The following is a 57,671-nucleotide window of genomic DNA, read 5'->3' as shown; positions in this document are numbered from 1 at the left end:
GGCACCTGCCGTCCGCGCAGATCCCGCTCCGGCAGTCCGCGCCGGCGAGGCAGGCCTCGAGATCCGCGCACGGCACGCACTCCGAGCCGCCGCAGTCGACGCCGGTCTCGGCGCCGTTCATCGCGCCATCGCCGCAATCTGGCGCGACACAGCTGTTCTCGACGCAGATGTTGCTCAGGCAATCGCCAGCGACGAGACACTCGACACAAGCGCCGTTCCCATCGCAATAGCGCGCTCCGGTCGCGTCGGGTCCGCCGCACTCCGTGGTCGCCGGCGCCGGAAGGTTCTTCGGCGCCCCGGCGATGCACACGTCGGCCGAGCACGGGTCTCCGTCGGAGAAGGCGTCTTGGTCGTCGTCGAGCTCGATCACGGCGCCATGCCCATCGCAAACGCGCGCCTTGCAGTCGCCCAGCACCTGCTCGCCCACGGGCTTTCCCCGCGGCGCGTCGTCGAGGGCGCACCGGCCGCCTTCGCAGGTGCGCAGCCGACACGCGCCGTCGACCCCGGGGCAGTCCGCGGCCGTGACGCAAGGCGCTCCGTCCCCTCCGCCCCCGCCGCCTCCGCCGTCCTCGCCGCCTCCGCCGTTCCCGCCGCCGCCGGCCTCCGGCCCCGGCGCCTGCCGGGGACGATCGCAGTCGACCGCGGTCAAAGCAGCAGCGATGACGAGCGGCGACAGAACCTTCGTGAACGGAGCGCTTCTGAAGAGGTCCGCTCGCACTGACACCTCGATTCCTCCGCTTCTGGCGGGAACGGCGACGTCCCTTCAAGGCTCGATCCGAGCCTGACGGACGCGCAGGCGGTCGATCATCGGCGCATTAGACTGATATGGAATCGAGAGGACGCCAGCAGCCAAACGGATCGGGAGAGCCCCTATTGCGACGCGCGGCGCTCGCAGCGCGCCGGGCCCTCGACCGCGCCATGGCGGCGGGCAGCTCGCCGCCGCGTACGCCTCCCGGCCGCCGCATGAGCTCCCACCGGACTCGATCCATGCAGGCGTAGGCGGGGGGCGAGCTTCCCGACGCCGTACGGCGAGCGGTCTACGGCCCCGCGCAGCCGTGATGTTCGTCCCGGGGCTCGGGACGCGAAGAGTTGGCCGTCGCGAGCTGCGCATACAGCGCGGCGTACTCCGCCATGATCGTCCTGCTGGCATAACGGCGCACGGCGCGCCGGCGCGCGGCCTCGCCGAGCTGCGCCCGCAGGGAAAGGTCGTCGCGCAGGGATCGGAGCGCGCCCCGCAGCGCGTCCTCGTCTCTCGGCGCCACCAGGAGCGCCACCCGACGGCCCTCGCCCTGGATCACCTCCGGCACCGCGCCGACCGGCGTGACGACGCAGGGCAGGCCGCTGGCCATGGCCTCCAGCAACGCGTTGGGCAGCCCCTCGCCATGGCTCGGCAGGCAGAAGACGTCCGCGTCGCGGTAGACAGCGGGCATCGCGTCTTCGGGCACCTCGCCGAGCAGGCTCAGGCGGCCTTGCCGATCGAGCTCCGCGAGCGCCTCGTCGAGGCGGCGGGACGGGCCGGCAGCGCCGCTTGCGTCGCGAGGCCCCGCCAGCGCGAGGGTCAGGCCCTCGACCGCCAGCACGGCCCGCGCGAGCTCCAGGACCCCCTTCTGCGGCGTGACGAGCCCCGCGAAGAGCACCCGCAGCGGCTGGCCGGGCGAGCGCGGCGCGGCAGCGGGGTGGAAGCCGCCGGTGTCGACCGGGTTGGCGATCCGGAGGACGCGGCCCCCTGGAACCAGGGCCTGCACGTAACACCGCAGCTCCTCCGAGAGCGTGATGACGGCTGCGGCGCGGCCCAGCACGGCGCGCACGGCCTGCCGAGCCGGCCACGGCAGGGCCCGATGCCAGGCGATGATCTGCGGCGACAGGCGCAGGTGGAGCACGGCCGGCACCGCCGCGCGACGGCACAGCTCCACCGCGAGGCCGTCGCGCGCGGTCGCCCAGAACAGGGTGGTGCACAGATGAACGACATCCGGCCGGCGTCGCGCGAGCAGCCGGTGAAGCGCAGCCAGCGCCTCGCCCGCGCGGACCACGCGCGCGGGGCGAAGCCTGCTCGTCGGATCGGTCGAGGCGCCTCGGGGCGAGGTGTCGATGACGTCCGCCTCGATGCCCGCCGCTGCCGCCGCGTCGAGGTAGTTCCGCATCCACCGCGTGATTCCGCCGGCGGGCGGCGGGAGGGGGCCCCAGAGCGCGACGCGCATGTCCCTAGAAGCGCGCGTCGGCCTCGATCTGGGCCCAGCGCTCGCGGAACCACCCCACGGTGCGCGCGAGCCCCTCGCGCAGGCCCGTCTGCGCCTCGAAGCCGAGGAGGCGACGGGCCTTGTCGGTGGACGCGACCCGACGGCGCTGCGTATCCCACGACCGGCGCCCGACGAACCGGACGCCGGCGCGGTTGCCCGTCAACTCGTTGATGGCCCTCGCGACGTCGAGGATGGCGATCTCCTCGCCCGACGCCAGGTTGAACGCCTCGCCCGAGGCGGACGCCGCGGTGCCCGCGCGGAGAAATCCATCGACGATGTCACCCACGTAGGTGAACGAGCGGGTCTCCTCTCCCGTCCCGGTGATCGGCAGCGCCTCGCCGCGCAGGGCCCAGTAGATGAAGTTGGGGATCACATTGCGGTATCGGCCAGGGACCTCGCCCGGACCATACGAGTTGAAGGGGCGGATCCGCACGGTGCTCAGCCCGTCGTGGCCGGCCGGATGACCGCAGAAATAATTGCAATAGAGCTCGCCGAGCAGCTTGGTGGCCTGGTAAGGCGTGTGGACATCGAGCGCGAGGTGCTCCTCGTGGACGGGCCGCGGCGGGTCGCTGCCGTAGGGCGCGCACCCGGACGAGGCGAAGACGACGCGCTGCGCCCCGCTGCGCCGCGCGTGCTGCAGCACCCGCAACGTGCCGAGGCCGTTGACCTCGAGATCCCGCTCCGGGTTGTCCACCGAGTTCTGGTTCGCGAACAGCGCGGCGAGGTGGAAGACATGCGACGGCTGCTCCCGGAACACCGCCGCGAGCAAGCCGTCATCAACGACGCTCCCCTCCACGAAGCGCACGTTGCGCCGCGCCGGGACGCCCCAGCGGGAAGAGGAGGAGAGGTCGTCCACCACGATCACCTCCGCGCCCACGTCGGCCAGGGCCGCCGCGAGCGAGCCGCCGATCGCGCCCGCCCCACCGGTCACGATGATCCGCCGGTCCTTGTAATTCTGCATGGTCCCCACCGCTGTGCCTGTCGTCTCGCCCATGGAACGATGCCCACCGCAATGCCCCGGTGCATTGCGTCCTTCGGTACCCCTCAGCCCCGCGCCGGCGCGCCAGCTCACGAAAAAGGGCGCGGCCGCTTCTTCACGACGGTGCTTCACCCGCTGCGCGCGCGAAGATCTCCTCATAACGACGCACGAGCGGCTCGCGCGTGAACCAGCGAAGGAAATAGAGCCGGCCGGCCTCCCCCATCGCGCGCCGCGCCTCCGGCGTCATGCCGTGAAGCCGCCGCACGGCGTCCGCGAGCGCCGCCGGGTCCTCGGGCTCGCAGGCGAGCCCCGCCCCGCTGCTCCGCACCAGATCGGCTGGATCCCCGCCCGCCGCGACGAGCACCGGCCTGGCCGCGGCCATGTAGGCCGGGATCTTCGAGGGGATCGTGATCTCGAAGCGCGGATCGCGCCGGAGGTGCGAGAGCGCCACATCGGCCAGCGCGAAGAAATGCGGCATGCGCTCATGGGGTTGCTGGCCGATGAAGACGACGTTCGAGAGGGCCCGCGCCGCAGCTTCGCGCCGGAGCCTGAGCGCGTCGTTCCCGTCCCCGACCATCACGAACCGCACGTCGGTGAGGTCGCGCAGCCGCTCGGCCGCGTCGAGCACGCTGGAGAGGGCCTGTGCAGGGCCCATGTTGCCGGCGAAGAGGACGACGAACCGCCCTGACAGCCCGTGCTCCGCCGCGAGCTGCGGGTCGGGCTCCACCGGCCTGTAGATCCGATCGTCGGCCCAGTTCGGGATCAGGTGCACCTTGTCTGTCGAGAGGCCTTTGCGGGAGAGCTCACGCTCGAGCCCCGGGCTGATGACGGTGATCGCCGCGGCGCGCCGGAAGAGGGCGCGGTTCACGCGATCGATGCCAGCGAACACGAGCCTGTTGTCGAGCATGCCCGAGGCCGCCGCGGTCTCGGGCCACAGGTCCTGGACCTCATAGACCCACGGTATCCGGCGGAGCGCGGCGAGCCAGGAGGCGGCGATGGCGTGGCTCGGTGGGGGGTTATGGACCCAAGCGACGTCCGCCGGCCCGGAGAGGGCAGTCCCGAGCAGCGCGGTCGAGGCGGCGAAGCTCGCGTAGTTGAGCGTCCGCCGCACGCGCGATCGGCTGTGATCAGGGTAGCTCGGGAGGCGTATCACCCTGGTGCCGCTCGCGTGCTCCACGTCCCAGAGGCGCTGTCGGTACCCTGGATAAGTGCGGCCATGCGGGTAGTTCGGGAACGCGGTCACCACCGTCACCTGGTGCCCGCGCTCGGCCAGCGCCTCTGCGAGCAGATGGGGGCGCGCGACCGGCTCGGGGTGATACCATTGCGACAGGAGGAGAATCTTCACTCACCGCACTTCGATGCACCGGCGCTCGCGGGCATTCACGCGATGCACGGTGTGCGGCGCCGAGTGATCGCCGCCGGGTCCGACGGCCGGCGCCCGCCTCGATGGGACGGGCGACGATCACGCCTCGGCACCATTGACGAGGGGCGGGGGGCGTCACGGTGAAAGTCGGTGGCGTCGCGGGTCGCGCCGGACGGCTGCGACTCGCCCGCCGGGAGCGGCTCGAGCAGCGCTGCGAAGATGCACCCCCGGCGGAGCCGCCGCGTCAGTACTCGACGTCCTGCTTGAAGATGAGCTCCGAGGACGGCGACCCGGGATTGGCCGTCTTCTCGAGGCTGATGACGAGCTCGAACCGGGTGAGCGGCACGCTCACGTCCTTGAGCTTGCCGGTGCGGGCATCGGGGTCGAAGGTGAGCGCGCCGATCCGCTGCCAGGGCGAGTCGCTGTCCGGGCGCGCCCAGACGACGTAGGCGGTGCCGCTCGAGTCGAGGCGATCGGGCGGCGGGAGGTCCTTCGCGTTGATGTCGAGGCGGGTCATGGCCGCGTCGAAGTTGACGTCGGCGATGATCACGGCGTCCGCGCCCGGCGCCTTCCCCATGCCCTGCGGCGTGTAGCGCAGCGGGCCGCCGCAGCCCGCCATCAGCGAACACGCAAACGCCACGACAGCGAGCCGCAGCACCCTGGAAACATGTCCTCTCATCTCGGTAGCTCCTCCTTCGTCTCTCTGCTGCGGGCGAGGACGCCTCGCGAGCCGCCAGCACCGGCTGGCGGCCGAAACAGCCGCGGCATCATAGCCGCTTTCGGCCATGCCGACGGCGCTCGACGCAGCAGGAGGCGGCCTGGCCCGCCGGACGTGCTCGACGCGCCGGAAACCCGCCGCGTCGCGCGCCCGGCCGGCGAGGCGCCGTCCGCGAGCGCAGCGCACGCCCCCGGCGTCGGGGAACGGCGCGGATCGGACGGATCGCGTGGCGGAGCGCCGCCCATCGACTAAAGTCTCGAAATCGAGATGGATTTGGCACACACACGGCTCGGAGCTCGGGGCGATCGCTGGTCGACCGGGCGGGGAGTCCTCGATGTTCGAACGCCGGCGTCCGACGTCGTGACGAGGCGCCTCGAGGGGTACGCGTCGCTCGATCTCATCGAGCCGGCGATCAGGCACCTGGAGACCCTCGTCGAGGCGGGCGTGCACCCGGTCTTGTTCGACGATTTCGAGCTCGGCACCGGCTATGACAGCGACGTCCGGGCCAGGCTCACGGCGTGGCACCTGCGGAACCCCGGCAAGCTGAAGGAGGTCCATATCCTCGTGCGGCCGGGGCTCGTCGCCATGGGCGTCACGGTCGCCAACCTCGCCACGGGCGGCCGCTTCAACGTGTACACCGACCGCTCCGCGTTCGAGTGGGCGCTCGCGGGCGTGCTGACGTCGAGGATCACGTCGGGGCCCGCCTCGTCGGTTCGCGCGCCGTCCCTGCGCTGACGAGCGCCCCCGGCCGCGCGGGTAGGCGGCTCGCGCGCCCTCGACCCGAGCTCAGGGGTGCTGCACGGCCCCGTTCGCCGGAGCACCCCTGGCGCCGAGCGTGATCTCGCTCATCCGCTCCGGGTGCTTCCCTTCGATGCCCTCGTAGTGATGGCGGATCGCCGCCATGTCGGCCTCGATGTCGCCCGTCGGGTGGAACACGTGGAGGATCCCGCACCGCTTGCGGGGGAAATCGAGGTATCCGAGGAGGATCGGGACGCCGGCGCCGAGCGCGACGTAGTAGAAGCCCGTCTTCCAGCGCTTCGTGCGCGAGCGCGTGCCCTCGGGCGCGATGATCAGGATGAGCTCGTCGCGCTCCTTCAGCACGTCGACCACGGCCGCGACGAGGTTGTTCCGGTCGCGGCGGTCGACGGGGACGCCGCCGAGCCACTTGAAGAAGAAGCCGAACGGCGGCTCGAAGAGCGTGTGCTTGCCGAGCCAGGAGAACTCGAGGTCGAGCACGTAGCTGACCGCGAGCGTGAACGGGAAATCCCAGTTCGAGGTGTGGGGCGCCGCGATGATCACCGCCTTCGACGGGAGCTCCGTCATGCCCTCCACGCGCCAGCCGAACACGGACAGCCAGGTGCGGCCGACGAACCGGCGAACGGCGCGGCGCGCGGCGGAGAAACGTGGAGCAGGTGCGTTCGACATGGAGGACCTCGACGGTAAGCAGCGGGAGGTTCGTCGCTGCCCGGGTGGAAGTCACGTCACCTTTCCGTCATCCCGCGCTCGATCAACCAACGCCGCGCGATCAACGCCGCGCGATCAACGCCGCGCGATCAACGCCGTTCGATTCCGTGCGGCTTGCCCTCGCCGTAGCCCGCCAGCGTCTGCACCCCGATGACGGCCTTGTCGTGGAGCTCGTCGAGGTTCGCCGCGCCGGCGTAGGTGCACGCCGACTGCACGCCGGTGATCATCTCGATCAGGATGGCGCCGACGCTCTCGCGCCCCTCGTGGATGTAGATGCGGGACGTCGAGATGCCCTCGCGGAAGAAGGCCTTCTTGGCGCGCTCGAACGCGTCGAGGTCGGCGGTGCGCTCGCTGACCGCGCGGGCGCTCGCCATGCCGTAGTTCTCCTTGTAGAGCAGCCCGTCTCGGTCCTCCATGACGTCGCCCGGGCTCTCGTACGTGCCGGCGAGCGTCGTCCCGACCATGACGCGCGAGGCGCCGGCGGCGAGGTAGAGCGCGACGTCGCGCGGGTGACGGACGCCGCCGTCGGCCCAGACGCGCTTGCCGTGGCGGCGCGCCTCGCGGGCGCACGCGAGCACCGAGGAGAACGTCGGGCGGCCGGCGCCGGTCTGCATGCGCGTCGTGCACATCGCGCCGGGGCCGACGTTCACCTTCACGATGCCGGCGCCCGCCTCGATGAGCGCCCGCGTGCCCTCCGCCGTGCAGACGTTGCCGGCCACGAGCGGGACGGCGTCGCCGACGGCGCCCCGCACGGCGCGGATCGCCTCGATCATCCGGCGCTGGTGGCCGTGCGCGGTGTCGAGCACGATCGCAGAGACGCCGATCTCGAGCAGGCGCGCGGCGCTCTGGGCCGCCTGCGCGGAGATCCCGATCGCCGCCGCGACCATGAGCTCGCCGCCGCCGTCGAGCGTCGGCTTGAGCAGCTCGAGCCGCACGGCGTCGTCGCGCGTCAGCACGCCGTGGAGCCGCCCGTCCCCGTCGAGCACGGGGACCGCCTTCACGCGGGCGTCCTCCATCAGCAGGAAGGCCGTCCGGTTCGGCGTGCCGGCCGGGATGGTGATGAGGCGCGACGACATGAGCGCGGACGCGGGCGTGTACTGGTCCCGGTCGCGCAGGTCAGCGTGGGTGACGATGCCGATCGGCCGCCGCTCGTCGTCGACCACGACCACCATGTCGTGCGATCGCTTGCGGATGATGCCGTGCACGTCGCGGAGCGTCGCCCGGGGGGAGACCGAGAGGGGCGTGTCGTAGCGCGGGTCGGCGCGCTTGATGTGGCCGACGATGCGCTCGACCGTGTCGAGATCCATGTCCTGCGGGAGCACGCCGAGGCCGCCGAAGCGGGCCATCGTCTCCGCCATCCGCTTGCCGGTGACCGCGTTCATGTTCGCCGAGACGATCGGGTGCGAGCCGCCAGGGAAGTCCGCCGGGCGCAGGTCGGTCTCGAGGCGGGAGCCGCCAGCGAAGTACCCAGGGGTCAGGAACACGTCTTCGAGGGCGAGCTCCAAGCTCTCGTCATGCTCGGGGTGGAGAAAGCGCATGCACAGCTCCGAGGAAGGGGGATGGCGCCGCGAAGGCGCCGCGGCGCGCGCCAGTCTAGTGCCTGACGGCAGGGCGGGGGTCGGCGCTGGTTGCGCGGGCGGCCCCCTCCCCGCCGGGCCACCGGGTTCAGGGAGGCTGGCGGGCGCGCCGGGCGGCCGCGTCGGTGATGACGCGGTCCAGGATCTCGGCCACGCTGGCCGCGGCCGCCTCGGACGACAGCTCCGCGGGCGGAGTCGCCGGGACAGGCAGCGCGCCGGTCTCCCGGAAGCGCGCGAGGTGGCGCGCGAGCGCGGCGGCGATGCCGTCGATGTCGTCCGGCGCGACGCGCGCGTTGTCGCCCCGGTACGAGAGGAGCTCGTCGACCTCCCGGTTCGCCGTCACGCTGACGACGGGCATCCCCGACGCGATGTAGTCGTAGGTCTTGGCCGAGATGCGCAGCACGACATGGGGGCTGAACACCGCGAGCAGCACGTGCGCTCGCCTGAGCTCGCCGAGCACGCCGCGGTGCGGGACCAGGGGGAGCGCCTCGACGTACGGCGTGAGCCCCATGCGCTCGAAGCAGCCGCGGTCGTGATCGGACATCCGGCCGATCTGCCGGAACACGACGTCGCCGGGCGCGAGCCGCTCGCGGTCGATGAACCGCCGCAGCGCGGCGCCTATCTGGTCGGCGGAGACCTCCTCGCGGATCGTGCCCAGGTGGAGCACGACGAAGCGGCGGGGCGGCTCCGGCTCGGGCGCCTGTGAGTACAGCGCGAGATCGAAGTGGTTGCGTATGAACGAGGACTTCGACGAGAGCTCGGGGAAGCGCGCGCGGTAGGCCTCGAGCGCGGCCCGGGTGTTCAAGATCACGTGGTCGGCGCCCTCGAGCCAGCGGCGCTCCAGGCGCGGCACGATGGCGCGCCGGGCCCGCTCGGCCAGGCCGGACGGCGGCCCGTTCCCCGTCTCGTGAAGCGAGTACGGATCGCGCATGTCGAGGACGAGCGGCACGCCGAGCGCCCGCTTCACGTGGAGGCCGACCGGGCAGGCCGAGTACGGCCCGGCGCTCACCACGACGGCCTGCGCGCCGGTGCGGCGGGCCAGGGCGACGGCCGCGCGCGCCCCGCGCGGCGCGTGCGCGATCCAGCGGTCGGTGAGCGCCTGGAACGGGCGGAGCCCGACGAGCGGCCCCGCGCGCCCCGCGGGGAGCGGCGCCCGCGCGCGGAGGGCGCGCAGCGCGGCGCCCGCGGCGAGGACGACCGGATCGAGGTACTCGTCGAAGACCTCGACCTCGGGCGGCAGCGCGGCGAGCAGCCCGTCGTCGCGCTGATCCTCGGGGAAGGTCCCCGACAGGACGGCGACGCGGAAGCCGTGGCGCGGCAGGTGCCGCGCGAGCTTCACCCAGCGGAAGGCGCCGACGCTCGTCTGGGGCGCGAAGGCGGGGGAGATCAGCAGGAAGGGGCGCACGTTCGGTCCTCTCGCGGGCAAGCTGGCGTCCACGACATCACCCCTCGCCGCGCACCCCGCGCTCGAGCAGGTCCGCGTAGAGCGCGAACAGCGCTTCGAAGTGCTCGTCGCTCGTGGGCAGCCGCTCCCCCGCGGCCCGCGCCGCCGCGACGCGCTCCTCCCGCGGGCGCGCGAGCACCCGCTCGATCGCGGCGGCCACCTCGCCAGGCGAGGCGCGCGGCGCGTACACCTCGGCGGCGCCGGGCTGCACGAAATCCATCGCGGCGCCGGCGGCCGGGACGACGAGCGGCAGGCCCGAGCACAGCGCCTCGCCCAGCACGAAGCCGAACGTCTCGGCGGCGCCCCCGTGGACGAAGACGTCGGCGCTGGCGTGCAGCGCGGCGTAGGTGGCGCGGTCCTTGGCGAAGCCGAGGAAGGTCACCTGCGGAAGGGCGGCCGCGCGGCGCTCGAGCCGCGCCCGCTCGGGCCCATCGCCCAGCACCGCGAGGGCGACGGGGCGCCGCGCGGCGAGCTCCCGCGCGGCGTCGATCACGAGCGCCACCCGCTTCTCGACGGCGAGCCGGCACGCGACGAGGAGCAGCGCGGCCGACGGCTCGTCCGCGAACCGGCCGAGCAGGCTGCGGCGCAGCGCCGCGTCCGCGCGGGCGGGGTCGAAGTCGCCGCGCTTCACGCCGAAGGTGACGCGGTGGACGCGCTCGCAGCCGTGGCTGCGGAGCTGCTCCGCGATGAACGTCCCGGGGGCGATCGTCGCGTCGAACCGCCGCGACAGCGCGCGCGGCCAGGCGAACAGCGCGCCCTCGAGCGCCCGTGCGACCGCGCGCGGGCGCACCCGGTCGAGCAGCGGCGCCGCGTAGGTGCTGATCTGATCCGAGTGGTACACGAACGCGCGGAGCGGGACCTCGCGGGCGCTCGCCGCGACGAGCGCGGCCGTGTACGGCGCGCTCGCCTGCACCACGTCCGGCGCCTCGCGGCGGATGATCGCCCGCGCCGCGCCGAGCCGGAGGAGCGCGTGGTAGGTCGGGTCGTACGGCATCGGCGGGCCGGCCACCCGCACGATGCGGCCCCGCTCGAGCGGGACGACCTCGTCGCGCGGCCCGGGCGCCACGACGACGATCTCGTGGCCGCGCCGGCTCCCCTGGCGCACGAGCTCCTCCAGGTACGACCGCACGCCGCCCCCGCGGGACGAGAAGAACTCCGCGACGTCGAGGATCTTCACGAGTGGTTGCTCCCGCGCAGGAGGAGGCCGCCCTTCCACGAGCGCCGCATCCGCGCCGAGCGGTTCATGACGTGGAGCAGCGCCGGGAGGAACAGGAGCGCGCACGCGACGCACGCCACCTCGCCGCTGACCGCGACCCAGCCGAACGAGTTCAGCGCCTGGTTGTCGGCGAAGATGAGCGATCCGTAGCCGAGCACGGTCGTGTAGCTGCAGAGGGCCACGGGGCCGGCCGAGCGCTTGAGCGCGAGCGACACGTCGCCGCCGAGCAGCCGCGCGCGATCGAAGACGTTGAAGGGGTACTCGCAGCCGATGCCGAACGTGATCGGGAGCGCGATGAAGTTCAGGAAGTTGATCTTGACGTCGAGCGCCGCCATGGCGGTGGCCGTCGCGAGCACGCCGAGCACGAGGGACAGGAGGACCGCGAGCGCGCCCGCCATGCTGCCCGTCGCGAGGACCACGACGATCGTGACCGCGAGGAGCGAGGCCGCCGTCGCCAGCGGGCCGTCGCGCTCCATCGACCGGATCATCTCGGCGAAGACCGTCGGCCTGCTCGCCGTGACGACGTGGGTCCCGTCAGGGAGGACCACGTTGCCGGTCGTGTCGGCCATCCGCAGGAGGTTCCTGCCGTTCGAGAACGAGATGTTGTTCTTGTACTTCACGTAGAACACCGTCCCCACGACGCCGTTGTTCTCCTCGAACCTGCGGCGGATGAGGTCGGGCAGGTCCTTCGGGCCGATGACGCGGAGCGCCTCCGGCGGCTTCATGCTGAGGACGCGCTCCCGCTCCTCGGGGCCCAGGGCCTTCAGCACCCGCGGGGTCAGCCGGTCCCGGATGCGCTCCAGGATCTCGATCTTCCGCTGCTGCTCCTCGGCCGTGCCGGGGAGGGCGTCGGCGATCGTCGCGACGTCGGCCACGAGCTGGCCCTGCGGATCCTTCGCGTCGTTCGCCAGGATCTGCGCCTTGATGGCCGGCACCTGCTCGGGGGTGTCGGCCAGCATCATCGCGCCGGCGACGTTCATCTTCCCGCCGAAGACCTCGGACGCCTTGAGCGACCAGCTCCCCGCGCCCTTCTCCCGCGAGCTCTTCGAGCCGAGGCGCGCGAAGTTGTACTCCCAGGGATCCCGGATGTACGCGGGGAGCTTCCACGCCGCGAGCGCGACGATGACCGGCGCGACCGCGAGGAACGCGAGCGGCCACCGCGACGTCACGCGCGCGAGTGCCCGCGAGCCGGGCCCCGCGATGCCCTCGTCCGAGACGCGCGGCGCCGGATCGCGCATCCAGCGCGGGAGCCTCGCCTGGATGCGCTCGATCGCGACGAGCGTCGCGGGCACGAGCGGCACGATGGACGCCCACACCATGAACATCCCGACGAAGCCGATCGTGCCGAACTGGCTGAACCCGCGGAAGTGCGTGATCGTGAGCGATCCGTAGGCGATCGCCGCCACGCTCGCCCCGACGAGCTCGGCGCGGAACGCGTTGATGACCGCCTCGCGCCGCGCCTCGTCCGCGGGCATGCCGCGCGCGCGGAAGTCGCGGTACCTCGACAGGAGCACGATCGGGTAGTTGACCCCGTTGCCGACGATGATCGCCCCGAGGAAGGCGCCGACCGTGTTGACGTAGCCGTAGGTCAGGGTCGCGAACGCGTACCCCGCGCTGGCGCCGAAGGCCGTGGGGAGCAGGATCACCAGGAGCGACCAGGGCGAGCGGTAGTAGATCATCACGCCGCCGACGATCAGCACGAGCGCGATGACCGTGGCCCACACCGCCTCGCTCACGAGCGACTTCTGCTCGGCGATGGCGTTCGGGATGTCGCCCGCGTACCCGACCTGCATGGCCGGGTGGAACGCCGCAGGGTCGAGGCGCGAGACGAGCGCGGTCACCTGGTCGAGGAGCTCCGCCGCGCGGCGATCGCCCATCCCGGCGCTGCGTGAGACGATGCGGAGCGCGACCATGCGCCCGTCGGGCGTGGCGAAGTAGCCGCTCGGGAACTCGTCGATCTTCTTCAGGCGCCGCTGGAGCTCCTGCCAGGTCTCGTCGAGCGACAGCCCCTTGTTGGCCGGCGCCGGCGCCGGCGCCGGCGTCGCCGCCGCGCCCGCGTCACCTCCGGGCGCCCCGGGAGCCTCCAGATCCTCGATAAGGCCGCTCCGCAGCGCGAGCTCCAGCTCGATCGCCTCGTCCGCCGCCTCGAGCTCGCGGACGCTCGCGTAGAGCCACTTGTTCGCGTCGAAGAAGCTGCGGACCTCCTTCGTGCCGGACTCCAGGTAGCGGATGAGCGCCGGCGGCCCGCACGCCGCTCGGCAGGCGTCGTCGCCGCACGCCGCGGCGCAGGCCGCGCGCTTCCGGAGCGGCTCGTTCAGCTGCTCCGCGAGCGCGTCGATGAACCGCTCGTTCGCGCCCCGATCCGGCGACTCGGCGATGACGATGAGCTGCGCTCCGCCGTCCACGCGCTGGGCCTGACGCTCGTAGGCCTGGAACGCCGGGCTGTCGCGCGGCAAGAGCTCCCGGAGCTCCGTGCGCAGCTCGAGCCGCGACGCGTACCCCCATAGCCCTGCCATGGAGAGGAGCGCGAGCGCGATGACGAGCCAGGGACGGCGCCCGCTGAAATCAGCGAGCGCACCGATCATCCTGAGGAGCATTCGAAGGACACCTCGAAACCGGGAACACCTCGAAGCGGCCGCGTGCGGGCCGGCTTCGGGCCGGTCTTACCATGCGCGCTAGGCGCAGAACGACGGCTGGATACCCTTGGGCCGCGGCGCCGCCGCGGGGCGCAGGTGGCCGAACGCGAAGAGGCCGCCGGTGAAGCCCATCCAGGTGCGGAAGTGCCGGAAAGTCTCCAGCCACTGGAGCGCCTTCGGCCCGTCGACGAGCGGGCGCAGGTTGGATTGCCTCGCGTGCTCGCGCGCGTGCGCGAACGCGTTCGCGAGCATGCGCTGCACGACGAGGGGCGAGGACCGCTCGCGCGCCCGCTGCGCGGCCGCGCTGCCGAGCCGCGCGGCGGCGAGCGGGTCGCGCGTGAGCGCGAGCACGGCCTTGCCGAACGCGGCGTTCGCGCTCTCCTCGGCGATCGACCCGCGGCCCGGGTCGATCAGCAGGCCGTTGTGGCCGCTCTGGATCTGCGAGCTCACGCCCATGCCGTCGGCGAACGCGACCGTCGGGGAGCCGCACCAGAGCGCCTCGCTGAGCACGTTTCCGAACGTCTCGCTCAGCGAGGCGTGCAGGAAGAGGTTCGCGTGCCGGTAGTAGTCCGAGATCTGGCTGTACGGCACCTCGCCCGTGAAGATGACCCGGCGCGCGACGCCCAGCTCGCGCGCGAGCGCCGCGTACGCCGCGCTGTCCGGCCCGTCTCCGACGAGCGTGAGCGTCGCCTGCGGCTCGTGCGGGGCGATGTGCTCGGCGAAGATGCGGATCAGCCGGTGCTGCGACTTCTCCCGGGTGTGGCGGCCCGCGCAGACGAGGCGGGGGCCGCGCGGGTCGAGCCCGCGCTCCTCGAGCAGCTGCACGTAGGGGTCGGGGCCGAGCGGGCGCTCGAACACGTCCTCGGGGACCATCCGCGGGATGACGTGGATGGGCACCGTCACGCCCCGTTCGCGCCAGTAATCGCGCAGGCCCTCGCTCAGCACGACGAGGCCGTCTCCCTGGTTGTACAGGTCCACGAAGAGCCGCTCCATCGGCGCGCGGAGCGTCTTGTGGAGCACCGTGTGGACCGCGCCGATCCGGGAGACCCGCTCCGGCAGGAGCACGTCGTACGCGGCCGCGAGGTGCGTCGTGTTCACGCAGAGCAGCGGGACGCCGCGCATCTTGCGCAGCCAGATGCCGAACTCGACGAGCAGGGTCGTGGTCTGCGCAAAGCAGATGTCAAAATCCCACCGCATCGGATCGAGCACCGAGGATCCGACGGGGATCGGCAGGTGCACCCCCGGGTAGGTGCGCAGCGGCAGGCTGGGCAAGGCGACCGTGCCGGGAGGGACCTCATCGGCCGAGGCATCCGGATCCCGAGGTCCGATCAGTGTTGCCTGGTGACCACAGGTGTTGAGCGCGCGATACAGGGCCCGCGTCTGGAAGACGGCGCCATTCGCGTAAGGAATGCGCGTGAAATCGCTGAGGATGGCGACCTTGAGCGGCCGCCCGTTGGCGCCGGAGAGGGCAGCGAAGGGATTCTCTGGAATGGCCGCTTGCGCCCTGACGGAGGAGAGCCCTCCCCGCGCGGGTCCCGTCGACGGCGTGTGGCGCGCCGGCGCGATCGCCTCGTGCGGCGCGCGATCGCTGCGGTGGTCGCTGAGCGGCAGAATTGCATCCATCGTCATCTTCGTTGCTCCTGGAGAAGCGGCGCGAACCGTGGTCGATGACCGACCGAGGCGCGCAGCGTGACGGGCGGTAGGGCGTCGGTGTCGCGCCCGCGACAGCCGTGTCGCGCTGCGGCCGCGAGCGCTGCCTGCTGCTCGGCACAGCAGCCATTCCTCGTCGGCCGATCGGCCTGTCGGCAGTGGGCGTAATTAGCAAAGCTCATGCCGCTTGTGTCGACTTCGGCCACGGTGCGAGGTGCGAACGTCGCGATGCACCTCGTCACGAGGCGCCCGCGCACGCCTCCTCCAGCAGGGTGAGCATGGCGGAAGGCGCGCTCGGCAGCGCGCGCTCCAGGTCGATGCGAGCGAAGTCGGCGGCGCGGCAGCGATCGAAGAAGCGCGCCACGACGGCCGGCGAGAGCGCCGCGAGCGAGCTCGCGACCGCGACGCCGGCCCGCTCGGCGAGGAGCGCGTTGAGCGTCTGCTCGTTGTGGCGGTCGTCGTAGAGCGCGAGCACGGGCTTGCCGGCGAGCACGCACTCGGCGAGGACGTTGCTGCCGGCGGTGGTCACGACCGCCGACGCGCCCTCGAGGTGACCGAGGAACGCGCCCGGATCGAAGGGGCGCGCCTCGACGCCGGGCACGTCGAGGCCCGGGTCGCCGAACGCGATGACGCGCCGGCCGTCGCGCGCGACGAGATCGAGCACGCGGCGCGCGTCGCACTCGCTGAAGTAACAGACGACGGCCCCGGGCTCGCCGGCGCGCGCGGGGGCGAGCCGGCGCTCGGGCCGCGCGACGAGGGTGCCCGGCGTCTCCGGCTCGATCGGCAGGAAGTGGACGGCGACCGCGCGGCGCGCCCGGCTGGAGGCCCAGGTCGTGCGCCGGCACGCGAGCACCCGCAGCCTCGGCAGCCCCTCGGGCAGGCGGCAGCGCGAGAAGACGAGATCGTGGCCGAGCGCGACGGCGGGGATCCCGAGCGCGCGCGCGGCGAGCAGCGACGGGACGTCGCCGTCGCTCACGATGGCGTCGGGCCGGAAGCCCGCCTGCTCGACGATCTCCTTCGCCAGGCGGCGCGGGAGCTCGATCACGCCCGCGAGCCCGCGGCGGATCGGCCGCACGAGGCGGTGCTCCGGGAGCGCGCCGAGCAGGTCCGCCGCCTGGCCGCCGCCGTAGATCCGGAGCTCGTGGCCGCGCTCGCGGAGGGCTCCCAGGATCGGGAGCGCGCGGCTCGCGTGCCCGCGCCCGCGCCCGTGGACGTAGTAGCCGATCTTCGCCACGGGCCGTCAGCGCACCGGCGCGCCGCAGCAGCCGCGCGCGCGAGAGAGGGCCCGTCCCAGGATCACGCGCGGGCCCATGGCCGCCCGCGCGGGGGCCGCGCCGGCGAGCACGCCATTGCGGACCGCGATGATCACGAGCGCACGTCTCTGCTTCATCCCATTTCCCCGCGGATCGCCGCCGAGATCGCCGCCATGGCGGGGGTCTCGGCGCGAGCGCGGAGCGCCTCTACAACGGACGCCTCGCCGGCGGAACCCCGGAGGCGCGCTCGCCGCGCCGCGCCCGGGCGGCGCTCGCGTGGCGCGTACGACGTGGGCGACGCCTGCGACGTGTGTGACGCGTGCGATGCGCGCCACACGTACGTTGCGTGCGACACGTGCGATGCGTCATTTCTCGCTCCTCCAGACGGGCGACGTGCGCTTTGACTCCGCGCCAGCGCAGGGCTCCAATGACGCCCGCGACACGGCCCGCGCCGCACCATGACCGCCTCGAGCAGCCTTCATTCGACGGGATCCCAGGGACCTCGAAGCATCAGCTCGGCGGACGAGCGCCGCGCGATGGCGCGGGGCCTCCCCACGGCGCTCGTGACCTGGCCCACGTTCGCGGCGCTCGACGTGTTCGTGGTGCTCGCGGTGTTTCCGAGCGCCTCGGTGACCCGGCTGCTGCTCTACCGGCTGCTCGGCGAGGTCATCCTGCTCTGGCTGTACCTCCTCGCCCGGCGCGAGCAGACCTCGGCCGAGCTCCTCGACGCGGCGCACGTCTTCGCGGTCTGGAGCGCGGGGGGGCTCATCTCCGTGATGGCGCTGGAGTTCGGGGATCTGACCTGGAACTACATGCACGGGCTGTCGATCGTGATGCTCGTCGACGCGACCATCCTGCCAACGCACTTCTCGCGATCGCTCCGGATGACGATCCCGGTGGCGCTCAGCTTCCCCATCATCATGGGCGCGGGGGCGTCCCTCGACCCGGCGCTCGCGGCGCAGTGGACGTCGCCGCGGTCGCTCGTGATCTTCGCCTGCAACTACATCTTCGTGCTCGCCACCGCGATCCTGGTGTCGGCGGCGAGCCACGGCCTCTGGTCGGCGCGCCAGCAGGTCTACGAGGCCCGCAAGCTCGGCCGCTACCGGCTCGTGGCGCCGGTCGGCCGGGGCGGGCAGAACGAGGTGTGGCTCGCCTGGGACGAGTCGCTGCGCCGCGACGTGGCGCTGAAGCTGCTCCGCAGCGAGAGCAAGTCCGAGGGCGACGTGCGCAGCTTCGAGCGCGAGGCGCGCGCGACGAGCCGGCTCACGTCGCCGCACACGATCCGGATCTTCGATTTCGGCGCGAGCAGCGACGGCATCTTCTACATCGCGATGGAGCACCTGGCCGGCGCCGACCTGGCCACCCTGGTGCGCGATCACGGCCCGATGCCGCCCTCCCGGGTCGTCCACTTCGCGCGGCAGGCCTGCCTCTCGCTGGCGGAGGCGCACGACGCGGGCGTCATCCACCGCGACATCAAGCCCCACAACCTCTACATCACGCGCGTGGGCGACGAGCAGGACGTGCTCAAGGTGCTCGACTTCGGGATCGCGAAGCAGGTGAGCCTGGAGGGAGACGCGAGCATGACGGACGTCGGCGTGATCAAGGGAACGCCGACGTACATGTCCCCGGAGATGATCTCGGCCGGCGCCGTGGACGCCCGGAGCGACATCTACTCGCTCGGGGTCACGCTCTATTACCTGCTGACGGGCGTGGCCCCCTTCGACGGCCGGAGCTTCGGCAAGCTCGTCTACTCTCACCTGACGATGCCGCCGATCCCGCCGTCGCTGCGCGCGCCCTGGCCGCTGTCGTCGGAGCTGGAAGAGGTGGTGATGCGGTGCCTCGCCAAGCGGCCGGGCGACCGTTACCAGAGCGCGCGCGATCTGCTCGCCGCGCTCGACGCATGCGAGCCGGCGCCGGCGTGGACGCCGGACGACGCAAGGAGCTTCTGGACGGCGCGCGCCGCGATGCCGCGCGCCGAGCCGCCGCCCCCGGATCCGGGCCCCACCGTGCGCCTGCGGCCCGAAAAAGCCGTGCCCGTGGCCTGAGGCGGAGCCAGGGCGAGCGCGCAGCGCTTCAGGCCTGGCCCGCCCCGAGCTGCGCGCCGTCGGGGAACCGCCGCGAGGGGGGCGGCGCCCGTCGAACGGACGCAGGAGGCTGCGCGTCCGCCTGGAGCGCGGGGCCCTTGTCGATCACGGGCATACGCAGCGGCGCGGGCGCGGGCGCTGGCGAGCGCCGCTCGCTCCGCGCCAGGACGAGCGTGTCGTGGAGCGCGCGAGCGCTCTCGTCCCACCCCTTGCACCCTGCGAGCGCCGAGATCCGCTCGGGATCGTAGGGCGCGTGCGCCGCGCGCGCCATGGCGCCGGCCAGGGCGGGGAGATCGCCGGGCGCGACGAGCTCGCCGAGCTCGGGGCGGCTGATCACGTCGGGGATGCCCCCGACCCGCGTCGCGACCACCCGTCGGCCCGAGGCGAGCGACTCGATCACGACGTTGGGTGTGCCCTCGTGATGGCTCGGCAGGACGAGCGCATCGCAGGCGGCGACCCAGCGCGCCACCTCGTGGTGCGGCAGGCGACCGGTCATCAGGACGCGCCCGCCGAGCCGCGCCGCCGCCGACCTGCAGGCCTGCTCGTCCGCGCCGCTCCCGACCAGGGCGAGGTCGACGTCGGGGTGCGCGGCGGCGACGCGCTCGAACGCGGCGATCGCGTCGAGCGCGCCCTTGTCGCGGAGCAGGTGGCCGACGTAGAGCAGCAGCCGGCGCTCCGCAGGGCGGCCCAGGGCGGCGCGGGCCTCGCGCCGGTCGCGCGGGTAGAACATGCCTCGATCGACGCCGTTCATGACGACATCGATGCGGTCGCGCGGGACGCCGAGCGCGTGCACCCCCTCGGCCAGCTGCTTGCTCACGGCGACGACGCGGGTCGCGCGCTGGAGACCCCACTCGAGCGAGGGCCTGACGGCCGGTTGCTGCGAGAGCACGTCGACGTCCGAGCCGTGCACCTTGACGACCGCCGGGACGCCGAGCAGCTCCGCGAGGCACACAGCGGCGAATCCGTCTGGATAGGCGAACGAGCCGACGATGACGTCCGGCGCCGGACGGTGGCGCGCCAGCTCGAAGAGCATGGACGCCGCATAGAGCGGGCCATTGAGATAGGGCGCCACCTTGGGCACGTAGAGGAATCGCGGGTGGCGCACCGGCAATCCCTCGATCACGTCCTCGCGAGGCGCGTCGCTCGACATGGACCACCGGGAGAACCTGGAAGCCCCCGGAAACCAGGGGATCGTCGCGAAGACGTCAATATCGCAATACCTCGAGAGCGCGGCGAACTGTCGCCGGTTGAACGGCGCCTGTCCCGGGTTCGTCGCGTTCGGGAAGATCTTGGTGATAAGCAGGACGCGCATACCTCTGCTCCTTCGGACTCGCCCGCTCGGCTCGACGGAAATCCTCCGATCAGCGGAGCATCTCGTCGCGCGGTCGAGCGGTGTCGAGCAGAGAACATGCCACTCAGAGAAAGCTGGAAACGAGGCAAGGAATGGGAGCGACGTGCCCAGACGAGCGATGAACGAACAGCCATGACGCCCCAGCGAGACAAATTGCCACGCGCCGTGGGTGACTTCGGCAGACGAGGTGGGCAAACACCGCGCAGCGCTGCCGAACGCGGCATTTGCAGCGGGAACGGTATTTACAAAGAGAGCTTCGCGACGAACGCGTCGCCCTGGCCTGCGCTCGCGAGCGCCCCTTGACCGAAGTTGATGGCGCCGTAGAAGCGGCCCGCGATCAGCACGCTCGCGCCTGAGCCCGCCGCCACGTCGAGGCCGACCTGCGTCTGGACGTCGCCGAACAGCTTGCTGAACACGTGATCGCCCGAGGCGCCGAGCTTGACCAGGTAGACATCGGTCTTGCCTCGGCTCGTCAGCGGCCCTCCGCCGAAGTCCGCCGAGCCGAACAGCGGACCCGCGAGCAGGAGATTGCCGGCGGAGTCCACCGCGACGCTCGCGCGCGCCCCCGTCTCGAAATCGGTGAGCAGCTGGTCCTCGGCGTCGCCGAAGCGCCGGCTCACGAGGTGCGCGCCGGCGCCGGAGAGCCTGGCGACGAACAGGTCCCGCCCGCCGGCGCTCACCAGCGGATCGCCGCCGAGGTCGATGGTCGACGCGAACGTGCCCGTGAGCGCCACGTCGCCCGTCGCCGGGTGGACCGCGACGTCGTGGGCCTCGTCCGCCTCGGCGCCGCCGAACCGGGCGCTCCAGACGTGGTCGCCGGAAGGACGGAGCTTGGCGAGGAAGATGTCGGAGAGGCCGGCGCTCTCGAGCGGCCCGCCGCCGAGATCGATGGAGCCCTCGAAATACCCCGCGACGAGCAGGTTGCCGTCGGCGTCGACCGCGATCCCGTGGGCGTAGTCGTCGCCTTCGCCGCCGGCGCGCGCGGCGAGGAGCGTCCGGCCGTCGTCCGAGGCGAGGCGCAGCACGAAGGCGTCGCGCATGCCCGCGCTCGTGAGCTCGCCAGCGCCGAAGTCGACGGCGCCGTGGTAGCCGCCTGCCACGAGGACGTTGCCCGCCGCGTCGACGGCGATGCGGTCGCAGCGATCCGCGCCGGATCCGCCGAAGATCCTGCTCCAGATGTGCTCGCCGCCGCCGCCCAGCTTGACGACGAAGACATCGTCGCTCCCGTGCGACGCGAGCTCGCCGCCGCCGAGATCGACGCGGCCGAAGGCGCGGCCCGCCACGAGGACGCTGCCCACCGCGTCGACCGCGAGCGCCATCGCGAACTGGTTGCCGTCGCCCGGGAACAGCTTGCTCCAGACGTGCGCGCCGAACCTGTCGAACTTCGCCACGAAGGCGTCCGTGCCGGTGGCCGTGAGCGGGCCGCCGCCGAGATCGACGGTCCCCTCCAGCTGGCCGACCACGATCACGTTGCCGTCCGCGTCGAACGCGACGGAGCGGGCGTACTGGCCGTTCGCGTCGCCGAAGCCGCGGCTCCACACGTCCTCGCAGGCGGGCGTCGCGCCGTCGCAGTCCTCGTCGTCGGGCGTGTCGCACGCGTCGAACGCGGGCAGGACCTCGCCCATGCACGGGCCCCACGACGTGCCCTCCGCGTTGCAGACGCGCGTGCCGGCCGCGCAGCGCCCGACGCCGTCCGTCCCCCCCGGGCCCGTGTAACACGCCTCCTGCGCGCCGGGCGTACACACGCAGCCGGGACAGCCGCAGTCGAGGCCGCTGCACGCGGCCGGCGTGAGCTCCGCGATCCAGGCGGCGACACACGCGAGCTCCTCGGACGAGTACGGGGTCCCGCCGAGCGGCATGCGCGCGCCGCACGAGGGCGCGTCGGTGAGCCGCACGTAGAGCGCGCTCTCCTCCGGCCGATCGGGGTCGGCGAGCACGCCGGCGCAGTTCGTGGCCGGGCGGCCGGCGACGCGATCGCCGACGCCGAGCGTGACGAGGTCGAGGCCCGCCGCGGGCTCGCCCGGCCCGTGGCAGCCGCCGCCGCCGCACCGCTCGGCGAACACCGCGGGCACGTCGGCGCACGCGGCCTGCGGGTCGCGATCCCGCCGGTCGAACCGCTCCTGGTCGTCGATCGTCCCAGGACACCCCGCGAGCAGCGGCAAGGCCGGCGCGACGAGCGCCGTCGCCGTCGCCGCCGTCGCCGTCGTGAAGCGCCCGCCGCGACGGGCAGACACGGCGCGCGCCGCGCGCGCTGAGCGCACCTCACTGCCCATGATAAGCCACCCCCAGGTGAACGCTGAAGAGCTGGTCGAGCGCCCCGCCAGCGATGTACGTGTCCTCTGGCTCAGAGTCGAAGTCGTAGAAGAACCGCGCGTACGATGCGCCGGCGCGCGCCTCGAGCCCCGGCGCGAACGGGGCGGCGACCGCGACGCGGAGATCGACGCCTCCGGCGCTCGGCGCGCGGAAATGAGAGGCGAGGGCTCCCATCGAGAGGGGCGCCTGAACCCCTCCCCCGGCCTCCAGCGCGACCGGGCCGACCGGCAATCGCCCGTCCACCCCCACGCGCAAGGCGACGTAAGACACCGACGCGGCGTCGCGCGACGGGTCGCCCGTCGACTCGATATCGAAGTCGGTCCAGCGGAGTCCGCCGCCCGCGAACAGGACCGGCCCGTCCTGCCCGGCGAGGCGGTAACGGCCCCGGAGGCCCGCATGGAGCCGGCTCCACGAGGTCGATACGCTCGCTCCGCCGGCGCCCTCCGAGTCGAGGCCGAGCGCGCGAGCGTACGAGAGCTCGACGCCGAGGTCGCGGAGCACCGGGACGGCGCTTCGCGCGAACGGGTACAGCTCGCCCCGGAGGGACGGCATGGGCACGCCCAGCACCTCGTAGGTGCGGAGGTTGTCGGAGAGCAGATCGCTATAGGACAGCGTACGACCCGCTATCTCGAGATCGACACCCGCGCTGAAGAGCGCCGTCCCCGCGGCGGGGGGGCGGGCGCCTTCATCGCGCTCGGCGCGATCGGCGCCGGGATCGGCGAGCGCCGAGCCTGGCGCCAGGAGCGCCAGGAGCATCGACAGCGCCGAGAGCGCCGCGCCGAGCAGCGCGGCCGCAGAAGAGCGGCGCGCGCTGCGCCGCGGCGTCCGAGGAGAGAGAGGAGCGACAGGACAGGCGAGCGTTCGCCTTTGCATTGGGCGCGAGCATAGTCGCTCCGTACACCGCAGGTCGAGCCGCCTTCGAAGGCCGGAGTCCGCGGCAACGCCGTAAGACACGCGCGCACGGGATGATCACATCGGCCCCGTGCTCCCACTTGATTCGGCGGCTCCGAGCGCGGCTCCTATCCGGGAGCGACGGTTTGCCATACGCTCCTTGAAGATGGCGAGATGGCGCGCCACGCACACGGCCGCGCCCCGCACGCTGCACGGAGGGGAACGCGCCGTGCCCTGCTCGCGCTCGCCGACGAGGCACCATGGCTGAACCAAGAGCTCTCCGCTGGCCCATCGGCCTGCTCCTCCTCGCCTCCTGCTCAGGGCAGTTCGGCGATCTCCCCGCGAGCGACGACGACGACGACGGCGAGGCGACGGCGCCGCTCTGCGACTCCATCGAGCCAGGCGAGTCGCCGCTCCGCCGCATGACACGGGTGGAGTACGACAATACGATACTCGATCTCCTCGGCGACGACAGCCGCCCTGCGAGGGGCTTCGTGCCCGAGGAGGAGTCGCTCGGCTTCAACAACCAGGCGGCGGCGCTCGTCGTGAGCCCGCTGCTCGCGGAGCAGTACATGACCGCCGCCGAGGGCATCGCGGCGCGCGCGGCGGGCAAGCTGCTCGGCGAGGCGCCCTCGTGCCGCGGGGCCGCGGCGGGCGCCGCGTGCCGCGGCGAGATCGCGGCGCTCATCGCGTCGCTCGGCAAGCGGGCGTTCCGCCGGCCCCTCGCCGAGGACGAGGTCGCCGAGCTCGCGGCGCTCTTCGACCGCGGGCTCGGCCTCGGGGAGACGCCCGACGACGCGTCGACCGGCCTCTCGCTCGTCGTCCAGGCGATGCTCCAGTCGCCGCACTTCCTCTACCGCGTCGAGCTCGGCATGCCGGATCCGGTGGAGGGCGACGTCGTGCCGCTCACCTCGTACGAGATCGCCTCGCGGCTCTCGTACCTCCTCTGGGGCACGATGCCCGACGACGCGCTCTTCGCGGCCGCCGAGGCGGGGGCGCTCGGCACCTCCGCGGAGATCGCGGCGCAGGCGCGGCGCATGCTGGACGATCCGCGGGCGCGCGAGGCCGCGAAGAACTTCCACCGCCAGTGGCTCGGGCTCTCGAAGATCGACGAGATCGCCGCGGGCGGGAGGGACCCGGAGCTCTACCCCGAGTACCGGGACGAGCTCCTGCCGCTGTTCCAGGCCGAGACCGAGGCGTTCCTGGATCACGCGATCTTCGAGGAGGACGCGAGCGTGAGCGCGCTGTTCACGGCGTCCTATTCGATGATGAACCGGGAGCTCGCCGAGCTCTACGGCGTCGAGGGAGGCCCGAAGGGCGAGGCGTTCGAGCGGGTGGAGCTCGATCCGTCGCAGCGCGCCGGCTTCCTGACGCACGCCGGGCTGCTCTCGCTCTACGCGAAGCCGAACCGGTCCTCGCCGGTGCACCGCGGCCGGTTCGTGCGCCAGAGCCTGCTCTGCCAGATCCCGCCGCCGCCGCCGGACGTGGTCCCGGAGCCGCCGATGGTCGACCGGACGAAGACGACGCGCGAGCAGTTCTCGCAGCACGTGTCCGACCCGGGCTGCAGGAGCTGCCACACGCTGCTCGACCCGATCGGGTTCGGCTTCGAGCACTACGACGCGCTCGGCCGCTGGCGGGACGCCGAGAACGGCATCCCGGTCGACGCCAGCGGCGAGCTCACGCAGACCGACATCGACGGGCCGTTCGACGGGGCGGTCGAGCTCGCGCACCGGCTCGCGGAGAGCGAGCAGGTGCGCGCGTGCGTCGTGAAGCAGTGGTTCCGCTTCGGCTACGGCCGCGCCGAGCAGCGCGAGGACGCCTGCAGCCTCTCGCAGGCGACGGAGGCGTTCGAGGCGTCCCGGTACAACGTCAGGGCGCTGCTCGTGGCGCTCACCCAGACCGACGCGTTCCGCTACCGGCGCGAGATCGACGTGGGAGGCAGCGTGGGAGACGACGCAGGGGACGCCTCGGAGAGCGCCCCGGGAGGAGAGCCGTGATGAAGCCTTTCCGACTCAGCCGCCGCGCCCTGCTCAGGGGCCTCGGCGGCGCGGCGCTCGCGCTGCCGTTCCTCGAGGCGATGGGCTGCTCGAAGCGGCTCGCGCCGGCGTCGGAGCAGACGGGGCGGGCCGCGTTCGGGCTCGAGTTCCCGAAGCGGTTCATCGTGCTCTACACGCCGAACGGGACCGTCCCGCCGGACTTCTGGCCGTCGTCCTCGACGTTCCGGGACGGCGAGGAGCTGTCGCCCATCCTGGCGCCGCTCAAGGACCACAACAGGGATCTGCTGGTCCTCGGCAACGTGAGCGCGCTGTCAGCGCTGACGGGGCCGGGCGACGCGCACCAGAAGGGCACGGGGCAGTGCCTGACCGCGCGCGCGATGCAGGAGGGCGACTTCCCCGGCGACGCCGGGCTGTCGTGCGGCTGGGCCGACGGCATCTCGCTCGACCAGGAGATCGCGAACCACATCGGCACGAAGACCAAGTTCCTCTCGCTCGAGCTCGGCGTGCTCGTGTACGGGGCGACCGTGGGCGCGCGCCTCGCGTACCGCGGGCCGGCGCAGCCGCTGCCGCCGGAGAACAGCCCGTACGCCGCGTTCGACAGGCTCTTCTCCGACCTGTCGGTCGCGCCCGCCGACGCGACGCGGAAGACCGAGCAGCGCAGGGCGGTGCTCGGCAAGGTGGCCTCGGACTACGACCGGCTGCGCAAGCGGCTGGGCGCCGCGGATCGGCAGAAGCTCGACGGGCACCTCGCGTCGGTGGAGGACATCGCGTCGCGCCTCGATCGCAGCTCGGCGCCGACCTCGCCGGCGTGCGCCGCGCCGGCGCTGACGCCGGATCTCGACGTCGACAAGGTCGCCAGCATGCCGGAGCTCTGCCGGCTCCAGCTGGATCTCATCGCGATGTCCCTCGCCTGCGATCTGACGCGGGTCGCGAGCCTGCACTTCACGAACTCCGCGACGACCAAGGTGCTGAGCTTCCTCGGGCCGGACATCACCGAGGGCCACCACCCGATGGCGCACAACGGCTACGCCGATCAGGTGAACCGCGAGCGGCTCACCAGGATCAGCCGCTTCTACGCCGAGCAGCTCGCGTACCTGATCGCCAGGCTGAAGAGCATGCCGGAGGGCGACGGCACGGTCTTCGACAACACGGTGATCTTCTGGACCAACGAGCACGCGGACGGCAACCACCTGCGCAAGAACATCCCTTATGTCGTCGCCGGGAGCGCAGGAGGTTATTTCAAGACGGGCCGATACCTCGTCCAGCAGAAGGAGGTCGCGCACAACAACCTGCTCCTGTCGCTGCTCCACGCGATGGGCATCGAGGCCGACACGTTCGGCGACCCGGACTTCTGCACAGGACCGCTGACAGGGATGATCTGACGGCGGCCTGCCGGCCGCGCTCGCCGGCGCGAGGCGCAGGTTCGTGTGCGAGCGCCGCCGTGGACCGCGGCGGCCCCCTCAAAACCGGCCACCGAATCCGGTCGGGCGGCCCTCGCCGGCGGCTTCCTGGCCCGCCCCCACCTGCGCGGGATTGGGGTCGTGCAAGAGGAGGAGGCCGGCCGACAAGGCCGCCGCGACGACCGCCCCGGCGCCGGCGATCCATACCCACGACGGCGTCCCGCCGCGCTTCTCGGCCGGCACCAGGCCGACGCGGACGCTGCTCAGCGCCTCGTCCTGAATCCGTATCTGGGCCTGGTAGGGCACCTTTCCCGGCGCCGTCACCCTCACCACGTGACGGCCGCTCGGCACGATGCCCTCCCACTGCCCTTCGCCAAGGAACTCGCCGTCGAGCGCAAGGCGATCGCCGGGAGAGGCAACGATGGAGAGCCTGCCGCCGTTCATCGGCCGCGCCAGCCGGACGTCGAGCGCCAGCTGCGCGCCCGGGGCCACGCTCTCCACGCGGAGGTGCTCCTTGAACCCCGGCTTGAAGACACGGATTCGCCTCGTGCCGGCGTCGACGATCACCTTGCCCGGGAGCGGCGTCTTCCCGATCGGCTCGCCGTCGATCGTCACCTCCGCGTCCCGCTCGCTCGCGGCGATGTCCAGGTGACCGACGAGGGCGCTGGCGTCCCGCTCGACCTCGGCGATCGTCGCCCAGTCCTCCGGGAGCAGGACGCCGCGGTCCTCCTGCTTCAACCTCTCCACCAGCGCAAGGAGCTGGCTGTACCGGTGCATCTTGGAGGTGCAGGCGATCATGTTCCAGAGGAGGCGCGCGTCCTTCGAGCTCTCGTAGGCGCTCTGGAACTTGAGGAAGGCGCTGGCAAAGTCGCCGTTGCGAAAGAGCGCCTTGCCGGACTCGTAATCGGCCCTGGCCTCACCGCTCAGCCGCTCGCGGGCGGGCGCAGAAGGAGCCTCGCCCGGCGCGGGCGCGGCCGGCGCAGGAGCCGCCGGCGCGGGCGCGGCCGGCGCGGGAGCCGCCGCAGGGGCGGGCTGGGGTCGCTGCGCGGCCGCGCCGCCGGCCGTGGTCAACACCACGATGGCGACCGCTGGCGCGAGCCCCGCCGCCGGGCGGCGCGAACGCACCGGCGCCTCGCGTGCATCCGGATGGAATGCGGGGTGCAACGGGTCGGAGGCCGGTGGTTCCTGTCTCATCTGAGCGGTGGTTCCAAGGGATTCTTCCCTCCGGGCGCCGACGGCGCCTTCGGCGTCGCCGACGCGCTCGTCGCCGGGGGCGCGCGCCGGCCCTCGAGCGCCGCCCCGGAGGGCGCCGCGTCGTTGGCCGGCGCGACGACCGGGGAGACCGGCGGCTGCTGCGGCGGCAAGGCGTCACGGACCGCGGGCGGCGGCTCGGGCGCGATCAGCGGGTCCGCGCCGCGCGCCGCGGTGTCCTGCCGTGCGCGCCGCGGCGCCGTGTCGTCCCGCGAGGCCGCCGCGGCCTGCAGCGCCGCCGCCTCCGGCGCTCTGCCGGGCAACGCGACCGCGCCCCACAGGGCGAGCGCGAGCACGGCGATCACGACCGCCCCGAGCGCCGCCCCGAGGATCCTGCGCGACCCGGGCCGCGCGAACGTTCGCGTGAGCCCCTGCGTCGTGGGAAGGAGGCTCGCCATCGCGCCGGACGGGGCGCTCGGAGGGCCGCTGGCCGTCACGAGCCGCGGCGGCGGCACCGAACCGGTCGGCGGCGCGGTCGCCTGCGCCGCCGCCCCGAGGATCCGCGCGGCGCGCTCCGCCCGCTCCTGCCCGCCCGCCGCCGCGAAGGGCACCAGCGCGCGCGCCAGGTCGGCGACGGTCTGCGGCCGCCGGGCCGGATCCTTCTGGAGGCAATGGAGGATCGCGGCCTCGAGCCCCGGTGGGATGTCGCTCCTGAGCGCGGAAGGCGGGATCGGCTCGGCGCTCGCGACCTGCAGCACGAGCTCGGCGAGCGCCGGGGCATCGAACGGCGGCTGCCCTACCAGGAGGCGGTAGAGCAGCGCGCCGAGCGCCCACACGTCGGAGCGGGCGTCGACCGAGCGCGACGACCGCATCTGCTCCGGGGACATGTAATTGGGCGAGCCGAGCATCTCCCGCGTCTGCGTCAACGACACGCCGACGCCCTCGGTGCTGCCCGGCACCTCCTTCGAGATCCCGAAGTCGAGGACCTTGATCAGCGTCGCCCCGCCGGGCGTCGTCGAGAGGAAGAGGTTCGCCGGCTTGAGATCGCGGTGCACGATGCCCGCGGCGTGCGCCTCGGCCATCGCCAGGCAGGCCTGCAGGACGTAGTCGGCCGCGTCCACGACGCTGAGCGTGCCGCGGGCGCGGAGCACATCGGAGAGATCTTCGCCCTCCAGGTACTCCATCACGATGTACGGGATGCCCGAGCCGAGCTCGCCGACGTCGAACACCCGCACGACGTGCTCGCCCTTGAGGCGGACCACCGCGCGCGCCTCGCGGAGAAACCGCTGCACGAGCGCCGGGCTCTCCGTGCTGAGAAGGAGCTTGATCGCGACGCGCTGCGGGAGGAACAGGTGGCTCGCCGCGACAACGATGCCCATGCCGCCTCGGCCCACGACGCGATCGACCCGGTACTTGCCGGCGATGACGTCTCCTTCGACGACAGGTGGCTTCATGGGAGCTCCGTGCTTCACGCCCGGCCACGGGGCGCGCCGCCATCCGAGCCTGCTGTGGTCGACGGTAGCACAGGTGCCCCCCGACCGGTCCATCGACGGAGGCGTGCCCTCGTCTGCGATCGCCGGTCGGAGGGCGATACGATGCGACGATGAAGCGCTCACCTCGATGTATCTCAATGGCGGTAGGCTCGCTCGCGCTGCTCGTCCAGAGCGCGTGCGGCGGCGCGGTGATCATGGACGGCGGAGGAGACGGGGCCGGCGGCGCGGGCAGCACGAGCGGCCAGGGCAGCACGAGCGGCCAGGGCAACACGAGCGGCCAGGGCAGCCCGGATGGCCCGGATGGCCCGATCTCGACGACGAGCTCGGTCGCGCCGTCGCCGACGACCTCGGGCGGCGCGGGCCGCCAGGTGAGCGCGATCGTCTTCGGCGACTCGTCGAGCGTGACGTTCCGTATTGCCACCCTGCCCCTGTCCTGCAGCGATCCCGACGCGAACCCCACGTACGAGCCCTGCAGCGACTGGTGGGACCTCGAGCTCAGCATGCCCGAGTCGATGCTCGCCGTGGGCGAGGTGGACACGGCGAGCGGAGATCTCACGGTCTTCGGGACGTCCTCTCGCGCGGACTGCAGCAGCACAGGGGCCGTCAGCGGCGGCGGCAACGCGGGATTCGGCAGGCTCACCATCACGGCGATCGACCCGAGATCGGTCGCCTTCGAGCTCTCCGACGTGGGCAGCGTGTTCGTCGACGACAACCCAAACGGCCGCTACGTCGCGCCCCGGTGCGCCCCGCGGTAGCGCCGCGCTGCCCAACGACGGCTCGGCTGGCGAGACACCGATGGATCCCCCGAGGTCCCGCCGCCGGCCAGTCGCACCGGATCACCGGCCGCACAGGCTCGATGATGGAGGCGCGGCTCCTGCGCAACGCCGGTCCACGCGTAGCACGGTTCGACCGCCATCGTCTCTTGCGCGCCAGACAGCATCACTCGTACGGTTCGCAGGTCGCACCACGCCCGCGCCCCTCTCTCTGGACATCGCATCTGTTCCTCGTTCCCCGAGGGGCCTGACATCCCCTGTCGATCCGCCGCGAGGCGCTCGCCCGGGAGGCCGCGCGTTGCGCGCCGGACCGACCGCGTTTCGCTGGAGATGCCCATGCCGCTCGCCCGAACGCTCGACGACGCCCCCCTCCGCCCCTCGGCGCGGCGCACGGCCGCCGCCCCCCTCCTCGTCGCGCTCGCCTTCGCCGCCTGCGCCGGGCACGATCCCGCCGGGACCGAGGCGGGCCGAGCGCCGTCGGAGGGCGCGCCGGGCGCCTCCTCCGCGCCTGCCGCGGCGCCGGTGCCGGCGCCGCACGCGCCGCCGTCGTTCGATCTCGGTCAGGTCATCGAGCGGATCCACTTCGCGTTCCGGCCCGACACGGAGCGCGCCGCGACATGGACCGGCGGCCACGCGACGTACGCCGTGCGCGCCGACGCCGACGGGTTCCGCGTCGCCCCGGTGGCGCGCGACGCGGACGCGCCCCGCATGGGCGCCGCGGCGGTGTTCTCGACCGTCGCGATCGGCCGCGCTCTCGCCGCCGGCCCCGGCACGCGCGCGCCGCACGGCGGGCCCCGCGCGGCGCGCGAGCCGGGCGAGCCGGCGCGCGCCACACGCGTCGCGCGCGTCGCTGACGACGGCCACCTCGTCGTCGCCCGCGCCGGGGTCGCCGAGCACCTGCGCAACGGGCCCGCCGGCGTCGAGCAGAGCTTCGAGTTTTCCGCCGCGCCGGCAGGGGACGGGGATCTCGTGGTGCGCGTGCGGGTCGACGGCCTCCGCCACGCCGGAGCCACCGAGGGCGGCCATCACTTCATCGATCCGGCGAGCGGCCTCGGGCTGCGCTACGGCGTCGCCACCTGGATCGACGCGCGCGGGACCGCGACGCGGGTGCCGGTGGCGTGGGATGCGGCGGGGGAGCTCGCGCTCCGGGTGCCGGAGGCGCTCGTCGAGACATCGGCGTATCCGGCGGTGCTCGACCCGATCGTCTCGCCGGAGCTCGCCATGGATGAGCCGATCGCGGGGCCGTCGCTGGGCGCCCAGAGCGACGCCGCGGTGGCGTCCGACGGGACGAACTTCCTCGTGGTGTGGTCCGACTGGCGGGGCGATCTCACGACCTCCTCCGACGGCGCCGACCTCTACGCGGCGCGGATCGCCCCCGACGGCACGGTGCTCGATCCGCGCGGCATCCCCATCAGCACCGGGCCCGGCGCGCAAGAACAGCCGGCGATCTCGTGGGACGGGGCGAACTACCTCGTCGCCTGGAGCGACCACCAGACCGGGACCAATTCGCAGGTCTACGCCACGCGGGTGAGCCCCCTCGGGTCGGTCCTCAACCCCGGGGGCATGCTGCTGAACCCGGGCTACAGAGGCGGCGGCTCGCCGAGCATCGCCTTCGACGGCACGCGCCACCTCGTGGTGTGGATCGGAGTGCCGCCGGACAGCGCGACGAGCTCGCTCGTCGGCACCTTCGTCACCCCCGAGGGGGTCGCCACGATCGCGCCCGCGTTCACCGGCATCAGCGGCAGCAGCCCGGTCGTCGCGTCGGCGAGGGGCTCGTTCGTCGTGGCGTGGTCCAGGTACAACAGCGGCACGCTGGACTACGAGGTGCGGATGTCGCGCGTCTCCGCCGCCGGCGGGATCGTCGACCCGGCGGGGATCCTGGTGGGCACGGGAACCTGCCCTCGCCTGGCGACCGATGGATCCCAGTACGCCCTCGCATGGGTGAGCAAGTGGGGCTCCGTCGGGCTGACGCGCCTCGACGCCGAGGCGACCCGCCTCGACACGACCTTCGTCGACTCCGAGACGCTGGCGGACTTCACCTGTGCCGCCGTCGCCTTCGACGGATCGAACTACCTCGTCGGCTGGCCGACGGACTCGCAGCAGATGACGATCCAGCGCTTCCCCACCGCCGGGCCGCCGCTCCCGGGGACGATCGTCGCCGGGCAGGCGAGCCAGCAGACGACCCCCGCGATCGCGTCGGGCGGCGGACGATCGCTGGTCGTCTGGCGGCGCCCGAGCCCGTTCGGCCGCCCCCAGCCGCGGGAGCTCACCCTGTCGCGGATCGCCGCGGACGGGGCGCTGCTCGCGCCGAGCGACGTGCCGCTGACGCCGGGGTCGAACCGCCAGCTCGCGCCGGACGCCGCGTTTGACGGGGCGAACTACCTCGTCGTCTGGGACGACACGGGCGCCGACGGCTATCGCGATATCTACGGCACGCGCGTCTCGCCGGCGGGGGAGATCCTCGATCCGAGCGGCATCGCCATCGCCGACGCGCCCGGGGAGCAGGCCGCGCCCCGCGTCGCGTTCGACGGGGAGAACCACCTCGTCGTCTGGCAGGACGACCGCAACGCCGCGGCCTCGCTGACCGACATCTACGCCGCGCGCGTGACCCCGCGCGGGGAGGTGCTCGCCGCGAGCCCGCTGAGCGCCGCCTCCGCAGCGCAGACCTCGCCCGACGTGGCGGCGGGGGGCGGCGCCGCCCTGGTCGCGTGGACCGACGGGCGCAACGGCGGAACGAGCATCTACGCGACCCGCGTGGAGGGCGGCCGCTCGATGGACGGGAGCGGCTTCGGCGTCACGGCGCGGGGAGGCTCCAAGCCGGCGGTCGGCTTCGGCGGGGGCCAGTTCCTCGTGGCCTGGCGGAGCGGCGGCGTGATCGTCGCGAGCCGCGTCGGCGTCGATGGTCTCGTGCTGGACCCCACGGTCATGCAGCTCTCGGACAGCGCCGCGTCGGCCCCGGACGACACCAGCCCCGGGCTCGCGTTCGACGGGGTGAACCACCTCGTCGTGTGGCTCCATCCGAACTCGTACAGGGTCCAGGGCCGCACCGTCCCGACGTCCGGTCGACCCGGGGAAAGCTTCCAGATCCACTACGCGCAGAGCCAGCAGTTCAGGAGCGTGACCGCCACCTTCGACGGCGTGACCCCCGTCATCGCCTGGGAGCAGGTGACGGGGCCCCAGTCCGTGATCGTCGCAGCCCGGCTCCTTTCAGGCGGCGCGCTGGCTCCCCCCGGCGTCTTCGCGATCGAGAGCGCGTACGGCCCCGCACGCGGCCCCTCCCTCGCCACGAACGGCGCCGGGCAGTCGCTTGTCGCGTACGCCCACTTCGACCCCGCCGCGGGCGTCGGATCGTACCGAGCGCGCGGCCGCATCATCTCTCTCTCCGAGCGCGGCGCCGCGTGCTCGAGCGCGCACGACTGCGTGACCGGCTTCTGCGTGGACGGCGTCTGCTGCGACAGCGCGTGCGGCGGCGACGTCCGCGGCGACTGCCAGGTCTGCAGCGTCGCTGCGGGGGCGGCCGTCGACGGCGAGTGCACGCCGCTGACCGGCGTGGCGTGCGACGACGGCGCCATCTGCACGACCAACGACACCTGCCAGGCCGGCGTCTGCGTCCCGGGAACCCCGGTCACCTGCGCGCCCCCCGATGCCTGCCACCAGCCGGGGACCTGCAACACCGCGAGCGGCCGGTGCCGCTACGCGGAAGCGCCGAACGGCACCGCGTGCGACGACGGGGACGCGTGCACCCAGACCGACACATGCCAGAGGGGCGCCTGCGTCCCGGGAAGCCCGGTCACCTGCGCGCCCCCCGACGCCTGCCACGAGGCTGGGACGTGTGATCCCGCGACAGGCGCGTGCTCGAACCCGGAGCGGCCCGACGGTGCGCCCTGCCCCGGCGGCACCTGCGTCGACGGCCTCTGCAACGACTCGGCGGGCGGAAGCGGCGGGGGGACCACGAGCGGCGCATCGGCGGCCTCGGGCGGCGCATCGGCGGCCTCGGGCGGCGTAACCGCGGGCTCAGGCGGCGGCGCAGGCGCTGGCGGCGCGACCGCGGGCTCAGGCGGCGGCGCAGGCGCTGGCGGCGCGACCGCGGGCTCAGGCGGCGATGCGCCGGGGGCAGGTGACCCGGACGACAGCGACGGCGGCGGATGCGGGTGCCGCACGACGCCGGCCGCACCGGCCGCCCACGGGGCGCCGCTCGCGCTCCTGGCGCTCGCGTTCCTCACGCGGCGGCAGCGGCGTTCCTGAAGCACCGATCGCGTTGATCGAGCGAGAGATGAACCGCCATGACGCCAAGGACTCCAAGTGCCTCTCTCTCCCTGGCGTTCTTGAGTTCCGGTAGCGCACGTCATCGGAGCGACAGAGCATCTGCTCGCAGGCGAGCGGAAGATCGCAATCGAACAGATTGATGTGCTGCAGGACGACATCGCCCACCGTCTTGGCCGTGGCCAGCGCTGTCGGGGATGGCGGCCAAGGTGGGGGGTTCTTCACTCCAGCACGATGCTCACGCTCTTCGTGCCCTCGTATCCGTCGCCGCGCACGGTCACCGTGAGCCCGAGCTTCTGACCTTCGAGGGTCTCGCGGTCCCACGCGAAGGGGTGGTAGAGCGCGCCGTCCGAGACCAGGAAAGAGCCGGTCTTGATGAACTGGACGTTGAACTGCGCGGCGGCGATCCCCTCGGGATCGCTGGCGAGCGGGCCCTCGAGCTCGTTCGCGAGGCGCACCACATGGCACGTCTCCTCCGCGTCGCCGGGCAGAGCCTCCACCTGGACCCAGGGCGTGATCATCATCGAGCCCTGATTGCCGAGGATCAGTCGCACGCCGGCGCCGTCGGCGTAGGGCACGAACGTCCCGGACGACGCGTCGCCGATGTCGACGGCGCGGGTCTCGGTGAAGGCCTCGCCGAACAGCGTGGGACAATCGCTGGCTTCCTCGGGGATCGAGGGCTCAGCGTCGACAGGGCCACACCCGGAGAGGGACGCGAGAAAAGAGAAGGCGGACGGTAAAAGGCAGGATCGCATTGCGCGCGCAGAGCTCCGAAAAAAGCCGGGACGAGCCGGACAGGAGAGACGCCGGCTCGCAGAGGCGCGAGGGCGAGGGCGAGGGCGAGGGCGAGCTGTAGCACGCCGGGTGCGGAGCAACCTCGGCGAGCAAAGCGCGTACGACTGGCACGCGCGCTGCTATCGGCTCGCGGCGATGCTGAACTCATCACGGCGAAACGCCGGCCGCCCCGCAGAGGCTCTGACGTTGGTGTCGCGGTCACGACAATCTGTGTCGCCTCGATTCGCGGTCCTCCGCCAGCCCCTCTTCCTTGGCGCTCTGGCGCTCCTGGTGGTCAACGACCACCTCCTGAAAGGCGCCGGGCTCTTGCCAGGCGCCCTCACCGGCAAGCTCAGCGACCTCGCCGGCCTCGTGGTCGCCCCCGTCCTCGCAGCGGCGCTCGTGGACGCACGCACGTCGCGCGGGCGAGCGCTGGCGTTCGCGGCCGTGGTCGCGCCGTTCGCGGCGATCAAGCTCTCGGCCGCTGCCGCGCAGCTCCTCGTGGGGCTCGTGGGGCTCGCGGGGATCACGTGGCGTATCTGGCAAGATCCGACGGACCTGGCCGCGCTCGTGGTCCTCGTCCCGGCATGGCGCCTCTCCGCGCGCGCGGCTTCCCGCCGGGAACTCTCGGCCCGGAGCGCCGAGGAAGGCTCACGCACCGCCTGGGTGCTCGAGCGCGCGATCCTGGGGGCGTCCGCCGTCGCCTGTGTCGCGACCGGCACCCCCGCACCCGAGGGTTATTTCACGGACGCCTATCTCATCAATGCCACCCCCGGGACCGTGGACGTTCGCGTGCGCTGGGTGGACGCGTCGATCGATTGCTCCGCCGTCACCTCCGGCGATCCGACACGCATGTTCGGGCCGAGCGCGTTCAACCTCGGGATCACGTACCGGCTGGACCCGCAGGACACGCTCCCGCTCAACAGGACCGAGGCCCACCGCGCCGCAGGCAACTTCGAGGAGACGGCGCCGACCTCGGAAGGGCGTTGCGAGGTGGTGCTTCTCGAGACGGATGGACTGCGGCCTGTGATGGCATGGTGGTCCGATCTGCAAACCGTCATGATTCCGCAGAAGGTGAACGACGACAGCGATTTCTGGAAGGACGCGGAGACGGTGGCGGGGCGGGTCGCGCTGAAGCCGGACACGATGGTGGCGCCCGGACAGGTGAAGACGGGCGCGCTGCAGACGAGCGTCGCCCCCTCGGCGTGCGCTGGCGCGCCTCAATCGTCCTTCCAGTGGGCCGGCTCCTGGTCGAAGCAAGTGGTCGGCGAGATCGCGAACATCGATGCACTGTCGGACGGCTGCATCGAATTGATCATGAACTACCGGCGGCTCGGTCCCGGCGATGGCTCGGGCGGCGCGGGTGCTGGCGGCGCCGGTGCTGGCGGAGCCGGCGGCAGTGGCGCCGGCGGCGCGGGTGCGGGTGGAGCCGGCGGCAGTGGCGCTGGCGGCGCGGGTGCTGGTGGCGCTGGCGGCGCGGGTGCTGGCGGAGCCGACGTTGGTGGCGCTGGCGGCGCCGGTGCCGGCGGCACCGGCGGCGAAGGTGGAATGGGCACCGGCGGCGAGGGCGGCGGCGAGCCGGACCCGAGCTTCACCCCGCTGACTCACTACCTGTGCATTCCGATTGAAGACTTCCCGTTCTCGGCGGGCGAAACGGTGCAATGGTCCGACGAGGGCGACCACCTCGAGATCTCGGCCATCGACTCGGCGAAGCGGCTCGAGGTTTATCCCAACGTCGTCGAGCTCCAGCTCGAGGGCCTCGCTGCCTCGATCGAGGCGACCGCCTGCGAGGGCGACCGGCTGGGCTGCGGAGCCTACGTCACCGACGCGGTGGTGGCGGTGCAGAGCGGCGGCGCGAAGACCCTGCTGAGCCCTGGAGACGCCCTCGAAGGGCCCAACTTCCGCGTGCGGGTCGGCCGCGCCGAGCGCGTGCTCGCCGGGCGTGACGAGTGCGACGCGGGCTACCAGACGCCCAACGCGTCCGCGGATCTGTTGATCGCTTACGAATGAGGAGAAGCCACATGTCGTCGAAGATGAAGCTGGTCTCACTCGGTCTCTGCGCCGCCGCCGTCGGTTGCGGCACCGACAACGTCGGCGAGGGCAGCGGCGTCCCCGCAGGCTCGGTCAACGTGGCCCAGGGCGGGGCGCAGGACATTTCCCAGTTCCGCGCGCTCGTGAAGGCGGGGAAGGTGCCCACGCTCGACACGCTGGATCCGGTCGGGTTCTTCGCCGAGCACGCGATCGACCTGCCCGACGCCGATTGCGGCAAGGACGTCTGTGTTCACCCGTTCCTCGCGGTGGCGCCGCGCTTCAACGGGGGTAACTGGACAATGGCCTTCGTCGCGATGAACACCGGGGTCGCCCCTTCGACGCTGGACAGGCCGCCGGTTCACCTGGCGATCGCCGTCGAGAACAGCCGCTTCGCCGGGATCGATGAGGACGCGCTGGACGCGGGGATGCGAGGGCTGCTCGAGAGCCTCCGTCCCGAGGACCGCGTCAGCGTCATCCGCTATGGCGAGCGGGTCGAGCGCCGCGCCTTCCTCGCAGCGCCGGAGTCGGCGGAGCTCGCGCGCCTCATCGCCGACGAGCGCCTCGGCGCCGGCGCCGGCGAGCTCGTCGGCCTCTACCAGGGGATCGCCGCCGCCGAGAACGCGTTCGAGGAGGGCGACGCGGCGGGCTTCGAGGGCGCGCGCCGCGTGCTCCTGCTGACGAGCGGGCACGCGACAAGCGGTATCACCGATCCCGACCGCATCCTCGGTCTGGGCGAGGCGCTTGTGGAGAAGGGCACGGCGTTCGGCGTGATCGGCGTGGGCGAGAGCTTCCTTGTGAAGATCCCGTCGGCGCTGGGCTCGATGGGCGCGGGCACGTACGCCTACGCGCTGAGCCCGGGCGACCTCGGCGGTTTGCTCTCGGAGGAGGGGAAGACCACGCTCTTCCCGCTGGCAACGGACTTCAGCCTGGAGGTGACGCCGTCCGCCGGCTACAAGGTGGGGCGCATCTACGGGACGAAGCGGGCGACCGCCAGCGCCGCGGGGGCGGCCCTGGAGATGCCGGCGCTGTTCATCGGCCAGCGCGACGGCGCGACCGACGTGGGCGGCAGCCGCCGCGGCGGCGGTGGTGGTCTGTTCGTGGAGCTCCTCGCCGACGCGTCCCTCGCCGAAGACATCGGGCCGGACAAGGCGGCCTTCCAGGTGACGGCAGGCTGGACCTCGGCGAAGGACGGAGCCGGGCAGGACGTCGACACCACGCTGCTCAACGCGCTGCCTCCCGGGCAGAACCCCGACTCGAGGTGGTGGAACATCTCCGACGGCGGCTCGGGCAAGCCGTACATGATGCTGAACATGTACCTGGCGCTGCGCGGCGCGCTCGACTTCTACCAGGCGGGCGACTGCCGGCGCTCGCTCGGGGTCATCGAGATGATGAAGCCGCCGATCGGGGCGTGGCTAGGGAAGTACCCGGACACGGACATCCAGGACGACAACAACCTGATGCTGATGTTGCGACAGAACATCGAGGACGCCTGTCGTGCATCGCAGTCGTCCACGGAGCCCACGCCCCCCCTCGACTTCGACGGCGGCTGCGGCTGGCTGTGACCGCCCCCTTCGCCCTCTGAACGCCGCTCGGCCGTCACGGAGAGCCCATGTGCGTCACGGCTGGCCGATACCGGCGATCGCCCGGAGCGCCTGAACCGTGTTGTCGAGGTGCCCCCTGGCCTGGACGAGGTGGCTGATCGTCCTCCGGATCTCGCGCACCGCCGGGCGGAAGATATAGAGCCCTTCGAGGAAGAGGACCCCCAGGGTCACGCACAGCAGGATCAGCTCGACGAGGCGGAGCCGCTCGATCCGCGCGGTCGCCTCGTGAGCGTACTGAGAGACGACCCGGTCCATCCCGCTCAGGAAGCCCGGCTCCGCCGCGAGGATCGCGCCGACGATCGGCTGGATGGCGGCCGCCTCCACCGACTTTTCCCCGCCGGCGCCGACCGCGGCGAGCAGATCCTTCCCGTCCCGGAGCATGCTCTGGTGCAGCGGCTCGATCGCCTGGAACATGCGGGTCACCTCCGGCGTGTTCTTCCCCGGCAAGCCCATCCCCGGATCGCCGTGCTGGAGCGCGCGATGCGACCGCTCCCAGAGCGCCATCACCTGCGCCAGCTCGTCGGCGCGGCCCTTGCGCTCGGCGGGGTCGGTCGTCACCTGGAACGTGAGCGCGGCCTTGCTGAGCCGCTGGCTGAGCATCCGCTGGCGCCCGGCCACGTTGACGACGTGCGCGTCGCTCGTCTGCTGGTTCAACGCGTGCTGCACGAGGAGCTGCGCCACGACCGACAAGAGCGCCACGGCGCCGAGCGCGCTGACGTACAGGCGCGTCAACCGGCGGGTGGGTGCCAGGAGCTCAGAGGTAACCTGCGCCATTGTTCTCTCTCCATGGGCGAGGAGGGAGACATTACCCGAGCATCGGAACGAACGTGTATCGCTCATGTTTCCGCAGCGTGCTTTGCGCGCGCTGTCCCGCGCTCCGCCGTTTCATGCGGACGCGCTCAAATAAGCTGACATCTCATGACCGCTCCATGGTAAGACTCGCCTGAGAGCGCTCCTCGTGAGGCCCCTTTGCGCTGGCCTTGCAGCAGCGTCCACTGGAACCAGGAGAATGTCTCATGCAAGAGCGTACCGCGTTGGCCGCGGGCGGCGCGCCGCCGAGCGCGGCCGGAAACGCACCTGAGCTCTTGCCGAAACAGTTCGGCAAATACACGCTCCTGTCGAAGCTCTCGGCAGGGGGCATGGCGGAGATCTTCCTCGCGCTGCATCGCTCGTCCTTCGGCTTCGAGAAGCTCGTGGTCATCAAGCGCATCCTGCCCTCGATGAACCAGGATCCGTCGCTCATCGACATGCTGCTCCACGAGGCGCGCATCGCGGCGACGCTCTCGCATCCCAACATCGTCCAGACGTTCGACGCCGGGCAGGTGGACAGGACGTATTTCATTGCGATGGAGCACATCCACGGCGAGGACGTCGGCTCGATCGTGCGCGAGGCGGCGGAGCGCGACCCGGGGGGGATCCCGCTCGAGCACGCGCTCAGCATCATCCTCGGCGTCTGCGCGGGGCTCGCGTACGTCCACGACAAGCGCGGCCTCGACGGTACGCCGCTCGGCATCGTCCACAGGGACATCTCGCCGCGCAATGTGGTCGTGAGCTACACGGGCGACGTGAAGATCGTCGACTTCGGCATCGCGCGGAGCGAGCTCGGCGACGTCGAAGAGCAGAGAGAGAACGTGCTGATGGGCAAGTTCGCCTACATGGCCCCGGAGCACGTGGCCGGGGATCGCATCGACCATCGCGCGGACATCTTCGCCGCCGGCGTGGTCCTGTTCGAGATGACGACGGGCAGGCGGCTGTTCAAGGGCGGCACCCAGATGCGGACGCTCCTCCAGATCCACGGCTCGGAGTACCCTCTCCCGAGCGCGATCAAGCCCGGTTATCCGAAGGCGCTGGAGAAGATCGTCCTGCGTGCGCTCGAGAAGCGGCGCGAGGATCGTTACCAGTCTGCCCGCGAGATGCACGCCGCGATCGAGGAGCTCATCCGTGACGAGCGCATCCCCGCCTCGCCGATGGGGCTCACGGCATGGATGGAGTCGCTCTTCCGGGACAAGCTCGCTCGCCACAAGGAGGCGCTCCTGGGCGTCAGGCAGCTCATCGACGTGATCGCGGCGCAGCAGCAGCGCTGGTCGCTGGAGATGAGCGGCGGCGCGACCGTCTCCCAGAGCGGCGTCCCGACGAGCACGAGCCCGGCGACCCTGAGCAGCCCGCCGCCGCTCGCGGGCAAGGGAGGTGTTGCGGCGTTCATCCCGGCCGCCAGCGCGCTCGCGCTCGTGCCTGGGTTCCTCTACATGCAGGGGCAGCTCTCGGAGCGGCACGCCGAGTTCATGACGATGGTCCACGACGCCCAGGCGAGCCGTCAGGAGCCGCCCGCGCCGATCGAGGCGAAGGGATCGCTGGAGATCACGAGCAAGCCCGAGGGCTGCACGTTATGGGTGAACGGCGAGCGTCACGCCGTCGCCACGCCGGCCAAGCTCCACGGGCTTCCGCTCGGGCGTGAGCTCCACATCAAGCTCACGAGAGACGGATACAAGCCGTACCGCACGGCCGTGAAGCTGAGCGACGAGGCGCGCTTCAAGGAGATCGTGGCCGAGCTGGACAGGCTCACGGCGACGGTGGTGCTCTGGGTCGATCCGCCGGCCAACGTCGTCGTCGACGGGAAGCTCTGGAAGGGCAATCGCACGAGGATCGAGGGGCTCACGGTGGGCGAGGGACACCGCCTCGTGCTGTCCGCCCCTGGGCATGCCTCCAAGACGCTGATGGTCAACGTGGAGCCGGGAGAGATGAAGACGCTGAGCGTCCGGCTTCCGAAGCTCGGCGCGCAAGCGCCGGTGGAGGAGCGCGCCGAGGGCGCGCAGTGACGCCGCGCGCCGCGCGTCTCCCTCGTTATGCCCGGATCATGTGCAGCTCGCCCGGATCATCGCGCAGGAACGCGAGCGCCGCGCGGGCGAACGGCTCCTTCCACTCGCCGAAGATGGGGCCGTGTCCGCCGTTGGGCAGGATCCACAGGCAGGAGCGCGGGATGGCGCGGTACATCTCCAGGGCGAGCTCGGCCGGGTAGAACGGATCGCGGTCGCCGTTGACGATCATCGTGCGCGCCGTGATGGTCGACAGGTGGGGGGGCGTGAAGCTCATGTCGTCGTGGCTGGCCGCGAAGCGGCGCGGCTGATTCCACAGCGCTCGGATCTGCGCGTCGCCGAGCTCGTGGCGGCTCCTCATGTCCCGCCATTCCTCCTCGGAGCGGCCCTCGTCGGAGGCGAGGCGCATGATCGCCCTGGCCTGCTCGGGGAAGTACGGTGCGGGGGCCACGAGGACCATCGACGCGACGCGGTCCGGCTGCTGCGTGGCCAGGTGCAGGAGGCACTTGGCGCCGAAGCTGAGGCCGATGGCACGGAACGTTTTCACCCCCAGGTGGTCGAGGAGGGCGAACACGTCGGAGGCGCACTGGCGGATCGTCAGCGAGCCAGCCGGGTTGGTCGAGCGGCCGTGGCCGCGCAGATCGGGGGTGATGACCGTGTGTCCACACCCGAGCTCCGCGAGATCGAACACGTGAGCCCAGTCCCTGCTCCCTCCGGTGAAGCCGTGGAGCAGCACGAGCGGCGGCCCTTCGCCGCGGAGCTCGTAGTACATCTCGATGTCGTTGACGGGCGCGGTGCGCCCGGTGGCCGTCGCTGTCGCCATTCGCTCCTCCGATCGCTCGACCGCGGCCGATCCGCGGCCGGTCGCCCACGATCTGTAAGCGGCGCGCTTCGCTCTTGATAGCTGTGCTCTTTTCGCATAGAATGCCAATCGGCTGGTGAGGGGACGGCCAGCCGGCGGTTCACGCAGGGCTCACGTAGCTCGCGGATCGCGCTGGATACGCTGAACAGACGCTCAGCGCGCGCTGTCCTGTCGACGACGCGTGTTCGTCAGCCGACGAGGAAGTGACGCAGGAACTCGTCCGCCTCGCGGAGGATGCGCGGGATCGAGGCGACGAGCTCGTGGCCGTCGTCCACCTCGATGAGCCGGACATGCCGCTTCCCTGCGGCGAACGTCCGCGAGAGCTCGATGTCCACCACCTCGTCGCTCCGGCCGTGGACGATCAGCGTGGGTACGCGCACGTCCGGCCAGCCCCCCGAGCGCTCATCCACCTCGGCCGCGTCGGCGGCGAAGCCGAAGTCCACCCGGGCTCGCTTCTTCTCCGCGTAGTCGTCGACCTCGAGCCATCCCCGCTCCTTCCACGCCCGGAAGCCCTCCTCGCCCAGCCGCAGCCGCCATCGCTCCATGATCCGGAACGCGGGCGCGAGCAGCACCAGCGCGCACACCCGCGCGTCCTCTTCGGCGACGCGGCACGCGGTGAGGCCGCCGAGGCTCGAGCCCATCACCACCGCCCGGTCGCGCTCTCCGCCGATCGCCTGCTTCACGGCGCCGATCATCGCGCTCAGGCGCAAGCGCTCGAACGAGGGCACCCGCAGGTTGAGCCGCTCGAGGGCCACCCCGCGCTGCTCGAAGTGCGCGGCGATCCGCACGCCCTTGGTCGAGCTCGGGCCCGAGGCGAAGCCGTGCAGGTACAGCCAGCGCGGGCCGGCGGCGGAGGGCGGCGTCGTCATGGTCATGCAGGCAGGGAGCCTACTCCCTCCACCGCGGCGCGACGATGCGGTATGAGGCGCCGGAGAGACGCCATGATCCGCCCCGCCACCGCCGCCGACATCCCCACCATCGCCCGCCTCATCCGGATGCTCGCCGAGTACGAGCGGCTCGCGCACGAGGTCACCTTCGACGAGAGAGAGCTGGAAGCGCACCTCTTCGGCCCGAGGCCGGCAGCCGAGGTCGTCCTGGCCGAAGCGGAGGGGATCCCGGTGGGATTCGCCCTCTTCTTCCAGAGCTTCTCCACCTTCCTCGGCAAGCCCGGGATCTACCTCGAAGATCTCTTCGTGCTCCCGGAGCACCGCGGAGGAGGCCACGGCAAGGCCCTGCTCGTGCACCTCGCGAAGCTCGCGGTGGAGCGCGGCTGCGGGCGCTTCGAGTGGTCCGTGCTCGACTGGAACGAGCCGGCGCTCGGCTTTTACCGGAAGCTCGGCGCCAAGCCCATGGACGAGTGGACCGTCCACCGCCTCACCGGCGAGGCGCTCACCCGGCTCGCGCAGGGCTGACGCGCGCGCCACGGGCATTGCTCGTGGCGGCGCAGCCGAGCACCACCGGCTGCTGCTGGAGCAGCAGCGGCCGCGCCCCCCGGCGCGCTCCCGGCCTGATCGCGGCCGAGGCGCGCCGTCCAGACGACCACCGCGAGCGCGGGGATCGTGGTACGGATGTTGCGATTCATGGCCAATGGCGAGCCGCGAATCGCCCATCCCACACGCCGCGTGTGCTGATACCGGCGGCGCGACTCCTGGACTCGGTCGCGACATGCCCTAGTGCTCATCGTGCATGAGCGAGAGTCCACAACGCCCCACCAGGGCCGCCGCAGGCGCCGAGATGTCTTCCAACAACCTCACCGGGCTCGGCGTGCTGCGCCACCGGAGCTTCGCGTTCTACCTCGCGGCCAGGCTGCTCTCCGCGGTCGCGGTGCAGATGCAGAGCGTCGCGATCGGCTGGCAGGTCTACGCGCTGACCGGCGATGTCTTCGATCTGGGCCTCATCGGCCTCGCCCAGTTCGCGCCCTTCTTCGCGCTGATCCTCTTCGCCGGCCAGGCGGCGGATCGGTTCGACCGGCGCCGCATCATCACGGTCGGCCTCTCCGTGGAGCTGCTCTGCTCCCTCCTGCTGCTCGCGTTCACGGTGTCGGGCCTGACGGTGGTGTGGCCCGTGTTCGCGGTGCTCGTGCTGTTCGGCAGCGCGCGCGCCTTCATGATGCCGGCGCAGCAGGCGATCCTGATGAACCTGGTGCCGCAGGACAGCTTCAGCAAGGCGGTCGCGCTCAGCTCATCGAGCTTCCATGTCGCGGTCATCGTCGGGCCGACGCTCGGCGGGCTCCTCTACCTCGCCGGGTCGACGATCGTGTACTCGATCGTCGGGGCGCTGCTCCTCGTCTCTCTCGTGCTCATGAGCCTCGTGCACGCGGCCCGGCAGGCGAGGCGCGCGGAGCCGACGTCGTGGAGCGCGGTGCTGGAGGGGCTGCGCTTCGTCTGGTCGAAGCCGGCGGTGCTCGGCGCCATCTCGCTCGACCTGTTCGCTGTGCTGTTCGGCGGGGCGGTCGCGCTGCTGCCCGCGTATGCGCGCGACGTGCTCCACGCCGGCCCGACCGGCCTCGGCCTGCTCCGCACGGCGCCGGCCGCGGGCGCCGCGATCACCGCCGGGGTCCTCGCCTTCCGGCCGATCACGCGCCAGGTGGGCCGCTGGATGTTCGGCGGCGTCGCGGTGTTCGGGCTCGCCACCATCGCGCTCGGGCAGACCCGGAGCTTCACCGTCGCGCTCATCGCCCTGTTCCTCGTCGGCGCAGGCGACATGGTGAGCGTCTATATCCGGCACATCCTCGTGCAGTTCGAGACGCCGGACTCCATCCGAGGGCGGGTGAGCGCGGTCAACGCGGTGTTCATCGGCGCCTCCAACGAGCTCGGCGAGTTCGAGTCCGGCCTCACCGCCAGCTGGCTCGGCCTGCTGCCCGCCATCCTCCTCGGCGGCAGCGCCACCCTCGTGGTCGCCGCGCTGTGGGCCCTCGGCTTCCCCGTGCTCAGCCGCATGGACCGCTTCCCGCACGCGAAGCGAGATCCCGAGCAGAGCGCGGACGGCGGCGGAACGGCCGAGGCCGCCGCGACGACGTGAGGCGGACAGATCCCTTCGATTGTTGGCGTTCTTAGAGAGAAAGAATTGAACAGGGAGGCGGGGAGACGGGGAGATGAGTGGGATTCAACTCCCCGTCTCCCTGTGAATCTTCTCACGTCGCGCCCCGGCGCGCCGCGCGCGGACGACGCGTCGTCGAGGGACGAGCTCAGGCCAGCACGGCGAGCAGCTGCGCAATGAGGATCTTGCCGATCATCGCCAGCGGATACACAAGCGCGTACGCGACATACGTCTCCTCGGAGCGCTGGGACAGCTCGAAGGCCGCCGCCAGCGTGGCCGGCTGGGTCTGCATGCCGCTCGTGCCTCCGAGCGCCGCCACGACGCCCGCCCCGCCCCAGCGCCGCATCAGGACCAACGCCAGCGCGCTCGTCGTCACCGTCACGCAGGCGCCGATCGCGATGATGGCCAGGCCCTCCCGGTTCATCAACCCCGCGAGCTTGCCCCCCGCGTTCACGCCGACCCCCGCCAGGAACAGGAGCAGCCCGATCTCTCGCAGGCTCAGGTTCGCCTCGTACGGCAGCGCCCACATCAGCTTGCCTGTCCGCCCGAGGCGACCGAAGATCAGCGCGGCCACGAGCGGCCCTCCGGCGGTCCCCAGCGTGATGGACGTACCGAAGAGAGGGATGGGCACCCGCGCCAGCAGCAGGCCGACGCAGAGGCCCACCGCCAGCGCGACGTAATCGACATCGATCTCGCGCTCCGAGTCGCCGAGGAAACGGCTCAGCTCGCCCAGGCGCTCGACGGGCGCCACCACGCGAAGGCGGTCCCCCAGCTCCAGGCGGAGCTCGTCGGAGGGGATCAAGTCGAGGTCGGCCCGGCGCAGGCGCGTCACCTGGGCGTTGAAGCGACGCGCGAGGTCGAGCTCCCCCAGCGTGAGCCCGACGAACTCGCGCTTCGAGACCAGGACCCGGCGCATGTCGACCCTGTCGCGGCGCAGCTCCAGACGCTCGCTCGCGACCCTCCCGAAGAACTCGATGGCGGATTGAATCGACGCCAGGGTGCCGACCACCGTGATCACGTCCCCCGCGTGAAGCACCGTGTACTTGTTCGGGACCGAGTCGACCTCACCACGCCGAAGGCGGGAGACCACGACCCCGAACTCGTCGCGCACGCGCAGCTCCCCGATCGAATGTCCCAGCGCGCGGGGGTTCGTGACCTCGACGCTCCTCGACTCGATCGCGGCGCGCGACGCGGCTTGCCGCGCGACCTCGCCGGCGAGCTCGTCGCGGCGCCACTTCGCGAAGCCACGTCCGAGCAGGAGCGCCCCCAGCACACCCACCGGGTAGGTCAGCGAGTAGGCGAGCGCGGGGATCGCCTCGAGCGCGGTGCCGGAGAGCCGGCCGCTGACGGCGCCGAGCGCCGGTGTATTGGTCAGGGCCCCGCAGAACAGGCCGGCGATCTGCGCGCGGTTCAACCCGAAGAGCCAGCCCGCGACACACGCGAGCAGCGCCCCCCAGGCGAGCGCCGCGGCGCACGCCAGGTTCATCCCCAGACCGCGGCTGCGCCACGCGGCGAAGAAGCCGGGACCGCTGGTCAGGCCGACACAGTACACGAACAGCAGCAGCCCGAGCTCCTTGATCTGCGGCGCGAGCTCCAGCTCTCCCAGAGGGTGCAGCCAGGCGCTGAGCCCCAGGCCCGCGAACAGGACGCCGGCCATCCCGAGCCGCAAGCCGCGATATTCCAGCCGGCCAAGCGCCAGCCCGAGCAGGATGACGGTGAAGAGCAGGAGCAGCTCTTCTCTCGCGAGGAGCTCAACCAGCCCGGTCATGATGTGGCTTCACGTCGGATCGTGCGCGAGCTCCCACCGCGCCGGGCTCCGCCACAGCCGCGACTTGAGCAGCTCTCGCTCGAACACGAACTCCTTCGGCAGTCGATCCAGGAACATGTCGAACAGCTCCTCATGAAGACGGACCTCCGCCGCCGCCGCGTCGCGCGAGATGCTCATCAGATCGTAGAACGTATCCTCCGAGAAGCTCAAGCCCTCCCACGGCAGATCGTCGTGGCGAGGCATCCAGCCCAAGGGGCTCTCCACGCCGTATCCTTGCCCGTGCACCCGCGCCAGGATCCACGACAGCACGCGCGTGTTCTCGCCGAACCCGGGCCAGACGAAGCGGCCCTGCTCGTCCTTGCGGAACCAGTTCACGCGGAAGATGCGCGGCGGGTTCGGCAGCTTGCGGCCGAAGTTGAGCCAGTGCGAGAAGTAGTCCGCCATGTTGTAACCACAGAAGGGCAGCATCGCCATCGGATCGCGGCGCATCGCCGCCTGGCCCACGGAGGCGGCGGTCGCCTCGGAGCCCATCGTGGCCGCGAGGTACACGCCGTGGCTCCAGTTGAACGCCTGGAACACGAGCGGCATCTCTTTGCTCATGCGACCGCCGAAGATGAACGCGCTCACCGGCACCCCCTTGGGGTCGTCCCAGCGCGGGTCCACCGACGGGCACTGCACGAGCGGCGCGGTGAAGCGGGCGTTCGGGTGGGCAGCGGGGCGCCCCGCGTCGGGCGTCCAGTCCTGCCCGCGCCAGTCGATCAGGTGGGCCGGCGGGGTCCTGGTCATGCCCTCCCACCACACGTCGCCGTCGTCCGTCAACGCCACGTTGGTGAAGATCGTGTTACGGCTGATCGCCGCCATCGCGTTGGGGTTCGTCACCTCGTTCGTCCCCGGGGCCACGCCGAAGAAGCCCGCCTCGGGGTTGATGGCGTACACCTTGCCGTCCGGGCCCGGCTTCAGCCACGCGATGTCGTCGCCGACCGTCGAGATCTTGTATCCCGAGAGCGTCTCGGGAGGGACCATCATGGCGAAGTTCGTCTTGCCGCACGCGCTCGGGAACGCCGCGCAAACGTACGTCTTGGCGCCGCTCGGCTCCTGAACTCCCATGATCAACATGTGCTCGGCGAGCCACCCCCCGTCGCGCCCCATGACCGAGGCGATGCGCAGAGCAAAACACTTCTTCCCGAGCAGCGCGTTGCCGCCGTAGCCGCTCCCGAAGGAGATGATGGTGCGCTCCTCAGGGAAGTGCGTGACGTAGGTGTTCTCGGGGTTGCACGGCCACGCGACGTCCTGCTGCCCGGGCTGCAGGGGCACGCCGACCGAATGCAAGCACTTGACGAAGCGCCCGCTGTCGCCGAGCACGTCGAGGGCCCCCTTCCCCATGCGCGTCATGATACGCATGCTGACCACGACATAGGGCGAATCGGTGATCTGCACGCCGATGTGGGCGATCTCCGAGCCGAGTGGCCCCATGCTGAACGGCACCACGTACATGGTCCGGCCTCGCATGCAGCCGTCGAACAGCCCGTTCAGCTTGGCCTTCATCTCGGCCGGCGCCATCCAGTTGTTCGTGGGCCCGGCGTCATTCGGGTTCAGCGAGCAGATGAAGGTGCGGGACTCGACGCGCGCGACGTCCCGCGGGTCCGACCGGCTCAGGTAGCTGTTGGGCCGCTTCTCCGGGTTCAGGCGGAGCAGCGTGCCGCTCTTCAGCATGGCCGCGATCAGCTCCGTGTTCTCTGCCTCGCTGCCGTCGCAGGTACGGACAGACTCCGGCTTGCACAAGGCGACCATCTCGCTGACCCAGGCGAGGAGCTGCGGATGACGGGTCGGAATGCTGGACATGATCGAACTCCCTCTGCGACCTGACTCACGACAGACCAGTTCTCAAGAATTCAACGCCGGCAAGCTCGACATGCGAGGCGTCACGCCCGAGCCAGATGCATGACGCGTACCGCCAGCTCGCAGGGGTGATGGACCTCGCCGTGCCCCGCGTCGCCTCCCCCCGCGCTCGCGCGAGCAGCGCTCCTGCTGCGCCGAGTGCGCAGAATCCGCGCCGGTTCATTCGACCCATGCAGCGCTCGCCGTGATCTCGGCCGCGCCTCGCGCGCGAGGCGCGGCCGAGATCACGGCGAGCGCGCTGGAAGGACGGCTCGGCCCCGGGCGGCCCCCCTCCCCTTCCCGACGACGCGATGCGGTCGCGCCGGATTGTCACGCTCCGCGGCGTCCCCTACCCTGGCGAGCGTCTATCGGGGGCAGCGCACGTCGGGAGGTTCTTGGATGGGTTCGGAGGAGCAGTCCACAGCCGGTGAGTTCGAGTTCGATATCGGGGTGTTCGACCTGGATGAACGCGGCCTGGACGCGCAGCCCTTCGGGATCATCCGGCTGGATCGCGAGGGCACGGTGCTCTCCTACAACCTCTACGAGGAACGTCAGGCGCGCCGGAATCGTCAGGACGTGATAGGGAAAAACTTCTTCACCGACATCGCGCCCTGCAGCCGCGTGAAAGAGTTCCACGGCCGCTTCCTGGCCGGGGTCGAGCACCGGGAGCTCAAGGCCACCTTCGGCTTCGTGTTCCACTTCCCTCACAAGACACGGCACGTCGACGTCTCGCTGTTCTACAAGGCGGCCGCGCGACAGCAGGACGATGCGGTCTGGGTGTTCATCCGAGGTTGACCGGCGTGGACCGCGCCGGCGTCGCGCCGCCGGCCGGCGCTACTCCGAGCGGAGGGCCTCGATCGGGTCGAGCCGCGAGGCGCGCCAGGCGGGGTAGAAGCCGAAGACCACGCCGATCGTGACCGAGAGGCCGAGGCCGAGGAAGAGCGACCAGGGCTCGACCTGGAACGCCCAGCGGCCGACCATCTGCGCGAGCAGCGCGCTGGCGAGCCAGGAGAGGGCGAGCCCCGAGAGCACGCCGAGCACGCCGCCGAGCAGCGAGACGGCCGCCGCCTCGCACAGGAACTGCAGCAGGATCGCGCGCGGCGAGGCCCCGACCGCGCGGCGGATGCCGATCTCCCGCGTCCGCTCGGTCACGGTCACCAGCATGATGTTCATGATGTTGATGCCCCCCACGATCAGCGCGACAACGCCGGTGCTGAGCAGCAGCATCTTGATGATGTCGAGGACGAGCCGCTCCTGGCTGTGGCTGTCCTTGTCCTCGATCCTGAAGTTTTTGACCCCGTGATGGCGGCGCAGGAGCGTCGCGTCGATGACGCCGCGGAGCGCGGCGAGCGGCGTCCGGACCGTGACGAGCGGATCCTGCCGGACGTACAGGCGGTCGGTCCTGTGCGACGGCGCGTAGAGCGCGTCGTAGGTGGTCTCCGGGACGAGGACCTTGCGGTTCCAGATGCTCGTGTCGTCCGTGGAGCTGAAGCTCGACCGGTCCTGGAGCACGCCGACGACCGTCCACACGTGGCCGTCGGCCGTCATGTGGAGGGGCTCGGCCTGCCCGACCCGCGCCGGAGGGCCGCCGAAGAGCTCGGCCCAGACCTCGTGGCCGACGACACACACGCGCCGCCGCGCCGCGAGATCCGCCTCGGCGAGGAACCGGCCCGCCGCGAGCTCCAGGTCGTAGAGGGCCGGCGCCGCCGGCACGGCGCTGACGAGGGAGATCCGCTTCTTCTTGGCGCCGGCCCGGGCCTCGGTCGGGCGCACCGACTCGCTCAGGGTCGAGGCGCCGCCAAGGGCGCGCGACGCGGCGAGCGCGCGGGCGTCGTCCCGAGAGAGATCGCGCCGGGTGCGGCGCCGGTCGTTCACGCTCACCTCGGCGGGGTGGACCTGGATGAGGTCGGCCTCCACGGCCTGCTCGCTCGCCCGGAGGAGCGCCTCCTCGCCGCCCGCGAGGAGCGAGGCGAGCAGCACGATCGAGCCGGTGCCGATGATGATGCCGAGCAGCGTGAGCGCGGCGCGCGTCCGGTCGGCGACCACGGCGCGCGTCGAGTGGAGGAGATCGTCGAGCCTCATCGCCGCATCGCCGCCACGGGGTCGAGCCGGCCCGCGCGCTGGGCCGGCAGCCACCCGAAGACAACGCCCACGCCGGAGGAGACGAGCAGCGCCGCGACCACCGCCGGCGTGGAGACCGCGCCGACCCAGCTCGGCGTGAAGCGGCGGATGATCAATGAGGCGAGCTCGGCCGCGGCGGCGCCGCCGGCGACCCCGAGCAGGCCGCCGAAGCCCGAGAGCAGCGCCGCCTCGGCCAGGAACTGCGCGCTGATGTCGCGCGGCGACGCCCCGAGCGCCTTGCGGATGCCGATCTCACGCACGCGCTCGGACACGCTCACGAGCATCATGTTCATCACGCCCACGCCGCCGATGAGCAGCGCGACGCCCGCGATGAGGCCGACGATCGCCTTCATCGTGGACAACATGGCCTCGAATTTCTCCATGATGCCGCTGAAATCGAGGAGGGTGAAGTCGTCGACGCCGTGGTGGCGATCGACGAGGAGCGCGTTGACGATGCGCTTCACCGGATCGTTGTTGCGGACGTCATCGGTCTTGATGACGAGCAGCGCCGAGGCGCTCACCGCCTTCTCGACGTCCGCCGCCGTGTCGAGCGGGGCGACGAGCAGGTCGACCCAGCTGAAGCCGAAGTTGACGCCCATCCGATCGGCGTCGGCCAGCACGCCGATGACCCGGCAGCGCAGGGCCCCGACCGTCACCCACCGGCCGATCGGATCGCCGCGCCAGAGCCGCGCCGCGAGCTTCGGGCCGGCGACGCAGACCCGGGCGCGGCGGCGGTCCTCCTCGTCGGTGAACGTCCGGCCGCGCGCGACGGGCATCCGGAAGGCGGCGAGGAAGCCGCTGTCGGCCGCGACGAAGTCGGTGCGATCCTCCTTGCCCTCGTCGGAGGTGACGTCGCGCGAGCCGAGCATGGCGTACATCGTGTGCTCGGCGACGTGAGGGACGCCGCGCGCGAGCCGATCGCGATCCCGGCGGGTGAAGCCGGTGACGTACATCGTCTTCTTCCGCTCGGCGCGCTCCGGCGCCTTCGGGACGACGAGGATGAGCCGCGCCCCGCCGAGCTGCTCGATGCCGCGGGCCATCGTGAGCAGGCCGCCCTCCGCGAGCGAGGTCATGAGCACGATGGCGAAGGCGCCCAGCGTGATGCTGAGGACGGTCAGGAGCGACCGCAGCTTGTGCGCCGAGAGGGCCTTCGCGGCGATCGCGAGGTAGGCGGACCACCTCACATCTTCGTCTCGTTCGCGGCCGCCGAGGGCGGGTTGATGAGCACGCGGGCCCCCTCCGGGACGCCGTTCACGATCTCGACGTCGCGATCGTTGCGCGCGCCGAGCGCGACCTCGACCTTCTCGGTCGTCTGCTTGCCGTCGGGGCCGTCGACCACGCGCGTGACGAGCTGCTTGCCGCCCTCGTCGGCGACGGCCTCGATGGGCAGCGAGACCACGCCCGGCCTGCTGTCGAGCCGGATGCGCACGTCGGCCGTCATGCCGGGCTTGATGAGGCCGTCGATCTGGGTGAGCTCGGCCTCGACCGGGAAGACGTCGACCTCGCGGCCCTCGAGCTTCACCGAGGCGGGCGCGATCTTGGTGACCCTGGCCGCGTACGTCTTGCCGGGCAAGGCGTCGAGCGTCAGGGTCGCCGTCTGGCCGAGCGCGACCTTGGCCACGTCGATCTGGTTGAGGTCCACCTTGACCACGAGCGTCGAGAGATCGGCCACGGTGAGCAGCGCCTTGCCGTTGAAGGTCGACTGCACGCCCGGCGTGACGACCTCGCCGGGCTCGATGTTGCGCTGGATGACGGTGCCGTCGAGGGGCGAGGCGATCTTCGTGTACCGGAGCTGGTCCCTGGCGGCGCTGAGCGCGACCTCGGCGAGCCGGATGGCGACGGTCTTCTCGGTGAGGTCGTGCTTGGCCACGTCGAGCTCCTGCGCGGGGACGACGCTGGCCTCGACGCCGGCGGTCCGCTGCGCGACCACGCGCTTGGCGAAGCCCGCGGCGGCCCTGGCCCGGGCGAGCTCGGCCTCGGCGCGGGCGACCTCGCGCTCGTAGTCGGTCGGGTCGAGCACGAGCAGCAGCTCGTCCTTCCGGACCCGGGCGCCCTCGTCCGCGAGCACCTCGGCGACCTGGCCCGCGACCTTGGACTTGAGCTCGACCTGCTCGCGGGCCTCGATGCGCCCGGTCTCGAGGATCTCGACGGCGAGGTCGCCGCGCTTCGCGGTCACGACGAGCGCGGGGTCGATGGGCGCGGGGCCGCCGCCGGCCTTCGCGAGGACGGCGGCGCCGCCCCCGGCGAGCGCCAGCGCGCCGACGAGCCACGGCCAGAGGCGCCGCTTGCGCCGGGCGCTCACGAGAGGCCTCCAGGAGGGGACGACGACGGTCCAGGAACCGACGACGGCGGTCCAGGAACCGGCGACGACGGTCCAGGAACCGGCGACGAGACGTCCACGCGCCGGCCGCGGGGGCCGGTGTCCTCGACGATGGCGCCGTCCCTGAAGGTGACGACGCGCGTGGCGTAGTCGGCGATCGAGCGGTCGTGGGTCACGACGACGACCGTCATCCCCTGCGCGTGCAGCGCGCAGAAGAGCTCCATGACCTGCCCGGTGGTGGCGGAGTCGAGCGCGCCGGTCGGCTCGTCCGCGAGGAGGAGCGGCGGCTCGTTGACGATCGCGCGGGCGATCGCGACGCGCTGCTGCTGGCCGCCGGACAGCTGGTTCGGCAGGTGGTGCGCCCGGTCCTCGAGGCCGACGCGCGCGAGCGCCCGCGCGGCCCGCGCCCGCCGGTCGGACGGCCGGACGCCGGCGTAGACCATGGGCAGCTCGACGTTCGCGAGGGCGGTGTCGCGCGGCAGGAGGTTGAACGACTGGAAGACGAACCCGATCTTGCGGTTGCGGAGCTGGGCCAGCTCGACCTCGTCGAGCTCCTCGACCGGCTCGTCGTCGAGGAGGTAACGGCCGCCGGTGGGGCGGTCGAGCGTGCCGATGACGTTCAGGGTCGTCGATTTGCCCGACCCCGAGGCGCCCATGATGGCGACCATCTCGCCCCGCGAGAGCTCCAGGGAGACGCCGCGGAGCGCCTGCACCTCCACCTCGCCCATCCAGTAGACCTTGGTGATCGCGTCGAGCTTCACGAGTGCAGACATGAGGGTCCTCGGCGGTGGCCTGCGCCATCCACAGGGACGGCCGCGACCCGCGCGAGCCCGGTTCGCCTGACCCGCGCGTGACGCACCAGGGTGCGCCGCTCTCGTCGCTCCGGCCATCGCGTCGCGAAGGCCGGCGGACGCGCTGAGGCGTAGGCGAAGCGCAGCAGCAAGGCAACCGCGGCGCAGGAGCGCGGCGGTCGCGCGCCGAGGCCACGGCAAGCGTGGCGCTGGCAGCGCTACAGCCCGGACGTTTCGACGAGCGCCAGGATCACGGCCCCGACGCCGTACGAGAGATCGTCGCGGAGCTCGACCGCCGCGTAATCCTCGAGCTTTCCCACCGTCGTGGGCCCGGAGATTCCGGTCACCACCGGCCGCCCGGAGCCGTCCTCCTCGATGCGCGAGCGCACGCCCGCCATGGCGCGGTCGATCGCGGGGCGCACCGAGGCGTCGAGGAAGCCGTGGCGCAGCCCGCGCGCGAGCCCGGCGGCGAAGAGGGCCGTCGCGCTCGTCTCCAGGTAGATCTCGCCCGGGCGGTTCATGAGGGTCCACCACAGGCCGCTGTCCTGGTCCTGCGCGCCCAGGACCGCCGCGACCTGCCGCTCGAGCGCCCCGGCGACGGCGTCGTCGCGCTCGCCGCGCGCCGCGCGCACGCGGAGGTACTCGTACCCGGCCGCCGTGACCCAGCCGTTGCCGCGCGCCCAGTACACGTCCGGATCCTGCGGCGCCGCCCAGTCGTACGCGTGCCGGAAGAGCCCGGGCTCGTCCTGGAGGAGTGACGCGAAGATCTGGAATTGATTCGAGAATTCGTCGAGCGGACGCGCCTCGCCCGAGCGCTCGCCGGCGCGGACGAGCACGTTGCCGAACATGAACAGCGAGTCGACCCAGAGGCTGGGCTCGAACAGCGGCGACACGCCGAGGTGGTTGATGCCGCCCTGCTCCGTCCGGCGGGCTTCCTCGTAGAGGTAGCGGAGCACGTCGTCGACGACCTTCGCATAGGGGGCCGCGCACGATTCCTCGTGGAGCGCGAGCGCGGCCATGGCCGGCGGGCAGCGGTCGCTTGTCGTGATCTCGTAGCCGTACTCGATGTGGCGGTCGAGGTAGCGCCGGTAGTAGTCCCGGTACGGGGAGCGCTGCGTGACGCGGTACAGCTCGACGAGCGAGAGCATGACCGTGCCCTCGCCCCAGTCCCACGGCAGCGACTCCGCCGGGTGCTCGGCGATCCAGCGGTCGGCGATGGCGCGCGCCAGCGTGATGCTCTCCGAGTCGGGTGCGCGCTCGCGCGCGAACGCGTCCTCCGCCGACGGTGACGTCGGCGTGCACTCCGCCCCGGAGCTGCCGGGCTGCCCGGCGCCCGGCTCCCCCGCGCACCCGCCGGCCGCAGCGGCGCACGCGGCGGCAGCGACGAGCAGCGCGCGGAGGCGCGACGACCGGCGCGACAGGTGAGGGCGCGCTCTCGGGGGCATCTCACTCCTCCACGGCGAGGCTGGTGGCGTCGGGCGCGGTGACGCGGGGGCTCCCGTCGAGGAGCACCCTGGTCCCCCTCGCCATCAGCGCGAACGGCCGGTCGCCCTCGATCCGCAGCACGACGAGCTCCGCGTCGGTCTCGAGGACCTGACCCCCAGGCAGCGCCAGCGCCTCCGGGGCTCCCTTGCTCCGCAGCACCGCGACGTCGGTCCCTCCTTCGCTCTCGATCTGCCACGCGACGACCCCGGGCTCCGCCGCGATCGGCGCCGCCTGGAGCGGCGCGTCGGGGCCCGCGTCCACGCCGACCTTGTAGGGCAGGAGCACCGCCAGGAACCCCGGCGCCTCGGCCTCCACCGTGGCGTCGATGACCGCGTGGTCGGCGGCCTTGCGGTCCTCCTCGAACTCGTGGACGTGGGGCACCGTGAGCGGCGTGTACGGCGGCTCCACGACGGCGAGCCCCGGCGACGTCGACTGCACGCGCGCCTCGACGCCCGCCCGCGCCCGCTCCCATCGGCCGCCGTCGGGGAGGAGCTCGAAGGTGCCTCCGGACGTGAGCCCCGCGTAGCCGTGCAGCCGCCACGCGTGCGCGCGGGCCGCCGGGTGCGACGTCGAGAGGCGGTCGCCGACCACGAAGTAGCGGCCGTCGATGAAGGCCATCGATCGCTCGACGTGCGTGTCCTGGTAGTCCTGGTGCGCCTCCGCGTAGTCGACGGCGTCGCCGTCGTGGGTGTTCCGGAGAAAGGCGTCCGCGTCGCCGAAATCGTTGAAGAGCCCCTTGTCGGGCGCGGATCGGCCGTCGATGAGGATCACGTTGTGCGACGGCGACTGGCTGGTCTTGGCGTTGTCGAGCGAATCGGGCTTGTAGTAGCCGGCGTCGATCAACAGGTACTCTCCGTAGGCCGCGAGGGAGAACGACGTGCCGTCCACGTGGTCGTGGATCGCCTTGCGCGCCGAGCCGTGCTCCGCGAGCAGCAGGAGCCAGCGCGCGTCGTCGCCCCAGTCCGAGCGGAACACCGCGTGGCCGGTGTCAGGGAAGAAGCGCGTGAGGAAGCGCGGCGCCTCGGGGGCCACTGCGTCGTCGACGTAGAGCAGGTGATGGGCGATGAGGTCGGCGCCGAACTCCATGGCCCGGGGGTCGCGGTTCTGCTCCCAGTCCCACAGGTACTCCCCGCTCCCGCCGAAAGAAGTGAGCAGCGGGCTCCCGTTGAACGGGGTGAAGACGCCGTCGTCGACCGGGGGCCGGCTGCCCCAGGGGAGGCGCAGCGAGAGCGACCAGTCGACGGCCTTCGTGAAGAGCCCGCCGCGCAGCGGGACCTCCAGCGCGCCCTGCTCGCCGTCGACGCAGCCGTGCCCGGTCCACGGGTCCTCGTCGGAGCGGGTACGGCAGTCGCGGGTGAAGGCCACCTCGCCCTCGAGCGCGTTGTCGAGGGCGATGAAGAACGCCGCCGTCGGGCCCCAGGCGAAGCCGGAGTAATACGGGCCCTCGGACGCCCCGCCGTCGGGCTGCACGTACTGGCCGTCCGGACTCCAGAGGTAATCGAGCTCCGAGATCGACCAGTTCCACCAGGTCGCGGCCGCCGGGTGCTCGGGGAACGCGAGCGCCACATAACCGAGCGCGTCGGCGGTCCGGATCGGGTGGTTGTTCTGCGCGGGGCGCAGCAGGAGATCTCGATAGAAATCCTGCTCGAGGTACTTGGCGAAAAATTGTCCGGTGATGTCGGTGATCTTGCTCTCTGCCTGGGCGGACTCCTCGTCGGGGAACCACGGCGTGGCGCTCAGGAGGTCCCACGTGTTCGTGTACCCCATGAGGATCCTCGCCATCCGGATGTTCATGTCGAGGACCGTGTTCGTGTCCCAGTCGGTCTCCAGGCGGCGCAGGAACTCGCGCGCCTTGTCGGCCGCCGCCCGGTCCTCGAAGGCCCAGGCGAGGAGGG

42 protein-coding genes (2 of these 42 only partly in view) are annotated in these 57,671 nt (G+C 72.1%); 12 read left to right on the top strand and 30 right to left on the bottom strand.

Annotated features, from left to right (window positions below):
• The 5 genes from WMF11_RS06040 to WMF11_RS06020 all read right to left on the bottom strand — a co-directional run.
• Positions 1-724: the 5' portion of a DUF4215 domain-containing protein gene (locus tag WMF11_RS06040; RefSeq protein WP_437976760.1), read on the bottom strand. Its footprint begins 1,370 nt before the window's first position; only the first 724 of its 2,094 coding nucleotides appear in the window; its start codon is at positions 722-724; its stop codon lies off the left edge, out of view.
• 313 nt (positions 725-1,037) lie between these two features.
• The gene (locus tag WMF11_RS06035) at positions 1,038-2,198 is read right to left on the bottom strand and encodes a glycosyltransferase family 4 protein (protein WP_437907474.1); all 1,161 of its coding nucleotides are present in this window, start codon (positions 2,196-2,198) and stop codon (positions 1,038-1,040) included.
• 4 nt (positions 2,199-2,202) lie between these two features.
• A complete protein-coding gene (locus WMF11_RS06030) occupies positions 2,203-3,198 on the bottom strand; it encodes an NAD-dependent epimerase/dehydratase family protein (RefSeq protein ID WP_437976759.1) in 996 nt (331 codons plus the stop codon).
• 133 nt (positions 3,199-3,331) lie between these two features.
• Entirely contained in the window at positions 3,332-4,561 is a 1,230-nt protein-coding gene (locus WMF11_RS06025) for a glycosyltransferase family 4 protein (protein WP_437976758.1), read from the bottom strand.
• A gap of 262 nt (positions 4,562-4,823) precedes the next feature.
• Positions 4,824-5,258, bottom strand: a complete 435-nt coding sequence (locus WMF11_RS06020) for a hypothetical protein (protein WP_437976757.1) — start codon at positions 5,256-5,258, stop codon at positions 4,824-4,826.
• Positions 5,259-5,564: 306 nt separating this feature from the next.
• On the opposite strand from WMF11_RS06020, the gene WMF11_RS06015 reads away from it, so the two are divergent.
• Positions 5,565-6,032 carry a hypothetical protein gene (locus tag WMF11_RS06015; protein WP_437907467.1) on the top strand — a complete coding sequence of 156 codons (468 nt, stop codon included), beginning with the start codon at positions 5,565-5,567 and terminating at the stop codon, positions 6,030-6,032.
• 51 nt (positions 6,033-6,083) lie between these two features.
• On the opposite strand, the gene WMF11_RS06010 is transcribed toward WMF11_RS06015, so the two are convergent.
• The 8 genes from WMF11_RS06010 to WMF11_RS05975 all read right to left on the bottom strand — a co-directional run bounded on the left by WMF11_RS06010 (position 6,084) and on the right by WMF11_RS05975 (position 16,674).
• Positions 6,084-6,722: a lysophospholipid acyltransferase family protein gene (locus WMF11_RS06010; protein ID WP_437550043.1), complete on the bottom strand. Its 639-nt coding sequence runs from the start codon at positions 6,720-6,722 to the stop codon at positions 6,084-6,086.
• 128 nt (positions 6,723-6,850) lie between these two features.
• Positions 6,851-8,299 (bottom strand): GuaB1 family IMP dehydrogenase-related protein, encoded by a 1,449-nt coding sequence (locus WMF11_RS06005; RefSeq protein WP_437550042.1) that lies wholly within the window; start codon positions 8,297-8,299, stop codon positions 6,851-6,853.
• 127 nt (positions 8,300-8,426) lie between these two features.
• Positions 8,427-9,743 (bottom strand): glycosyltransferase, encoded by a 1,317-nt coding sequence (locus WMF11_RS06000; protein ID WP_437976756.1) that lies wholly within the window; start codon positions 9,741-9,743, stop codon positions 8,427-8,429.
• 37 nt (positions 9,744-9,780) lie between these two features.
• A complete protein-coding gene (locus tag WMF11_RS05995; protein WP_437907465.1) occupies positions 9,781-10,959 on the bottom strand; it encodes a glycosyltransferase in 1,179 nt (392 codons plus the stop codon).
• Entirely contained in the window at positions 10,956-13,583 is a 2,628-nt protein-coding gene (locus WMF11_RS05990; RefSeq protein ID WP_437976755.1) for an MMPL family transporter, read from the bottom strand. The genes WMF11_RS05995 and WMF11_RS05990 overlap by 4 nt, the downstream gene beginning before the upstream one ends.
• A 90-nt stretch (positions 13,584-13,673) precedes the next feature.
• Positions 13,674-15,263: a glycosyltransferase gene (locus tag WMF11_RS05985; RefSeq protein ID WP_437976754.1), complete on the bottom strand. Its 1,590-nt coding sequence runs from the start codon at positions 15,261-15,263 to the stop codon at positions 13,674-13,676.
• A gap of 259 nt (positions 15,264-15,522) precedes the next feature.
• Positions 15,523-16,518, bottom strand: coding sequence for a glycosyltransferase family protein (locus WMF11_RS05980; RefSeq protein ID WP_437976753.1), 996 nt, complete (start codon positions 16,516-16,518; stop codon positions 15,523-15,525).
• A 6-nt stretch (positions 16,519-16,524) separates the two neighbouring features.
• A complete protein-coding gene (locus WMF11_RS05975) occupies positions 16,525-16,674 on the bottom strand; it encodes a hypothetical protein (protein WP_437976752.1) in 150 nt (49 codons plus the stop codon).
• Between the two features lie 399 nt (positions 16,675-17,073).
• On the opposite strand from WMF11_RS05975, the gene WMF11_RS05970 reads away from it, so the two are divergent.
• A complete protein-coding gene (locus WMF11_RS05970) occupies positions 17,074-18,582 on the top strand; it encodes a serine/threonine-protein kinase (RefSeq protein ID WP_437976751.1) in 1,509 nt (502 codons plus the stop codon).
• A 28-nt stretch (positions 18,583-18,610) separates the two neighbouring features.
• Here the strand turns inward: WMF11_RS05970 and WMF11_RS05965 are convergent, their stop codons facing one another.
• The 3 genes from WMF11_RS05965 to WMF11_RS05955 all read right to left on the bottom strand — a co-directional run bounded on the left by WMF11_RS05965 (position 18,611) and on the right by WMF11_RS05955 (position 23,158).
• Complete coding sequence (locus tag WMF11_RS05965; protein ID WP_437976750.1) at positions 18,611-19,933, bottom strand: glycosyltransferase family 4 protein; 1,323 nt, start codon at positions 19,931-19,933, stop codon at positions 18,611-18,613.
• 281 nt (positions 19,934-20,214) lie between these two features.
• On the bottom strand, positions 20,215-22,206 hold the full coding sequence (locus WMF11_RS05960) for an SBBP repeat-containing protein (protein WP_437976749.1): 1,992 nt from the start codon (positions 22,204-22,206) through the stop codon (positions 20,215-20,217).
• Between the two features lie 28 nt (positions 22,207-22,234).
• A complete protein-coding gene (locus tag WMF11_RS05955; protein WP_437976748.1) occupies positions 22,235-23,158 on the bottom strand; it encodes a hypothetical protein in 924 nt (307 codons plus the stop codon).
• 278 nt (positions 23,159-23,436) lie between these two features.
• Here WMF11_RS05955 and WMF11_RS05950 point away from each other — a divergent pair, with 278 nt between their 5' ends.
• Both WMF11_RS05950 and WMF11_RS05945 read left to right on the top strand, forming a co-directional pair.
• On the top strand, positions 23,437-25,173 hold the full coding sequence (locus WMF11_RS05950; protein ID WP_437976747.1) for a DUF1592 domain-containing protein: 1,737 nt from the start codon (positions 23,437-23,439) through the stop codon (positions 25,171-25,173).
• Positions 25,173-26,555, top strand: coding sequence for a DUF1552 domain-containing protein (locus tag WMF11_RS05945; RefSeq protein WP_437976746.1), 1,383 nt, complete (start codon positions 25,173-25,175; stop codon positions 26,553-26,555). The genes WMF11_RS05950 and WMF11_RS05945 overlap by 1 nt, the downstream gene beginning before the upstream one ends.
• Before the next feature lie 78 nt (positions 26,556-26,633).
• Here WMF11_RS05945 and WMF11_RS05940 read toward each other — a convergent pair whose 3' ends face one another.
• Together WMF11_RS05940 and WMF11_RS05935 are read right to left on the bottom strand one after the other, a co-directional pair.
• Positions 26,634-27,698: a PEGA domain-containing protein gene (locus WMF11_RS05940; protein ID WP_437976745.1), complete on the bottom strand. Its 1,065-nt coding sequence runs from the start codon at positions 27,696-27,698 to the stop codon at positions 26,634-26,636.
• Between the two features lie 65 nt (positions 27,699-27,763).
• The gene (locus tag WMF11_RS05935) at positions 27,764-29,218 is read right to left on the bottom strand and encodes a protein kinase domain-containing protein (RefSeq protein ID WP_437907454.1); all 1,455 of its coding nucleotides are present in this window, start codon (positions 29,216-29,218) and stop codon (positions 27,764-27,766) included.
• Positions 29,219-29,394: 176 nt separating this feature from the next.
• Between WMF11_RS05935 and WMF11_RS05930 the strand changes: the two genes are divergently transcribed.
• Both WMF11_RS05930 and WMF11_RS05925 read left to right on the top strand, forming a co-directional pair.
• Positions 29,395-30,012 (top strand): hypothetical protein, encoded by a 618-nt coding sequence (locus WMF11_RS05930; protein ID WP_437976744.1) that lies wholly within the window; start codon positions 29,395-29,397, stop codon positions 30,010-30,012.
• A 354-nt stretch (positions 30,013-30,366) separates the two neighbouring features.
• Positions 30,367-34,275 (top strand): MYXO-CTERM sorting domain-containing protein, encoded by a 3,909-nt coding sequence (locus WMF11_RS05925; RefSeq protein WP_437976743.1) that lies wholly within the window; start codon positions 30,367-30,369, stop codon positions 34,273-34,275.
• A gap of 239 nt (positions 34,276-34,514) precedes the next feature.
• Here the strand turns inward: WMF11_RS05925 and WMF11_RS05920 are convergent, their stop codons facing one another.
• Positions 34,515-35,048: a hypothetical protein gene (locus WMF11_RS05920; protein WP_437976742.1), complete on the bottom strand. Its 534-nt coding sequence runs from the start codon at positions 35,046-35,048 to the stop codon at positions 34,515-34,517.
• Positions 35,049-35,298: 250 nt separating this feature from the next.
• On the opposite strand from WMF11_RS05920, the gene WMF11_RS05915 reads away from it, so the two are divergent.
• Together WMF11_RS05915 and WMF11_RS05910 are read left to right on the top strand one after the other, a co-directional pair.
• Entirely contained in the window at positions 35,299-37,077 is a 1,779-nt protein-coding gene (locus WMF11_RS05915) for a hypothetical protein (RefSeq protein WP_437976741.1), read from the top strand.
• A gap of 11 nt (positions 37,078-37,088) precedes the next feature.
• A complete protein-coding gene (locus WMF11_RS05910; protein ID WP_437976740.1) occupies positions 37,089-38,660 on the top strand; it encodes a hypothetical protein in 1,572 nt (523 codons plus the stop codon).
• Between the two features lie 54 nt (positions 38,661-38,714).
• Here WMF11_RS05910 and WMF11_RS05905 read toward each other — a convergent pair whose 3' ends face one another.
• Complete coding sequence (locus WMF11_RS05905) at positions 38,715-39,473, bottom strand: type IV pili methyl-accepting chemotaxis transducer N-terminal domain-containing protein (RefSeq protein ID WP_437976739.1); 759 nt, start codon at positions 39,471-39,473, stop codon at positions 38,715-38,717.
• 242 nt (positions 39,474-39,715) lie between these two features.
• On the opposite strand from WMF11_RS05905, the gene WMF11_RS05900 reads away from it, so the two are divergent.
• Positions 39,716-41,515, top strand: a complete 1,800-nt coding sequence (locus WMF11_RS05900) for a serine/threonine protein kinase (RefSeq protein WP_437976738.1) — start codon at positions 39,716-39,718, stop codon at positions 41,513-41,515.
• Positions 41,516-41,540: 25 nt separating this feature from the next.
• On the opposite strand, the gene WMF11_RS05895 is transcribed toward WMF11_RS05900, so the two are convergent.
• Together WMF11_RS05895 and WMF11_RS05890 are read right to left on the bottom strand one after the other, a co-directional pair.
• On the bottom strand, positions 41,541-42,335 hold the full coding sequence (locus tag WMF11_RS05895; protein WP_437976737.1) for an alpha/beta fold hydrolase: 795 nt from the start codon (positions 42,333-42,335) through the stop codon (positions 41,541-41,543).
• Between the two features lie 227 nt (positions 42,336-42,562).
• Positions 42,563-43,249 carry a YqiA/YcfP family alpha/beta fold hydrolase gene (locus tag WMF11_RS05890; RefSeq protein WP_437976736.1) on the bottom strand — a complete coding sequence of 229 codons (687 nt, stop codon included), beginning with the start codon at positions 43,247-43,249 and terminating at the stop codon, positions 42,563-42,565.
• Between the two features lie 66 nt (positions 43,250-43,315).
• On the opposite strand from WMF11_RS05890, the gene WMF11_RS05885 reads away from it, so the two are divergent.
• Both WMF11_RS05885 and WMF11_RS05880 read left to right on the top strand, forming a co-directional pair.
• Positions 43,316-43,786 carry an N-acetyltransferase family protein gene (locus WMF11_RS05885; RefSeq protein ID WP_437976735.1) on the top strand — a complete coding sequence of 157 codons (471 nt, stop codon included), beginning with the start codon at positions 43,316-43,318 and terminating at the stop codon, positions 43,784-43,786.
• Between the two features lie 322 nt (positions 43,787-44,108).
• A complete protein-coding gene (locus WMF11_RS05880) occupies positions 44,109-45,395 on the top strand; it encodes an MFS transporter (protein ID WP_437976734.1) in 1,287 nt (428 codons plus the stop codon).
• 166 nt (positions 45,396-45,561) lie between these two features.
• Here the strand turns inward: WMF11_RS05880 and WMF11_RS05875 are convergent, their stop codons facing one another.
• Positions 45,562-47,181 (bottom strand): aspartate:alanine exchanger family transporter, encoded by a 1,620-nt coding sequence (locus WMF11_RS05875; RefSeq protein WP_437976733.1) that lies wholly within the window; start codon positions 47,179-47,181, stop codon positions 45,562-45,564.
• A 9-nt stretch (positions 47,182-47,190) separates the two neighbouring features.
• Entirely contained in the window at positions 47,191-49,023 is a 1,833-nt protein-coding gene (locus WMF11_RS05870) for a phosphoenolpyruvate carboxykinase (GTP) (RefSeq protein WP_437976732.1), read from the bottom strand.
• Positions 49,024-49,458: 435 nt separating this feature from the next.
• Between WMF11_RS05870 and WMF11_RS05865 the strand changes: the two genes are divergently transcribed.
• Positions 49,459-49,854 (top strand): PAS domain-containing protein, encoded by a 396-nt coding sequence (locus WMF11_RS05865; protein ID WP_437976731.1) that lies wholly within the window; start codon positions 49,459-49,461, stop codon positions 49,852-49,854.
• A 39-nt stretch (positions 49,855-49,893) separates the two neighbouring features.
• Here the strand turns inward: WMF11_RS05865 and WMF11_RS05860 are convergent, their stop codons facing one another.
• The 6 genes from WMF11_RS05860 to WMF11_RS05835 all read right to left on the bottom strand — a co-directional run.
• Positions 49,894-51,141, bottom strand: coding sequence for an ABC transporter permease (locus WMF11_RS05860; protein ID WP_437976730.1), 1,248 nt, complete (start codon positions 51,139-51,141; stop codon positions 49,894-49,896).
• Complete coding sequence (locus WMF11_RS05855) at positions 51,138-52,364, bottom strand: ABC transporter permease (protein ID WP_437907437.1); 1,227 nt, start codon at positions 52,362-52,364, stop codon at positions 51,138-51,140. Before WMF11_RS05855 ends, WMF11_RS05860 begins: the two co-directional genes overlap by 4 nt.
• On the bottom strand, positions 52,361-53,482 hold the full coding sequence (locus WMF11_RS05850; protein ID WP_437907436.1) for an efflux RND transporter periplasmic adaptor subunit: 1,122 nt from the start codon (positions 53,480-53,482) through the stop codon (positions 52,361-52,363). Before WMF11_RS05850 ends, WMF11_RS05855 begins: the two co-directional genes overlap by 4 nt.
• Positions 53,479-54,273 (bottom strand): ABC transporter ATP-binding protein, encoded by a 795-nt coding sequence (locus tag WMF11_RS05845; protein WP_437907435.1) that lies wholly within the window; start codon positions 54,271-54,273, stop codon positions 53,479-53,481. Before WMF11_RS05845 ends, WMF11_RS05850 begins: the two co-directional genes overlap by 4 nt.
• A 236-nt stretch (positions 54,274-54,509) precedes the next feature.
• Complete coding sequence (locus tag WMF11_RS05840; RefSeq protein WP_437976729.1) at positions 54,510-55,736, bottom strand: glycoside hydrolase family 88/105 protein; 1,227 nt, start codon at positions 55,734-55,736, stop codon at positions 54,510-54,512.
• Position 55,737: 1 nt separating this feature from the next.
• Positions 55,738-57,671 carry the 3' portion of a heparinase II/III domain-containing protein gene (locus tag WMF11_RS05835; RefSeq protein ID WP_437976728.1) on the bottom strand. It continues 319 nt past the right edge of the window, so the window shows 1,934 of its 2,253 coding nt (coding positions 320-2,253); the start codon falls outside the window, past its right edge — the gene reads right to left on this strand; it ends in the stop codon at positions 55,738-55,740.

This window comes from Sorangium sp. So ce295 (genome assembly GCF_051527405.1).
GTDB lineage: Bacteria > Myxococcota_A > Polyangia > Polyangiales > Polyangiaceae > Sorangium > Sorangium cellulosum_B.
Note: the sequence above shows the minus strand (reverse complement) of the source record. Positions and strands in the feature narration are given on the sequence as shown.

Excerpts from the sequence above, each read along its gene's own strand:
- WMF11_RS05890 (WP_437976736.1), bottom strand. The coding sequence starts at position 43,249 with ATGACCATGACGACGCCGCCCTCCGCCGCCGGCCCGCGCTGGCTGTAC.
- WMF11_RS05845 (WP_437907435.1), bottom strand. The coding sequence starts at position 54,273 with ATGTCTGCACTCGTGAAGCTCGACGCGATCACCAAGGTCTACTGGATG.
- WMF11_RS05875 (WP_437976733.1), bottom strand. The coding sequence starts at position 47,181 with ATGACCGGGCTGGTTGAGCTCCTCGCGAGAGAAGAGCTGCTCCTGCTC.
- WMF11_RS05880 (WP_437976734.1), top strand. The coding sequence starts at position 44,109 with ATGTCTTCCAACAACCTCACCGGGCTCGGCGTGCTGCGCCACCGGAGC.
- WMF11_RS06020 (WP_437976757.1), bottom strand. The coding sequence starts at position 5,258 with ATGAGAGGACATGTTTCCAGGGTGCTGCGGCTCGCTGTCGTGGCGTTT.
- WMF11_RS05905 (WP_437976739.1), bottom strand. The coding sequence starts at position 39,473 with ATGGCGCAGGTTACCTCTGAGCTCCTGGCACCCACCCGCCGGTTGACG.
- WMF11_RS05920 (WP_437976742.1), bottom strand. The coding sequence starts at position 35,048 with ATGCGATCCTGCCTTTTACCGTCCGCCTTCTCTTTTCTCGCGTCCCTC.
- WMF11_RS05860 (WP_437976730.1), bottom strand. The coding sequence starts at position 51,141 with ATGAGGCTCGACGATCTCCTCCACTCGACGCGCGCCGTGGTCGCCGAC.
- WMF11_RS05900 (WP_437976738.1), top strand. The coding sequence starts at position 39,716 with ATGCAAGAGCGTACCGCGTTGGCCGCGGGCGGCGCGCCGCCGAGCGCG.
- WMF11_RS05895 (WP_437976737.1), bottom strand. The coding sequence starts at position 42,335 with ATGGCGACAGCGACGGCCACCGGGCGCACCGCGCCCGTCAACGACATC.
- WMF11_RS05985 (WP_437976754.1), bottom strand. The coding sequence starts at position 15,263 with ATGACGATGGATGCAATTCTGCCGCTCAGCGACCACCGCAGCGATCGC.
- WMF11_RS06015 (WP_437907467.1), top strand. The coding sequence starts at position 5,565 with ATGGATTTGGCACACACACGGCTCGGAGCTCGGGGCGATCGCTGGTCG.
- WMF11_RS05910 (WP_437976740.1), top strand. The coding sequence starts at position 37,089 with ATGTCGTCGAAGATGAAGCTGGTCTCACTCGGTCTCTGCGCCGCCGCC.
- WMF11_RS06005 (WP_437550042.1), bottom strand. The coding sequence starts at position 8,299 with ATGCGCTTTCTCCACCCCGAGCATGACGAGAGCTTGGAGCTCGCCCTC.
- WMF11_RS05925 (WP_437976743.1), top strand. The coding sequence starts at position 30,367 with ATGCCGCTCGCCCGAACGCTCGACGACGCCCCCCTCCGCCCCTCGGCG.
- WMF11_RS05975 (WP_437976752.1), bottom strand. The coding sequence starts at position 16,674 with ATGAAGCAGAGACGTGCGCTCGTGATCATCGCGGTCCGCAATGGCGTG.
- WMF11_RS05885 (WP_437976735.1), top strand. The coding sequence starts at position 43,316 with ATGATCCGCCCCGCCACCGCCGCCGACATCCCCACCATCGCCCGCCTC.
- WMF11_RS05945 (WP_437976746.1), top strand. The coding sequence starts at position 25,173 with ATGAAGCCTTTCCGACTCAGCCGCCGCGCCCTGCTCAGGGGCCTCGGC.
- WMF11_RS06010 (WP_437550043.1), bottom strand. The coding sequence starts at position 6,722 with ATGTCGAACGCACCTGCTCCACGTTTCTCCGCCGCGCGCCGCGCCGTT.
- WMF11_RS05935 (WP_437907454.1), bottom strand. The coding sequence starts at position 29,218 with ATGAAGCCACCTGTCGTCGAAGGAGACGTCATCGCCGGCAAGTACCGG.
- WMF11_RS05965 (WP_437976750.1), bottom strand. The coding sequence starts at position 19,933 with ATGCGCGTCCTGCTTATCACCAAGATCTTCCCGAACGCGACGAACCCG.
- WMF11_RS05970 (WP_437976751.1), top strand. The coding sequence starts at position 17,074 with ATGGCGCGGGGCCTCCCCACGGCGCTCGTGACCTGGCCCACGTTCGCG.
- WMF11_RS05865 (WP_437976731.1), top strand. The coding sequence starts at position 49,459 with ATGGGTTCGGAGGAGCAGTCCACAGCCGGTGAGTTCGAGTTCGATATC.
- WMF11_RS05870 (WP_437976732.1), bottom strand. The coding sequence starts at position 49,023 with ATGTCCAGCATTCCGACCCGTCATCCGCAGCTCCTCGCCTGGGTCAGC.
- WMF11_RS06030 (WP_437976759.1), bottom strand. The coding sequence starts at position 3,198 with ATGCAGAATTACAAGGACCGGCGGATCATCGTGACCGGTGGGGCGGGC.
- WMF11_RS05840 (WP_437976729.1), bottom strand. The coding sequence starts at position 55,736 with ATGCCCCCGAGAGCGCGCCCTCACCTGTCGCGCCGGTCGTCGCGCCTC.
- WMF11_RS05990 (WP_437976755.1), bottom strand. The coding sequence starts at position 13,583 with ATGATCGGTGCGCTCGCTGATTTCAGCGGGCGCCGTCCCTGGCTCGTC.
- WMF11_RS05955 (WP_437976748.1), bottom strand. The coding sequence starts at position 23,158 with ATGCAAAGGCGAACGCTCGCCTGTCCTGTCGCTCCTCTCTCTCCTCGG.
- WMF11_RS06035 (WP_437907474.1), bottom strand. The coding sequence starts at position 2,198 with ATGCGCGTCGCGCTCTGGGGCCCCCTCCCGCCGCCCGCCGGCGGAATC.
- WMF11_RS05950 (WP_437976747.1), top strand. The coding sequence starts at position 23,437 with ATGGCTGAACCAAGAGCTCTCCGCTGGCCCATCGGCCTGCTCCTCCTC.
- WMF11_RS05930 (WP_437976744.1), top strand. The coding sequence starts at position 29,395 with ATGGCGGTAGGCTCGCTCGCGCTGCTCGTCCAGAGCGCGTGCGGCGGC.